51 protein-coding genes and 1 riboswitch (1 of these 52 only partly in view) are annotated in these 56,662 nt (G+C 64.1%); of the genes, 19 read left to right on the top strand and 32 right to left on the bottom strand.

Going from position 1 to position 56,662, the window contains the following annotated elements; genetic code table 11:
- Positions 1-59: 59 nt before the first annotated feature.
- The 3 genes from FJ428_RS24065 (at position 60) to FJ428_RS24055 (ending at position 2,486) form a co-directional block, all read left to right on the top strand.
- Positions 60-857, top strand: a complete 798-nt coding sequence (locus FJ428_RS24065) for an N-formylglutamate amidohydrolase (protein ID WP_140880379.1) — start codon at positions 60-62, stop codon at positions 855-857.
- A 10-nt stretch (positions 858-867) separates the two neighbouring features.
- Positions 868-1,176, top strand: coding sequence for a DUF1244 domain-containing protein (locus FJ428_RS24060; RefSeq protein WP_140517585.1), 309 nt, complete (start codon positions 868-870; stop codon positions 1,174-1,176).
- Positions 1,177-1,304: 128 nt separating this feature from the next.
- Positions 1,305-2,486, top strand: coding sequence for an MFS transporter (locus tag FJ428_RS24055; RefSeq protein ID WP_140880378.1), 1,182 nt, complete (start codon positions 1,305-1,307; stop codon positions 2,484-2,486).
- On the opposite strand, the gene FJ428_RS24050 is transcribed toward FJ428_RS24055, so the two are convergent.
- A complete protein-coding gene (locus FJ428_RS24050) occupies positions 2,444-3,358 on the bottom strand; it encodes a LysR family transcriptional regulator (RefSeq protein WP_140880377.1) in 915 nt (304 codons plus the stop codon). The two genes, FJ428_RS24055 and FJ428_RS24050, sit on opposite strands and share 43 nt — an antisense overlap.
- Positions 3,359-3,469: 111 nt before the next feature.
- Here FJ428_RS24050 and FJ428_RS24045 point away from each other — a divergent pair, with 111 nt between their 5' ends.
- Together FJ428_RS24045 and FJ428_RS24040 are read left to right on the top strand one after the other, a co-directional pair.
- Complete coding sequence (locus FJ428_RS24045; RefSeq protein WP_140880376.1) at positions 3,470-3,679, top strand: DUF680 domain-containing protein; 210 nt, start codon at positions 3,470-3,472, stop codon at positions 3,677-3,679.
- Positions 3,680-3,747: 68 nt separating this feature from the next.
- The gene (locus FJ428_RS24040; protein WP_140880375.1) at positions 3,748-4,707 is read left to right on the top strand and encodes an SDR family oxidoreductase; all 960 of its coding nucleotides are present in this window, start codon (positions 3,748-3,750) and stop codon (positions 4,705-4,707) included.
- 56 nt (positions 4,708-4,763) lie between these two features.
- Here the strand turns inward: FJ428_RS24040 and FJ428_RS24035 are convergent, their stop codons facing one another.
- From FJ428_RS24035 to FJ428_RS24015, 5 genes are all read right to left on the bottom strand, one after another.
- Positions 4,764-4,922 (bottom strand): DUF3309 family protein, encoded by a 159-nt coding sequence (locus FJ428_RS24035; protein ID WP_140493366.1) that lies wholly within the window; start codon positions 4,920-4,922, stop codon positions 4,764-4,766.
- 97 nt (positions 4,923-5,019) lie between these two features.
- The gene (locus FJ428_RS24030) at positions 5,020-8,196 is read right to left on the bottom strand and encodes an efflux RND transporter permease subunit (protein WP_140493363.1); all 3,177 of its coding nucleotides are present in this window, start codon (positions 8,194-8,196) and stop codon (positions 5,020-5,022) included.
- 75 nt (positions 8,197-8,271) lie between these two features.
- The gene (locus FJ428_RS24025) at positions 8,272-9,447 is read right to left on the bottom strand and encodes an efflux RND transporter periplasmic adaptor subunit (protein WP_140493360.1); all 1,176 of its coding nucleotides are present in this window, start codon (positions 9,445-9,447) and stop codon (positions 8,272-8,274) included.
- A 773-nt stretch (positions 9,448-10,220) separates the two neighbouring features.
- Complete coding sequence (locus FJ428_RS24020) at positions 10,221-11,351, bottom strand: patatin-like phospholipase family protein (protein ID WP_140676708.1); 1,131 nt, start codon at positions 11,349-11,351, stop codon at positions 10,221-10,223.
- Positions 11,352-11,565: 214 nt separating this feature from the next.
- On the bottom strand, positions 11,566-12,654 hold the full coding sequence (locus FJ428_RS24015; RefSeq protein WP_140880374.1) for a citrate synthase/methylcitrate synthase: 1,089 nt from the start codon (positions 12,652-12,654) through the stop codon (positions 11,566-11,568).
- 91 nt (positions 12,655-12,745) lie between these two features.
- On the opposite strand from FJ428_RS24015, the gene FJ428_RS24010 reads away from it, so the two are divergent.
- Positions 12,746-13,888 (top strand): citrate/2-methylcitrate synthase, encoded by a 1,143-nt coding sequence (locus FJ428_RS24010; protein WP_140880373.1) that lies wholly within the window; start codon positions 12,746-12,748, stop codon positions 13,886-13,888.
- Between the two features lie 24 nt (positions 13,889-13,912).
- On the opposite strand, the gene phaR is transcribed toward FJ428_RS24010, so the two are convergent.
- Together phaR and FJ428_RS24000 are read right to left on the bottom strand one after the other, a co-directional pair.
- Positions 13,913-14,521, bottom strand: a complete 609-nt coding sequence (gene phaR / locus FJ428_RS24005) for a polyhydroxyalkanoate synthesis repressor PhaR (RefSeq protein ID WP_140880372.1) — start codon at positions 14,519-14,521, stop codon at positions 13,913-13,915.
- A 117-nt stretch (positions 14,522-14,638) separates the two neighbouring features.
- A complete protein-coding gene (locus FJ428_RS24000) occupies positions 14,639-14,836 on the bottom strand; it encodes a hypothetical protein (RefSeq protein WP_140493345.1) in 198 nt (65 codons plus the stop codon).
- On the opposite strand from FJ428_RS24000, the gene FJ428_RS23995 reads away from it, so the two are divergent.
- From FJ428_RS23995 to FJ428_RS23970, 6 genes are all read left to right on the top strand, one after another.
- Complete coding sequence (locus FJ428_RS23995) at positions 14,817-16,001, top strand: acetyl-CoA C-acetyltransferase (protein WP_140493342.1); 1,185 nt, start codon at positions 14,817-14,819, stop codon at positions 15,999-16,001. The two genes, FJ428_RS24000 and FJ428_RS23995, sit on opposite strands and share 20 nt — an antisense overlap.
- Before the next feature lie 119 nt (positions 16,002-16,120).
- A complete protein-coding gene (gene phbB, locus FJ428_RS23990) occupies positions 16,121-16,846 on the top strand; it encodes an acetoacetyl-CoA reductase (RefSeq protein WP_140627981.1) in 726 nt (241 codons plus the stop codon).
- A gap of 718 nt (positions 16,847-17,564) precedes the next feature.
- Complete coding sequence (locus tag FJ428_RS23985) at positions 17,565-20,897, top strand: helicase-related protein (protein WP_140880371.1); 3,333 nt, start codon at positions 17,565-17,567, stop codon at positions 20,895-20,897.
- Between the two features lie 14 nt (positions 20,898-20,911).
- Positions 20,912-21,307 (top strand): RNA-binding S4 domain-containing protein, encoded by a 396-nt coding sequence (locus FJ428_RS23980; protein WP_224518929.1) that lies wholly within the window; start codon positions 20,912-20,914, stop codon positions 21,305-21,307.
- Between the two features lie 204 nt (positions 21,308-21,511).
- Positions 21,512-21,850, top strand: coding sequence for a ferredoxin FdxA (fdxA, locus tag FJ428_RS23975; RefSeq protein ID WP_140493333.1), 339 nt, complete (start codon positions 21,512-21,514; stop codon positions 21,848-21,850).
- A gap of 367 nt (positions 21,851-22,217) precedes the next feature.
- Entirely contained in the window at positions 22,218-22,799 is a 582-nt protein-coding gene (locus tag FJ428_RS23970; protein WP_006327799.1) for a CarD family transcriptional regulator, read from the top strand.
- A 102-nt stretch (positions 22,800-22,901) separates the two neighbouring features.
- Here the strand turns inward: FJ428_RS23970 and FJ428_RS23965 are convergent, their stop codons facing one another.
- The 4 genes from FJ428_RS23965 to FJ428_RS23950 all read right to left on the bottom strand — a co-directional run bounded on the left by FJ428_RS23965 (position 22,902) and on the right by FJ428_RS23950 (position 26,271).
- The gene (locus tag FJ428_RS23965) at positions 22,902-23,810 is read right to left on the bottom strand and encodes a patatin-like phospholipase family protein (protein WP_140624991.1); all 909 of its coding nucleotides are present in this window, start codon (positions 23,808-23,810) and stop codon (positions 22,902-22,904) included.
- Positions 23,811-23,922: 112 nt separating this feature from the next.
- The gene (locus tag FJ428_RS23960) at positions 23,923-24,714 is read right to left on the bottom strand and encodes an amino acid ABC transporter ATP-binding protein (protein WP_140566896.1); all 792 of its coding nucleotides are present in this window, start codon (positions 24,712-24,714) and stop codon (positions 23,923-23,925) included.
- Positions 24,711-25,391, bottom strand: a complete 681-nt coding sequence (locus FJ428_RS23955; protein WP_140550874.1) for an ABC transporter permease subunit — start codon at positions 25,389-25,391, stop codon at positions 24,711-24,713. Before FJ428_RS23955 ends, FJ428_RS23960 begins: the two co-directional genes overlap by 4 nt.
- A gap of 106 nt (positions 25,392-25,497) precedes the next feature.
- Positions 25,498-26,271 carry an amino acid ABC transporter substrate-binding protein gene (locus FJ428_RS23950; protein WP_140624989.1) on the bottom strand — a complete coding sequence of 258 codons (774 nt, stop codon included), beginning with the start codon at positions 26,269-26,271 and terminating at the stop codon, positions 25,498-25,500.
- Between the two features lie 321 nt (positions 26,272-26,592).
- On the opposite strand from FJ428_RS23950, the gene FJ428_RS23945 reads away from it, so the two are divergent.
- Positions 26,593-27,459 carry an RNA polymerase factor sigma-32 gene (locus tag FJ428_RS23945; protein WP_140493315.1) on the top strand — a complete coding sequence of 289 codons (867 nt, stop codon included), beginning with the start codon at positions 26,593-26,595 and terminating at the stop codon, positions 27,457-27,459.
- A 72-nt stretch (positions 27,460-27,531) separates the two neighbouring features.
- Here the strand turns inward: FJ428_RS23945 and FJ428_RS23940 are convergent, their stop codons facing one another.
- The 4 genes from FJ428_RS23940 to thiB all read right to left on the bottom strand — a co-directional run bounded on the left by FJ428_RS23940 (position 27,532) and on the right by thiB (position 32,883).
- The gene (locus FJ428_RS23940; protein WP_140493312.1) at positions 27,532-28,995 is read right to left on the bottom strand and encodes a M48 family metalloprotease; all 1,464 of its coding nucleotides are present in this window, start codon (positions 28,993-28,995) and stop codon (positions 27,532-27,534) included.
- A 256-nt stretch (positions 28,996-29,251) separates the two neighbouring features.
- Positions 29,252-30,034 (bottom strand): thiamine ABC transporter ATP-binding protein, encoded by a 783-nt coding sequence (thiQ, locus tag FJ428_RS23935; protein ID WP_140880370.1) that lies wholly within the window; start codon positions 30,032-30,034, stop codon positions 29,252-29,254.
- Positions 30,034-31,647: a thiamine/thiamine pyrophosphate ABC transporter permease gene (gene thiP, locus FJ428_RS23930; protein WP_140880369.1), complete on the bottom strand. Its 1,614-nt coding sequence runs from the start codon at positions 31,645-31,647 to the stop codon at positions 30,034-30,036. The genes thiQ and thiP overlap by 1 nt, the downstream gene beginning before the upstream one ends.
- A 237-nt stretch (positions 31,648-31,884) precedes the next feature.
- Entirely contained in the window at positions 31,885-32,883 is a 999-nt protein-coding gene (gene thiB / locus FJ428_RS23920) for a thiamine ABC transporter substrate binding subunit (RefSeq protein ID WP_140554930.1), read from the bottom strand.
- 42 nt (positions 32,884-32,925) lie between these two features.
- Positions 32,926-33,041, bottom strand: a riboswitch (TPP riboswitch).
- 88 nt (positions 33,042-33,129) lie between these two features.
- On the opposite strand from thiB, the gene FJ428_RS23915 reads away from it, so the two are divergent.
- Genes FJ428_RS23915 through FJ428_RS23900 form a run of 4 tightly spaced genes read left to right on the top strand, consistent with a single transcriptional unit; the run spans position 33,130 to position 36,041 of the window.
- A complete protein-coding gene (locus FJ428_RS23915; RefSeq protein WP_140759257.1) occupies positions 33,130-33,774 on the top strand; it encodes a thiamine diphosphokinase in 645 nt (214 codons plus the stop codon).
- A gap of 1 nt (position 33,775) precedes the next feature.
- On the top strand, positions 33,776-35,593 hold the full coding sequence (locus FJ428_RS23910; RefSeq protein WP_140880368.1) for an ABC-F family ATP-binding cassette domain-containing protein: 1,818 nt from the start codon (positions 33,776-33,778) through the stop codon (positions 35,591-35,593).
- 44 nt (positions 35,594-35,637) lie between these two features.
- On the top strand, positions 35,638-35,880 hold the full coding sequence (locus FJ428_RS23905; protein ID WP_140880367.1) for a type II toxin-antitoxin system CcdA family antitoxin: 243 nt from the start codon (positions 35,638-35,640) through the stop codon (positions 35,878-35,880).
- Positions 35,880-36,041 (top strand): CcdB family protein, encoded by a 162-nt coding sequence (locus tag FJ428_RS23900; RefSeq protein ID WP_318012467.1) that lies wholly within the window; start codon positions 35,880-35,882, stop codon positions 36,039-36,041. The genes FJ428_RS23905 and FJ428_RS23900 overlap by 1 nt, the downstream gene beginning before the upstream one ends.
- A gap of 106 nt (positions 36,042-36,147) precedes the next feature.
- Here FJ428_RS23900 and FJ428_RS23895 read toward each other — a convergent pair whose 3' ends face one another.
- Positions 36,148-37,833, bottom strand: coding sequence for a hypothetical protein (locus tag FJ428_RS23895; RefSeq protein WP_140880366.1), 1,686 nt, complete (start codon positions 37,831-37,833; stop codon positions 36,148-36,150).
- A gap of 74 nt (positions 37,834-37,907) precedes the next feature.
- Positions 37,908-39,206: an adenylosuccinate synthase gene (locus tag FJ428_RS23890; protein WP_140493285.1), complete on the bottom strand. Its 1,299-nt coding sequence runs from the start codon at positions 39,204-39,206 to the stop codon at positions 37,908-37,910.
- Between the two features lie 214 nt (positions 39,207-39,420).
- Between FJ428_RS23890 and FJ428_RS23885 the strand changes: the two genes are divergently transcribed.
- Positions 39,421-40,323: a DMT family transporter gene (locus tag FJ428_RS23885; protein WP_140880365.1), complete on the top strand. Its 903-nt coding sequence runs from the start codon at positions 39,421-39,423 to the stop codon at positions 40,321-40,323.
- A 64-nt stretch (positions 40,324-40,387) separates the two neighbouring features.
- On the opposite strand, the gene FJ428_RS30805 is transcribed toward FJ428_RS23885, so the two are convergent.
- From FJ428_RS30805 to glmM, 7 genes are all read right to left on the bottom strand, one after another.
- Positions 40,388-40,615, bottom strand: coding sequence for a hypothetical protein (locus FJ428_RS30805; RefSeq protein ID WP_348642862.1), 228 nt, complete (start codon positions 40,613-40,615; stop codon positions 40,388-40,390).
- Entirely contained in the window at positions 40,609-40,719 is a 111-nt protein-coding gene (locus FJ428_RS30800) for a c-type cytochrome (protein ID WP_246675793.1), read from the bottom strand. Before FJ428_RS30800 ends, FJ428_RS30805 begins: the two co-directional genes overlap by 7 nt.
- Before the next feature lie 265 nt (positions 40,720-40,984).
- Positions 40,985-42,583, bottom strand: a complete 1,599-nt coding sequence (gene serA, locus FJ428_RS23875) for a phosphoglycerate dehydrogenase (protein ID WP_140517561.1) — start codon at positions 42,581-42,583, stop codon at positions 40,985-40,987.
- Positions 42,584-42,739: 156 nt separating this feature from the next.
- Entirely contained in the window at positions 42,740-43,915 is a 1,176-nt protein-coding gene (locus FJ428_RS23870) for a phosphoserine transaminase (protein ID WP_140525054.1), read from the bottom strand.
- A gap of 202 nt (positions 43,916-44,117) precedes the next feature.
- A complete protein-coding gene (locus FJ428_RS23865; RefSeq protein WP_140880364.1) occupies positions 44,118-44,882 on the bottom strand; it encodes an outer membrane protein in 765 nt (254 codons plus the stop codon).
- 183 nt (positions 44,883-45,065) lie between these two features.
- The gene (locus FJ428_RS23860) at positions 45,066-45,899 is read right to left on the bottom strand and encodes an outer membrane protein (protein ID WP_140493269.1); all 834 of its coding nucleotides are present in this window, start codon (positions 45,897-45,899) and stop codon (positions 45,066-45,068) included.
- 247 nt (positions 45,900-46,146) lie between these two features.
- Positions 46,147-47,499, bottom strand: coding sequence for a phosphoglucosamine mutase (gene glmM, locus FJ428_RS23855; RefSeq protein ID WP_140493266.1), 1,353 nt, complete (start codon positions 47,497-47,499; stop codon positions 46,147-46,149).
- Between the two features lie 368 nt (positions 47,500-47,867).
- Here glmM and FJ428_RS23850 point away from each other — a divergent pair, with 368 nt between their 5' ends.
- Entirely contained in the window at positions 47,868-48,734 is an 867-nt protein-coding gene (locus FJ428_RS23850; RefSeq protein ID WP_140493263.1) for a hypothetical protein, read from the top strand.
- 483 nt (positions 48,735-49,217) lie between these two features.
- On the opposite strand, the gene ftsH is transcribed toward FJ428_RS23850, so the two are convergent.
- The 7 genes from ftsH to FJ428_RS23815 all read right to left on the bottom strand — a co-directional run.
- Entirely contained in the window at positions 49,218-51,143 is a 1,926-nt protein-coding gene (gene ftsH / locus FJ428_RS23845) for an ATP-dependent zinc metalloprotease FtsH (protein ID WP_140493260.1), read from the bottom strand.
- A gap of 133 nt (positions 51,144-51,276) precedes the next feature.
- The gene (tilS, locus tag FJ428_RS23840; protein ID WP_140493257.1) at positions 51,277-52,623 is read right to left on the bottom strand and encodes a tRNA lysidine(34) synthetase TilS; all 1,347 of its coding nucleotides are present in this window, start codon (positions 52,621-52,623) and stop codon (positions 51,277-51,279) included.
- A gap of 58 nt (positions 52,624-52,681) precedes the next feature.
- Positions 52,682-53,803 carry a tol-pal system protein YbgF gene (gene ybgF / locus FJ428_RS23835; RefSeq protein WP_140493254.1) on the bottom strand — a complete coding sequence of 374 codons (1,122 nt, stop codon included), beginning with the start codon at positions 53,801-53,803 and terminating at the stop codon, positions 52,682-52,684.
- A 212-nt stretch (positions 53,804-54,015) separates the two neighbouring features.
- Entirely contained in the window at positions 54,016-54,522 is a 507-nt protein-coding gene (gene pal, locus FJ428_RS23830) for a peptidoglycan-associated lipoprotein Pal (protein WP_140493251.1), read from the bottom strand.
- 221 nt (positions 54,523-54,743) lie between these two features.
- Positions 54,744-55,121: a four helix bundle protein gene (locus tag FJ428_RS23825; protein ID WP_140554922.1), complete on the bottom strand. Its 378-nt coding sequence runs from the start codon at positions 55,119-55,121 to the stop codon at positions 54,744-54,746.
- Positions 55,122-55,156: 35 nt separating this feature from the next.
- The gene (gene tolB, locus FJ428_RS23820) at positions 55,157-56,467 is read right to left on the bottom strand and encodes a Tol-Pal system beta propeller repeat protein TolB (RefSeq protein WP_140880363.1); all 1,311 of its coding nucleotides are present in this window, start codon (positions 56,465-56,467) and stop codon (positions 55,157-55,159) included.
- Between the two features lie 39 nt (positions 56,468-56,506).
- Positions 56,507-56,662, bottom strand: partial view of an energy transducer TonB gene (locus tag FJ428_RS23815; RefSeq protein ID WP_140493242.1) — the 3' portion only. The gene runs 999 nt beyond the window's last position; 156 of the gene's 1,155 nt are visible here — the last part of the coding sequence; its start codon lies off the right edge, out of view — the gene reads right to left on this strand; it ends in the stop codon at positions 56,507-56,509.

Here is a 56,662-nt window from a genome sequence, read left to right as displayed (position 1 = left end):
CTTCGTGGAAAGACGATAGCATCCTCCCCGGAAGCCAGCGAACAGACCATTTCCCGCCAATGACCCGATCCACAGTTTTCGCGCCTTTCGATGTCGTCGAGGGCGACCGCAAGCGGGGCGTGGTGCTGTTGGCCGACCATGCCCGCCGCGACCTGCCTGAAGACTATGGCAGCCTTGGCCTGCCGGCGGCCGCATTCGACCGTCACATCGCCTATGACATCGGCGTCGAGGCGGTGACGCGCGAACTCGCTGCCTTGCTCGATGTGCCAGCGGTGCTCGCCAATTTTTCGCGGCTGCTGATCGATCCCAATCGTGGTGAGGATGATCCAACGCTGATCCGTCAGCTCTATGACGGCACCGTCGTGACGGGAAACTATCCACTCGCCCCGGAGGAGCGCGAAAGGCGGCTTGACCGCTTCTACCGGCCCTATCACGACGCCGTCGGCGCCATGATCGCCTCGGTCGCGCAGGCTTCCGGCAAGGCACCCTTCATCTTCTCCGTGCATTCCTTCACGCCGGTCATGCAGGGCAGGCAGCGGCCGTGGCATGTCGGCGTACTGTGGGACCGCGACGACCGCGTGGCGCGGCCGCTGATCGACATGTTGGCCGCTGACAAAAACCTCGTTGTCGGCGACAACGAGCCCTATGACGGCGCGCTGCGGGGCGACACCATGTTCAGGCACGCCATCGTCAACGGCTATGCCCACGCGCTGATCGAAATCCGCCAGGACCTGATCGCGACCGACGGGGATGCGCTTTCGTGGGCTGAGCGTCTGGCGCCGATCGTTGACGCGATCGATCGCCGTCCCGATATACACCAAGTGAAGATGTTCGGCTCACGCACCGGGCCGTTATGAGGAGGTTTCGATGACCGAACTCAGCGACGAACAGAAACGTGACTTCGAGGCCGCCGCCTTTCGCAGGCTGGTGGCGCATTTGCGTGAGCGCGGCGACGTGCAGAACATCGATTTGATGAATCTCGCCGGCTTCTGCCGCAACTGCCTGTCGAACTGGTATCGCGAGGCCGCGGAAGCCGAAGGCGTCGATCTCAGCAAGGACCAGTCGCGCGAGATCGTCTACGGCATGCCTTACGCGCAATGGCAGGCGCTGCACCAGACCGAAGCCTCCGACGCCAAGAAGGCCGAATTCGAGGCCAGGCGACCCAGAGACCACTAGGTGGTCTCTCACGTCCTCGATTACCCTAGGCGTTCGTTTGGCCCAAATGCTTCCCGAGCGCAGCGCTTGACTGAAAATTGAATCGATCTAATTTGCCGCGCAAAGCCACTTTCTGACCGGATTCGCCTATGAACGCGTCGAATGCAATGCAGACCGCCATTCGCGGCCGCTGGGCCGTGGCGGCCATCTTCCTCGTCAACGGCTTCCTGACCGGCAGCTGGGCGCCGCAGATCCCGGTGTTCCTGACCCGCCTGGACATTTCCAAGTTCACTCTGGGGCTTTTGATCCTGCTGTTCGGCGCCGGCGCCGTCACCGCCATGACCTGGTGCGGTCACCTGATTTCGAAACACGGCTCGCGCACCGTGCTGCGCTGGTTTGGCCTCTGCGGCAGCCTCGGTCTGCTGGTCGTGGCGCTGGCGCCCAACGTGCCGCTGGCTGCCGTCGCCATGTTCATCTTTGGCGGCTCCATCGGCGGCATGGATGTCGCCATGAACGCCAATGCGGTGGTGGTCGAGCGGCGGCTGTCGCGCGCGATCATGTCCTCCTCGCATGGCTTCTGGAGCCTCGGCGGTTTCGCCGGCGGTGCCCTTGGCGGCTTTGCCATCCAGAATTACGGCCACCTCGCCCACGCCGCGGTGGTGACGGCGCTTGCCTTAGCGGCGATCGCGGCGGCGGTGCCCTATATCGTCGCCGAGGGCAGGCCGCAGGCTGCGGAGCATCATAAATTCACCTTGCCGGGAAACCCGCTGGTCTACTTCGTCGGCCTGATGGCGCTGCTGACGATGGTCTCCGAAGGCGCCGTACTCGACTGGGCAGCGCTTTATCTCAGGCAGGAACTCGGCGCCGATCTCGCCATTGCCGGTCTCGCCTACGCCGCCTTTTCCGGTGTCATGGCGATCATGCGTTTCTTCGGCGACGGCGTGCGCAATCGTTTCGGGGCCGTGACGACGTTGCGCGGTTCGGCGATCATCGCTGCCGCCGGCATGCTGATCGCAGGCCTGTCGCCCTCACCCTGGCTTGCCATCTCCGCCTTCGCTCTGTGCGGCTTCGGCATCGCCAATATGGTGCCGATCATCTTTTCGGCCGGCGGCAACCAGGAAGGCATGTCATCGGGCACCGGCATGAGCGTCGTCACCACCATGGGCTATTCCGGCATCCTCGTGGCGCCCTCGGCGATCGGCTTCGTCGCCGAGCATTCCAGCTTCGGCCCGATCTTCATCGCCATGTCGGGTCTGCTGATCGTCGTCCTGCTGATGGCCGGATTGGCTCATCGCGCCGAATTCGCTCCCGACGCGGCGCCGGCCGAATAGCGTTTCAGTTCCTCGTGAAGGAAATCCGCCACGCGTCGGATGCGCACGCTGGTGCGCACGTCGCGATGCATGGCCAGCCACACCGGCAGCTTGGGCAGCGGCAGGCCCGGCAGCACATCCTCCACCAGGGGGTCCCGCTTGGCCAGCGGCTCCTGGCCGAGGCCGATGCCGATTCCCGCCCGCACCGCCTCCCAAAGCACGATCTGGTTGTCGGCCCGGAAGCGAAAACTGTTCCGCGTGACCGATATGCCGAAATGCGTAAAGCCTCGGATCATCTCGTCGCTCCGGTCGAAGCCGATCAGCGCGTGGTCGAGCAGGTCGGCCGGCTCGCGCGGGCGGCCGCACCGGTCGAGATAGGCTAGGGAAGCACAGGCGCAGAGCGCGATATCGCAGACCTTGCGCGCCACCAACTCGTTCTGTGTCGGCTTGACCATGCGGATGGCGATGTCGGCATCCCGGCGCAGCAGGTTCTCGACCTGGTTGGAAGCGACGATCTCGACCTCGATGCCGGGCTCCTCGATGCCGAGCCGCGCCATCATGTCGGGCAGCACATAGGCCGCCACCACCTCGCTGGCGGCGATGCGCACCGTCCCTTCGATCGCTTCGACCGAACCCAGCGCCAGCCGTGAAAAAGCGCTCGCCTGCTCGCTCACCGCCTTGCCGCGCTCTAACAGAGTGGCCCCGGCTTCCGTCAGCGCGTAGCCGCTTCGCCCGCGCCGGAAAAGGATGACGCCGAGCGCCTGTTCTAGTTCCGAGATGTGGCGGCCAAGCGTCGGCTGACTTGCCGACAGCTTTCTCGCCGCGGCCGACAGGCTGCCGGTCTCAGCGACCGTGACGAAGCTTTTGATCAGGCTCCAGTCGATATCCGTCATTCAAAACTGACTATCAGAACTGCACGCATGGTCAATTTCAATTCATTGGTGAGGCAATCATATTCGGCCTGCAAACATCGATACGCACCAAACCAATCAGGAGTAACTCAAATGACCAGGATCGCACTCACCGCCGCTGCCCTCCTCATCGCCGCCGGCGCCGCTTTCGCAAGCAGCGACAAGTTCGGCTCGAACAATGCCAGCCAGACGCCTGTCGCCAGCAAAGACAAGACGATCACCACATCGATCGAGAAGTCGAATGCGACCATCCGGAAGCCGGTCGTCCAGGGCAGCAACCGCGACCTCTTCGGCAACCGCTGAACAGACGCCGAGATATCCCCAAGCCGGTGGGCTTGTCCCGTCGCTTCACAGCAAACAGGAGACGAAGAATGACCAAGATTGCAATCCTCGGCGCCAATGGCCGGCTCGGCCGCGTGGTCGCCAAGGCCTTCATCGACGTGGGCTATGATGTCCGCGCCATCACCCGCACCGGCAAGGTGCCGGCTGAGCTTGCAGGCGCGACGGCCGTCGCCGGCGATGCGCTGGACCGCGAGTCTCTGATCCGCGCGACGCAGGGCGTCGACATCATTTTCAACGGCCTGAACCCGATCTACACCGACTGGGGCAAGTGCCTGCCGATGGCCGAGAATGTCATGACCGCCTGCCGAGCCAACGGCACGCTGCATCTCTTCCCCGGCACCGTCTACAATTATGGCTCGCCGATGCCGGCGGTGATCACGGAAGACACGCCGTTCCATCCGACGACCGAGAAAGGGCGGATCCGCTGCGCCATGGAGGAGCTGTTCCGCCGTGAAGCTGAGGCGGGTCGGGTGCGCACGATCATTCTGCGCGCCGGCGATTTCTTCGGCGGCACCGGCAACGGCTCCTGGTTCGACCTCGTCGTCGCCGCCAAGATGAGCAAGGGCATCTACACTGCGCCCGGCCCGGCCGATCTGGTGCATGAATGGGCCTATCTGCCGGATTTCGCTGTCGGTTTCGTCGCACTGGCGCGCAATCTCGACAAGCTCGGCTCTTACGAGGCGCTGAATTTTCCGGGCCATGCCGTCACCGACATCGAGATCAAGACGGCCGCCGAAAAGGCGCTCGGACGCAAGCTTAAACTAAGCTTCATGCCCTGGTGGGTGCTGCGCGCCGGCAGCCCGTTCGTGGCGATGTGGCGCGAGATCGTCTCGATGTCCTATCTGCGTTTCGAGGCGCACCGGCTGGCCTCGGCGCGACTGAACGAGATCATCGGTGAAATCCCGCACACCCCTCTGGACCAGGCGGTGCACGAAGCCTTGCAGGATATCGGCGTCGCCGTCGCGCCGGCCTGGCACCAAGCAGCGTGATTGCCGAGCGTGCCGAAAAGACGGGAACGGCGGGCTCGGCCGCAAATCGTTGCCAGTCAGATCCGGCCCATCAGAAGCAGGATAAGCACCACGACGAGGACGACGCCGACGATGCCCGACGGCCCGTAGCCCCAGGAGCGCGAATGCGGCCATGCCGGCACCGCGCCGATCAGGATCAGGATCAGGATGATGATGAGAATCGTGCTGATCGTCATTTTAGAGCCCTCGCCGTCTGGTTGAATCCGAGGGAACAATGCAAAAGGCCGCCCGGTAGTTCCCGGGCGGCCTTTTGACCTGCCTTGCGAAACCGCTCTATTCGGCGGCCTTCGGGAAGGCGACTGCCGGCTCGGCGTCGCCATCGGCCGCTGGCTCCTGCGGCGAGATCTCTCGCTTGCCGCGTCGCAACAGCCGGCTGAACCACCCTCGCCGCGCGCCGGGCTTGACCTTGGCGCGGGTGAACACCATCAGCATCGACGGCGTCACCACCAGCGTCAGCACGGTGGCGAAGGACAGGCCGAACACGATCGCCGACGACAGCGAAATCCACCACTGCGTCGAAGGCGCGTTGATCGTCGTCTCATGATGGAAGATCTCGAGACCGAGGCCGAAGGCGATCGGCAGCACGCCGAGGATAGCCGAAACCGCCGTCAGCACCACAGGGCGAGCACGCTCGCGGCAGGTCTGCAGCACAGCTTCCATCTTGTCCCAACCCTCCTCGCGCAGCCGGTCATAGGTGTCGATCAGCACGATGTTGTTGTTGACCACCACGCCGGCCAGCGCGATGACGCCGATGCCCGACATGACGATGCCGAACGCCTCGCCTGTCAGAAGCAGGCCCAGGAACACGCCGATCGTTGCCATGACCACGCAGGACAGCACCAGCCAGACGCTGGTGAACTTGTTGAACTGCGCCAGCAGCACCAGGAAGATCAGGAAGATCGCCGCGCCGAAGGCCTTGCTGAGGAAGGCGCTCGCTTCCGCGCTGTCCTCGTTGGAGCCGGCGAGCTTCCAGCGTATGCCGCTGCCGAGGTCCATGTCCGAGACCGCCTTGGTCACCTGCTCCTGTACGGCGGCGACCTGCGCGCCGGCGGCGACATTGGCCTGCACCACCACGGTGCGCGCGCCGTCGATGCGGTTGAGGATGCCGACCGTCGGCTCGGGCTTGCGCACGACGAAATTCGAGATCGGCACCGATCCTTGCGACGTCTGCACCCTGAGTTCGTCGAGCGTCGACAGCGTGCGCCGGTCTTCCGGAAGGCGCAGGCGGATGTCGACGGCATCGTCGGCGCCCGCCGGCCGGTATTCCGACAGCTTCAAGCCGTTGGTCACCAGCTGCACCACGGTGCCGACCGAGGTCGGGCTGATGCCGTATTGGGCGGCCTTGGCGCGGTCGACCTCGAGCGCCCAGTCGACGCCGGGCGGCGGCAGGCCGTCCGAAATGTCGATGACGTTGGGCACCTTGGCGATCCGCGCCGCCACCGCGCGCGCCTTGTCGTCGAGCCCCTTGGGATCGGCGGCCGAAAGCCTGATCTGGATCGGCTTGCCGGTCGGCGGGCCGGCCTCCGGCACGCGCACCTCGACATCGACGCCGGGAATGCCGGCCATGACGCCGCGCAGGTCGCTGAGGATCTGGTTGGCGGACTTGCGCTCGCGCCAGTCGACGAATTCGTACTGGATCACGCCGACGACGTCCTCGGGAATGTCCTGGCCGCCGCCCTGAGTCTTGCCGGCGCGTGTATAGACCGATTTCACGCCCGGCCAGCCGAGCAGCCTGTTCTCCGCCGTCCTGGTGGCGGCATCCATCTCGGCCAGCGAAAGATTGCCGCGCGCATGCACGTAGAGCAGGCCGTAGTCCGGCTCGACGCTGGGGAAGAACTCGACGCCGGCGCCGTATTTCGAATAGGCGTAGCCGACGCCGAACAGCAGCGCCACGGTGAGCACCAGGACGGTGATCGGGAAGCGCACCGCCTGCTTGACGATGGCCATGTACCAGCCGTCGCGGTTGTCGTCCTCGTGATGCTTCGGCGCCTTGGCGAAGATCGCGCCCAGCGTCGGCGCGAACACCAGCGCATAGAGCATCGAGGCCGACAGCGTGACGATCAGCGTGATCGGCATGTATTTCATGAAGTCGCCGATGATGCCGGGCCAGAACAGCAGCGGCGAGAACGCGGCGATGCGCGTCATCGTCGCCGCGATGACCGGGCCGGCCATGCGCTTGGCGGCGAGCGCGAAGGCATCCGCCTTCGGCATGCCTTCGCTCATGCGCCGCTCGGCGAACTCGGTGACGATGATGGCGTCGTCGACCAGCATGCCGACAGCCAGGATGAGGCTGAACAGCACGATCATGTTGATCGTGTAGCCCATCATGGCAAGCAGCAATATGCCGATCAGGAAGGACGATGGTATGGCCAGCCCGATGAGCAGCGAGGCGCGGCCCGACAGCGCGTAGAGAATGACGATGAACACCAGGATCACGGCGATCATGACGTGGTTCTGTAGGTCACCCAAGAGCTGGTTGACGAAGACCGACTTGTCCTGCGTGTAGGTGACATGCATGCCTTCGGGCATCGTCTTGATGAAGGTGTCGGACACCTCCCTGACATGGTTCAGCGTGTCGATCAGGTTGGCGCCGATGCGCTTCTTCACCTCGATGGCGATGGCCGGCTTGCCGTCGAGGCGAGTGACCGTCTCGGCGTCCTTGAAGGTCGAGCGTATGGTGGCGATGTCCTTGGCCTGCACCACGGCGTTGGGTGTGGCGACGACCGGCAGGTTGGCCACGTCCTCGGGCGTCTCGATCAGCGACGGCACCTTGACCGCGTATTTGCCTTCCGAGCCTTCGAGATTGCCGGCGGCGACCAGGCTGTTGGAGGCGCCGACGCCTTGCATCAGCTGGTCGAGCTGCAGCCCGTAGGAGGACAGCTTCACCGGATCGATGACCACTTCGACCAGATCGTCGCGCGCGCCCTGCAGCGAGCCTTCCAGCACGCCCGGTACCTCTTCGATACGGTCGCGCAGTTCGCGCGCAGCCGCCGTCAGCACGCGCTCCGGCACGTCGCCCGACAGAGTGACGACGAGGACCGGAAACTCGGAAACGTTGACCTCGTTGACCGTCGGCTCCTCGGCCGCCTGCGGCAGGTCGGCCTTGGCATCCTGCACCTTGCTGCGCGTGTCCTGGAGCGCCGTGGCCAGATTGGTCTGCGGCTGGAACTCGACAAGCACGTAGCCGCCGCCCTGGAAGGCGGCCGAGCGCATCTCCTTGAGGCCCTTCAGGCTCTTCAGCTTGCTTTCCATCGGCCGCAGGAGAAGGCGTTCCGAATCCTCCGGCGAAATGCCCTGGTAGATCAGGCTGATATACATCATCGGGATCGGAACGTCGGGTTCCGCTTCCTTGGGCGTCGACTGATAGGCGACCCAGCCCGCCGCCAGCAGGAACAGCAGGGCGGATATTGTGAGGCGGGCGTTGTGGATTGCGAGTCTGACGATATCCATGACTTGATGCCTGCTGTTTCTTCGGAAGCGGCGAACTGGCGGGAGGCGCCGGAGATCCCGACGCCGGGCTTTGCGCTACTGCGTACCGGCGGTGGCTTCGCCGATCAGCTTGTTGATGGTCGCCTGGTCGGCCTCGACGGGCTTGACGATATCGCCTTCCTTCACCAGTTCCTGGCCGGCGACAATGATGCGCGCATCTTTCGGAATTCCGCCGAGCACGAGACCGTTCGGCGTGTCGTCCACCAGGTCGATCGGGTAGAAGGCCACCTTGTCGTCGCTGCCGACGGCGCGGATGCCGAGATCACCCTTGTCACCCAGCGTCACCACCGAACGCGGCAGCAGAACCGCGTCGGTCGGCTCGGCGCTGAGCGTGATCTCGGCCGTCATGCCGGCGGGGATGCTGCCATCCGCATTTGGGATCGCCACTTCGACACGGAAGGTGCGGGTCTGGGAGGAGGCGTCGCGGCTGATATACCGCACGGTGCCGGTGACCTTCTGGTCGTTGACCAGGCGCACATTGGCCTCTTCGCCGATCTTGATATAGCGCAGGTCGCGTTCGCTGATTTCGCCGCGGGCGATCACCGGATCGAGCTTGAGGATGGTCGCCACCTCGCCGCCTTGCATGACCGAGCTGCCGAGTTCCACCGGCACCCTGTCGATGACGCCGTCGAACGGCGCCTTGACCTCGTTGCGGTCGAGCTCAGCCTGCGCGGTCTCCAGCATCGATTGCGCCGAGGTCAAATTCGAGCGCGCCGTGTCGAGCTGCAGCTTCGGCAGATTGCCGGTCTTGGCCAGCCGTTCGGCGGCGTCGAGCTCGGCCTTGCGTTGCGCCAGCAACTGCTTGGCGTTGTCGACATTCGAGATTTTCTCTTCGGCCGCCAGCATCAGAACCAGATCGCCCGTCTTGACGTGCTGGCCTTGGCTGACCGGCAGTTTGTCGATGACACCGGCGACGCGCGTTGCTAGCACCGCCCGCTTGTCGGCCTCGGTCAACCCCGAAATGCGGATAGCGCGCGCATAGGTCTTGCGCGGCGGCGTCACCACCGCGACGGTGCGCGGCGCGGCTTTCGGCTCGGCTTGCGCCGTGTTCGGCTTGCCGGCCTCCGGCGTCTTGGCCTTTTCGGCCTCTGCCGCCCTCTGGGCGTCGGCGGCGGCACTGCCAACGGATGAAAACTCGCCCGTCGCCATCCAGGCGGCGAAACCGATGAGCACAACAATGGCAGCAAGCTTGTGAAACCTGATTTTCGGCATCGTCGTTTTTTCCACTGCGGGGTTTGGCCGGGACTGCGTCCTCCTCGAGGAGCGCGTCGCCGATATGGGTGCGCGCCAGGCCGTGTTCAAATTGCCGTGATCGGCGAAGCGCGCTTCTACATCAAGTTTGCAACGCAATATAGTCGGAAAGTTGCAGCAGCATTGCGAAGCTGGACAGAGTATAGCCGTCGCGAAGCATTTTTTTGCCCAACTAGGGTGCGGCTTTAGCGGGGCTCGTTGGCGACCGATGATCGGCCGTTGAAGGCCCGGTGCCGCCGGGCCTGCGTCTGCTCTCGGAGGCACGACGCCGGCGCGAGGCGATTTTCAACCCCACGCGGGTTTCGAGCACGATGATAACCTCGGCCTGACGGACCATCCCGGCGTGCGACATTTCACGCAACACACTGGAATTGCTTGAAGAACGGACCGTTCAACTCTGATCCAGATCGTCGTTCCCTGGTCAAGCCGGATGCTCCAGGAGCGAGGACGGGTCGCCTCGATGCGTCTGCTCCATCGCGTTCCGCCGTCTAGGCTTGAGACATGATATAGCCTCGAACAAAACGCCTGCTGGTGCTGTTCGTGGCAGTATTCCTCGCCCGCCAGTCACCGTTCCGGATACGGTCGAGGGATGGCGCCCAACAGCGGCGCCCGCACGACACTGGCAGCAGGCGTCAGCATGATGATGCGCGCCTCACACGCGATGGTTGTTGCTGGCGCCGGAAGGAACTTGCTGGCACCGCGCGGCAGATCACGCCCGTGTGACGGATGCGGGTTCAGGCCCGGCGACGCTCCGCTTCGGGGTTCTTGCGCGCGGCCAGGAATTCCTTCACCCGTCGGCCAGGTGCCGGACCCCGCACCGGCTTGAAGCCGTCGTCGAGCTCGCCGGAGAGGTCGAGCGTCGGCCGCTTGCCGACGGCATCGTAGTTCTCCTCCAGCCAGTCGCTGGCGGCGGTGCGGCCAAGATCGCGCAGATAGGCCAGGAATGCCCATTCGGCATTGACCTTCGATGATGCCGACAGGTCCTTGAAGGCCTCATCGGCGTCGATGCGGTGCATGCGGATGTCCCGGTACTCGCCCCGCGGCAGGCGGCCGGCGGCGATCAGTTCCTTGACGAAGGCGATCGAACGGAATTCGCGCAGCAGCCCGGCGTTGAAGGTGATCTCGTCGATGCGGTTCTGGATCTCATTGGCGCTTTTGGGCGTTCCCTCGCGCACGACCGGATTGATCTGCACCAAAAGCACGTCCTCGGTGGCAGCCGTCTTGAAGAACGGATAGAGCGCCGGATTGCCGCCATAACCGCCATCCCAATAGGGCACGCCCTTGATCTCGACGGCGCGGAACAGTTGCGGCAGGCAGGCCGAGGCCATCACTGTGTCGAGGTCGATCTCGCCATCGGAAAACACCCGCAACTGCCCTGTCTCGACATTGGTGGCCGAGATGAACAGTTCCATCGACTTGCAGGCGCGTACATTGTCGAAATCGATCCCCTGCGCGACCACGTCGCGCAGCGGATTGAGGCCGAGCGGGTTGGCGACATAGGGCGAGAACACGCGCGACATGGTGTCGAAGAAGACATAACCCGGCGTGTTCTCGATCGACCAATTGCCCCAGGCGACGTCCCACGGCATGCGCTGCACCGGGCTGAACCGGCCCTTCGCCGCCACCGCATGCCAGAAGTCGTCGAGCTTCTTGCGCGCGCCTTCGACGCCGCCGCGAACGAAGCCGTCGGCCAGCGCCACCGCGTTCATCGCGCCCGCGCTTGTGCCGGACACCGCTGCGATCTCCAGCCGGCCATCCTCCAGAAGCCGGTCGAGCACGCCCCAGGAAAAAGCCCCGTGGGAACCGCCGCCCTGAAGCGCGATGTTGATCTTCTTCTTTTCCTCCGCCTCGCCGTTCTTCGTCATGGCGTTCCTGTCGATCCGGTGCCTGACTTATTGCGCGCGCCCGGGAATCGGGGCGTCACCGTCACGGCAGACCTATGTTGCAGTGCAGCATATAAGGACACACCAAGGCAAGAACACGAGCACGGTCGCGTGATCGCATGAAATTTCGATCATGCGGAAACACCCTCCGCCTTGTGGCGGAGGGCGCGGTGTATCTTCCAAACAGGTTTGATGCTCAGGCGACGAGGTCCGGCATCGGTCCGACATAGCGCGACAGCGGCCGGATCAGCCGTCCCGTCGTCTGCTGCTCGCGCGCATGCGCGACCCAACCGGCGACGCGCCCGGCCGCGAAGACATTGCTGAAGGCTTGGCTGGGAAAACCCGCCGCTTCCAGCACCAGCGCGGTGTAGAACTCGACATTGGTCTGCAGCGAGCGCTGCGGCTTGGCAATCCGAAGCACATCGAGCGCCGTCTGTTCGACTGTCTCGGCGAAGGCCAGCCGGCGACCGGTCTCGCCCTCGCCGCCGAGCTGCCGCACCACCGCCTTCAGCACATCGGCGCGCGGATCGCGCACGCGGTAGATGCGGTGGCCGAAGCCCATGATGCGTTCACCACGCGCGATCTCGCCGCGCAGCCAGCCGGCGGCGTCGCCATGCGCCTGGATGGCGTCGAGCATCTCGATGACAGGGCCGGGCGCGCCGCCATGCAGTGGGCCCTTGAGCGCCCCGAGGCCAGCCAGCACCGACGATGTCAGCCCGGCCTGCGTCGAAGCGACGATGCGCGTGGCGAAGGTCGAGGCATTGAGGCCGTGGTCGCAGACGGTCACGAGGTAAGTGTCGAGTGCCTTTGCCAGAACCGGCGTCGGCACGGAACCGTCGAGCATCCTCAGCATATCGGCGGCATGATCGGCCTTCCCATCCGGCGCGACCGGCTGCTCGCCGCGCCGCAGGCGCAAGAGCGCCGGCGTCAGCACGGCGGGCGCCGCGATCAGCCGAAGCGCGTCCGTCAGCGTCTCGCCGTCCGGCAGCAGCGCCATGCCGGCGCGCATGGCGCTATAGACGTCGAGCGGCGCCAGCAGGGGCAGGCAAGACAAGAGCCGGTCGAACACCTCGACGCGCGCCTGGCCCAGTCTCGCGGCCAGTTCCGCGTCTCCGGGAAGGTCGTAGAAGAAGCCGTCGAGAAGCAGGCGAACGACCTGCGGATAGTTCCATCGCCCGGCCAGTTCCGGCAGGGAGTACCCCCGGATCGTCAAGCGGCCGCCCAGCCCATCCACGTCGGACAGCACCGTTTCCGCCGCCACCACATCATCGAGCCCGTTCGCCATGGCTTTGTCTCCTTGAGCTTTTCCGACACTAAGGATAAGGATGGGCAACACGCGCATCAATCTTGATCAACATAATCAATATGGGACCGACATGTCCGAATGGCTGTCGCGGGACGAGGCACTGGAACGGCTCAAGGTGCGGCCGCAGACGCTCTACGCCTATGTCAGTCGCGGGCGCATCGGCATGCGCCGGGACATTGCCGATCCACGCCGCAGCCAATATCGCGCCGACGATATCGCGGCCCTGATGATGCGAAGAGAGCGCGGACGCAGCCCATCGGCCATCGCCGAAAGCGCCATCGCCTGGGGCGAACCCTCGCTCGTCACCTCGATCTCGACCGTTTCGCACGGCCACCTTGTCTATCGGGGCCGCGACGCCGTTGCGCTGTCCGAACATGCCACGCTCGAAGAGACCGCCGCCGTGCTGTGGACCCTGCCTGAGCCGGTGAGTTTCGAGGCTCCGGCCTCGGATCAATCCCAACAACTCGGCCGAGCCCCAGCCTTCATGCAACTTGCCATGCTCGCCGGCCAGGCGCGGCCTTCACTAGGGCGCGGCGCCGCCTCGCTGTGCGCCGACGCCGCGCGCGCGATCGGCGTGCTGGCCGGCGCTCTTGGCGCCTCGGCGGGATCAGATCCGGTGCACATGCGGTTGGCGCGAGGCTGGTCGGTGGATGAAGGCGGGGCGCAGGCTATCCGGCGCGCCCTTGTGCTGCTTGCCGATCACGAACTCAACGCATCGACCTTCGCGGCGCGCGTCGCGGCCTCGACCGGAGCCTCGCCCGCCGCCTGCCTGCTCGCGGGTCTGGCGACACTTTCCGGTCCGCGGCACGGTGGCGCCGGCGAGGCGGTGATGCAACTCGCGGACGATGCGGCGCGGCACGGCGCCGATGCGGCGATCCGGCGCTGGCTCGGCCATGACAGGCCTTTGCCAGCGTTCGGCCATCCGCTCTATCCCGAAGGCGATCCCCGCGCCACGGCGCTTTTGACGGCCATCGACAACACCGACAGAACATTGCGATCGCTGAAAATCGCCGCCATTGCCGCGACCGGCGCCCGCCCGAACGTCGACTTTGCCCTGGCCGTTCTGACGCGCAGCCTCGACCTGCCGCGCGATGCGCCGTTCCAGCTGTTCGCGCTTGGGCGCAGCGTTGGCTGGGCCGCCCACATGGTCGAACAGGCAATGAGCGGCGGCAGCATCAGGCCGCGCGGTCGCTATGAGGGATTATTGCCGTAGGATCGGAAGAAAAGCGCTGCGCGCTCACGACATGGTGTCGAGCTTGCGCTGCATGGCCGCGATCTGGTCCTTCAACTGCTGCAGATCGTCGGGTTTTTCCGGCGTTTCCTTCCTGGCCGGTTCGGCGGGGGTCGCCGCAGGTGCCGAGCCTGCCGGCGGGAAAGGCGTGAACAGCCGCATGGCATTCTGGAACATTTCCATGTTGCGGCGCGTCTGCTCCTCCAGCGCCTTGATCGGCGTGGCCATCTTCATCATGTCGAGTGGTGACTTGCCGATGGCGCCCTTCATCTGCTCGCGGAAGCGCTCCTGTTCCTTGGAGAAGGCGATCATCGACTGTTCGAGGAAGCTCGGCACGATCATCTGCATCTGGTCGCCGTAGAAGGCGATCAACTGGCGCAGGAACGGGATCGGCAGCATGTTCTGCCCGTCCTTGTTCTCCAATTCGAAGATGATCTGGGTCAGAACCGGATGCGTGATGTCGTCGCCGGTCTTGGCGTCCTGCACCGTGAACTCTTCGCCCTTCTTGACCATTTCGGCCAGGTCCTCGAGCGTCACATAGGTGCTGGTGCCGGTGTTGTAGAGCCGGCGATTGGCATATTTCTTGATGACGATCGGATCGTCTTTCGCAGCCATCTGCATCCTCCCCGGACACCGGCGCGCCTGAGTAAGCCGCCGGTAACGATTGCGCCCGTTCAAAGGATATGCGCAAAAGCGTCACAATTCCAAGCAGTTTGTGCAGTGCGGGATTAATTATCGCTGCATGGCCGGTGAAATATGCTGCGCAGCAGCGGACAGCTTGATGTCGCGGCCATGCGCAGCTTGCTTGCGACGCATGGGTGCCCTGCCGATTTCCGGTTTGACTCGGGGTTGGGAAAGGGCAAGAAAAGTCTTCAATGACAGAACATCAGCTTGAAGTTTGGAGAACAGAATGCCCGCTTCCAATGCCATCGTCGTCGCCAGCGCGGCGCGCACACCGGTCGGTTCCTTCAACGGCGCTTTCGCCGCCACCCCGGCTCACGAGCTTGGCGCCGTCGTCGTAAGGGAATTGTTGTCGCGCGCCGGCGTCGAGGCGGCCGAAGTCGACGAGGTCATTCTTGGCCAGGTGCTGACCGCGGCCCAAGGGCAGAACCCCGCCCGCCAGGCTTCGATCCTCGCCGGGCTGCCCAGGGAGACCACCGCCTGGGGCCTCAACCAGGTGTGCGGCTCGGGCCTGCGCGCCATCGCGCTCGGCATGCAGCAGATCGCCACCGGCGATGCCAAGGTGGTTGTCGCCGGCGGCCAGGAATCGATGTCGATGTCGCCGCACGCCCAGCATCTGCGCGCTGGCGTCAAGATGGGCGACTACAAGATGATCGACACCATGATCAAGGATGGACTGTGGGATGCCTTTAATGGCTATCACATGGGCAACACGGCCGAGAACGTCGCCCGCCAGTTCCAGATCACCCGCGAGGACCAGGACCAGTTCGCGCTGGCCTCGCAGAACAAGGCCGAGGCCGCGCAGAAGGCCGGCCGGTTCAAGGACGAGATCGTCGCCTTCACCATCAAGGGCAAGAAGGGCGATACAATTGTCGACCAGGACGAATACATCCGCCATGGCGCGACGCTGGATGCCATGACCAAACTGAAGCCGGCCTTCGACAAGGACGGCACTGTGACCGCCGCCAATGCCTCCGGCATCAACGACGGCGCCGCCGGCGCGCTTTTGATGAGCGAAGCGGAAGCTGCCAGGCGGGGCATCACCCCGCTGGCGCGCATCGTCTCCTGGGCGACCGCGGGCGTTGACCCGGCGATCATGGGCACCGGTCCGATTCCCGCCTCGCGAAAAGCGCTGGAAAAGGCCGGCTGGTCGGTCGGCGATCTCGACCTGATCGAGGCCAACGAGGCTTTCGCCGCGCAGGCCTGCGCGGTCAACAAGGACATGGGCTGGGATCCCTCGATCGTCAACGTCAATGGCGGCGCCATCGCCATCGGTCATCCGATCGGCGCCTCTGGCGCGCGCATTTTCAACACGCTGGTCCACGAGATGCGCCGAAGAGGTGCCAAGAAGGGTCTCTCCACCCTGTGCATCGGCGGCGGCATGGGCGTCGCCATGTGTGTCGAAGCGCTCTAAAAGAGAAGTGAATGGGGAGTAGCGAATAGGGAAGAACGGCGTCGGCGCAATGGGATATCTGATCCCTACTCGTCATTCGCTACTCCCTGTTCACTCTCCCAACCAAAGGGAGGGAGCGCATGACCAAGGTTGCAATCGTCACGGGCGGATCGCGCGGCATCGGCGCGGCAATATCGATGGCGCTGAAGGAAGCCGGCTATTCGGTTGCCGCCAACTACGCCGGCAATGATGAGGCGGCGAGCAAGTTCACGGCCACAACCGGCATCAAGACCTACAAATGGTCGGTCGCCGACTACGACGCCTGCGCCGCCGGCATCAAGCAGGTCGAGGCCGATCTGGGCCCGGTCGCGGTGCTGGTCAACAATGCCGGCATCACGCGCGACGCAATGTTCCACAAGCTGACGCGTGAGCAGTGGAAGGAGGTCATCGACACCAATCTCTCCGGCGTTTTCAACATGACGCATCCGCTGTGGAGCGGCATGCGCGACCGCAAGTTCGGCCGCGTCATCACCATCTCCTCCATCAATGGCCAGAAGGGCCAGGCCGGCCAGGTCAACTACTCCGCGGCCAAGGCCGGCGACATCGGTTTCTCGAAGGCTCTGGCCCAGGAAGGAGCCCGCGCGGGCATCACCGTCAACATCATCTGCCCAGGCTATATCGCCACCGAAATGGTCCGGGCGATCGACGAGAAGGTGCTCAACGAACGCATCATCCCGCAAATCCCGGTCGGGCGCCTCGGCGAGCCGGAGGAGATCGCGCGCTGCGTCGTCTTCCTCGCCTCCGAGGACGCCGGCTTCATCACGGGATCGACCATCACCGCCAATGGCGGCCAGTACTTCGCCTGAGGTCTCGCCGGGCTGCCGGCTTCCCGGTGCCGATTGAAAGGGGGCTCGTTCGCCATCCGCTTCGGATGTCCGTGACGCCGTCCGATGACGGCTGTCGGTCTGCTGTTCCAATCCGGCACGCAAAGGTTAATGGCGGCAGCGGGTATTGTGCAAAACTACCTGGACAAGCTGTGCATTGTCGGTGGAAAACCTGTGCGCAACACTACATCTTGTCGTGAACAAACAGGGAAAATCCCGACATCGCCGATTCGTCGCCCTTTCGTTCCATGTTTGGCCGCAATGTTAACGAGAGCAGTCGCAATCGCCTGTCAAACTGTTAATTTCTATTAAGAAAGTTCAACAATTTCATAAGCTTGGATGAAGCAAGGCGGGCTGCCACACGGCTTTGCCAGCGAAAGTTAACGGCGGCTCTCGCCTAGCATGAAACGGGCCAATTCCGTGATTCAGCATGTGGTGAGAATCATCAGCCACAACTCCACATCTAGCCGTGAACAAAACATGAATCCGGGCGAGTCAGCGATTCGTCGCCGATTCGTTCCAGACTCGTTCCAACCCTTAATCAGCAGCCGAACCGAAGCTTGACGAAGGCGGCTTCGAGCCGCCAGCGGAACATTCCGCTTTCGCTTCGCGCCTGAAATCCCTATGTGTCGCCTGTCATACGCGCCACCCGAGGCGTGCTCCCGACAATGAGAGGCCAGAAAGCCTTATTTCCGAGCCGATGAACATCCATCCGAAACCCACCGAGCCGCTGATCCTATCGGGTCGCGACGTGACTGCCGTGCTTGGGCCGACCAACACAGGCAAGACCCATCTCGCCATCGAGCGCATGGTGGCGCATGAAAGCGGCATCATCGGCCTGCCGCTCAGGCTCTTGGCGCGAGAGGTCTATACCCGCGTCTGCGAAAAGGTCGGTGCCCACAAGGTGGCGCTCATCACCGGCGAGGAGAAGATCCAGCCGCCAGGCGCCAGATATTCGGTCTGTACCGTCGAAGCCATGCCGCGCGAGACCGATGCCGCCTTCGTCGCCATCGACGAGGTGCAGCTTGCCGGGGACCTCGAGCGCGGCCATATCTTCACCGACCGCATCCTGCATCTGCGCGGCCGCCAGGAGACGCTGCTGCTCGGCGCCGCCACCATGCACGGCATCTTGCAGCGCCTGTTGAAAGGCGTCTCGGTGGTGACGCGGCCGCGGCTGTCACATCTGGCCTATGCCGGTTCGAAGAAGCTGACCCGCTTGCCCCGGCGCACAGCGATCGTCGCCTTCTCCGCCGACGAGGTTTATGCCATCGCCGAACTGATCCGCCGCCAGCAGGGCGGTGCGGCCGTCGTGCTTGGCGCGCTCTCGCCCCGCACCCGCAACGCCCAGGTGGCGCTGTTTCAGTCGGGCGACGTCGACTATCTCGTCGCCACCGATGCCATCGGCATGGGCCTTAACCTCGATCTCGACCATGTCGCCTTCGCCCAGAACCGCAAGTTCGACGGCTATCAGTATCGCAACCTGACGGCGGCCGAACTTGGCCAGATCGCCGGGCGCGCCGGCCGGCACCTGCGCGACGGCACCTTTGGCGTCACCGGCCAGGTCGACCCGCTGGACGAGGAATTGGTCAAGAAGATCGAAAGCCACGACTTCGACCCCGTGAAGGTTCTGCAGTGGCGCACAGCGCGTTTCAATTTCGCCAGCCTCGACGCGCTGAAGCGCTCGATCGAGACCAATGCCCCGGTGGAGGGCCTGACCCGTGCGCTGCCGGCAGTCGATGCGCAGGCGCTTGAGCACCTGTCGCGTGACGAGGACATCAGGGCGCTCGCCACCGACGCAAGGCGCGTCGTGCTGCTGTGGGAGGCCTGCGCGCTCCCCGACTACCGCAAGATAGCGCCGGCCCAGCACGCCGACCTCATTGCGTCGATCTACATGGACCTCGCCAGGCATGGCCATGTCGACGAGAATTACATGGCCGAGCAGGTGCGCCGCGCCGACACCACCGAGGGCGACATCGATACGCTGTCGCATCGCATCGCCCAGATCCGCACCTGGACATTCGTGTCGAACCGGCCCGGCTGGCTGGCCGATCAGGCACACTGGCAGGAAAAGACGCGCGAAATCGAAGACAGATTGTCGGATGCGCTGCATGAGCGGTTGACGAAACGCTTCGTAGACCGCAGGACTTCCGTCCTCATGCGGCGCCTTAGAGAAAATACCATGCCTGAAGCCGAAATAAGCCCAACCGGAACCGTCCTCGTCGAAGGCCACCATGTCGGCGAGTTGCAGGGGTTCCGTTTCACCGCCGATCAGAGCGCTGGCGGCGAAGACGCCAAGGCCGTGCGCGCGGCCGCCCAGAAGGCGCTGGCGGCGGAGTTCGAGGCACGCGCCGAACGCTTCGGCGCCTGCGCCAATGGCGACATCGCGCTGGGTTCCGACGGCACGCTGCGCTGGATCGGCGCGCCGATCGGCACGCTTGTTGCCGGCGAGGACGCGCTGAAGCCGCGCCTGGTGCTTTTGGCCGATGAACAGCTGACCGGCCCAGCGCGTGACAAGGTCGCGGCGCGTGCCGAGCGCTTCGTCAATTTCCAGATCGAATCCCTGCTGAAGCCGCTGGTCGATTTGAAGAGTGCCGAGCAGATATCGGGTATCGGCCGCGGCATCGCCTTCCAGCTGGTCGAGAATTTCGGCCTTATCAATCGCCGCGACATCGCCGAGGAGATGAAGTCGCTCGACCAGGAAGGCCGCGCGGCATTGCGCCGGCTGGGCGTGCGCTTCGGCGCCTATCATGTCTTCGTGCCGGCGCTGATCAAGCCGGCGCCCGCGGGATTGGTGACGTTGCTGTGGGCGCTGAAAAACGACGGCAAGGACAAGCCCGGCTTCGGCGACGTCGTCCATGCGCTGGCATCGGGCCGCACCTCGGTGGTCATCGATCCGGCTTTCGACAAGGCCTTCTACAAGCTTGCCGGCTACCGCAATCTCGGCCGCCGCGCCGTGCGCATCGACATTCTGGAACGGCTGGCCGACCTGATCCGCCCGGCGACCAACTGGAAGCCCGGCCTCGGCCAGCGTCCGGATGGCGCCTATGACGGCCAGTCTTTCATGGTGACGCCGCCGATGATGTCGATTCTCGGCGCCACGGCCGATGACATGGAAGAAATCCTGAAAGGTCTTGGCTACCGTGCCGAGCCGAAGCCGGCGGCCGAAGTCAAGGCACGGCTGGAAGCGCAGGACAATGCCGCCCGGGAAGCCGTGGCGGCCAAGCTGGCAGCGGAAGAGGCCGCGCGCGCCGAGCAGGCCAAGGCGGCGGAGGCGGCTGCGACGGACACGCCTGAGGAGACATCGGCGGAAGATCCGCAAACTGCGACTGCCCAGACCGCCGTCGAAATTCCTGCTGAACCCATTGCGGAAGCGGCCGAAACTGTTGCGGAAGAACAACCCGAAGTTCCAGCCGAAGCGACGCAAGAGGTTGCGCCTGTAGCAGAAGCCGTGCCTGAGACTTCTGCCGCCGAAAGCGCCGACGCTCTCACCTCCCCCTCGACGGGGGAGGTCGCGGAGCGAAGCGAGGGGGGTGACAGCGCCGACGCTCCCCAACAGGGACAGGATGAAGCCGGCGTGCCCGCCGCGGAAGCCGAAGAGCCTAAGCCGATCCTGTTGTGGCGGCAGGGTCGCTTCGACCAGCGGCCTCGTCACCGTCACCACGAGAACCGCGCCCGGCCGCGCAACGGCCAGGCGGCGCGCTCCGATGCCCCGGCGGATGCCGCTGTCGGCCAGCCCGGCACCCGGCCCGCCCATGAAGGGCGCCGCGATGGCGCCGGCAAGCCGCGTTTCGATCGCTCGAAGTTCAAGCCCAGGCCGCAAGGCGAAGGCGGGGAACGGCGGGAGGGAAAGCCGCAGGGCGAGCGTTCTGACCGCCGTGAGGGCCGGCCGGGCGGCAGGCCGGAAGGCAAGGGCGGCCCGCAAGGCGGCAAACCCTCGTTTCAGGCAAAACCGCGCGAGGAGCGCCCGGTGCGCTTCGATCCCGACTCTCCCTTCGCCAAGCTCGCCGCTTTGCGCGACCAGCTGAAGAAATAGCCGCACAGGATCCGATGGTCGCCCCGATGGCCACCGACCGCCAGCGTATCGACAAATGGCTGTTCTTCTCGCGCGCGGTGAAATCGCGCTCGCTGGCCGCCAAACTGGTCGTGGCCGGCCGGGTGCGCATCAATCGCGACAAAGCAGCGCAGGCCTCCGACCTGGTCAAGCCTGGCGACGTCCTGACCATCACGCTGGAGCGGCGCATCTTCATCTGGAAGGTGCTCGATGCGGGAAGCCGGCGCGGCCCCGCCGTGGAGGCACGCACGCTCTACGAAGACATGTCGCCGCCTGCCGCACCGACGGGCGAGGCGCCTCCCGACGCGATCCCAGGGCTGCGCGAGGCCGGAAGCGGCCGCCCGACGAAGAAGGAGCGCCGCGAGACCGACCGCTTGCTTGGCGACGACTGACCGCCGGTGCACGGAGGCATGTATGTTCTTCCACGCCGCCGACACAACGGTCCGAGCACATGACCGATGGCCGCCATTGCCGACCCGTTGGAATTCCATTCCGGCAATGCGGACATGGCCGGAATGGCCGCCCTTGCAAGCGGGCGCCAAAGGCGTTACCTGACGGAAAAAGCCAACAAAAACGGGACGTCCCGGAGCAGATCGATGACCTATGTCGTGACCGACAATTGCATCAAATGCAAATATATGGACTGCATCGAGGTCTGTCCGGTCGACTGTTTCTACGAGGGCGAGAACATGCTCGTCATCCATCCCGACGAGTGCATTGACTGCGGTGTCTGCGAACCGGAATGCCCCGCCGACGCGATCAAGCCCGATACTGAGTCGGGCCTCGACAAATGGCTGCAGATAAACACCGAATACGCTGAGAAATGGCCTAATATCACCGCCAAGAAGGAGCCGCCGGCCGACGCCAAGGCCTTCGATGGCGAGGCCGGCAAGTTCGAGAAATATTTCTCGGCTGAACCCGGAGAAGGCGACTGACAGCGCTGCCGTTTCAACCGGCATGACGCGGCGTAAGAGGTACGGCCTATTAACCGCCTTGACAGGCGGCGTGAACCTGTGGCCTTCGCTTATGCAGCAAAACCTTGATTCTTCCGACTTTTTGTGTTACATGAGCGAAACATGCCGGTGACACAACGTCGATTTATGGCGCTAACGCCCCAAATCACTGAAAGGTGAAAATCCCATATCGGACCAGAGCGATCTGGGCCAGGCGATCGCAATCGTGCGGTTTGCCGGTCCCGGCTTTTCCGGTGGGTTCATCTGTTGTGCGGCTAATGATCGGTAACCCGATCGCGCGAGTTCAGCCGGCACCGCCGCCGGCCCACAACAAGGAGTTCAGGGCGTAATGGCAACGATCACCCCGCAGAAGAAGTCCACCGCTGCACGTCACGGTTTCAAGACCGGCGAGTACATCGTCTATCCGGCGCATGGTGTCGGCCAGATCGTCTCGATCGACGAGCAGGAAGTGGCCGGGCACAAGCTGGAACTGTTCGTCATCGATTTCCAGAAGGACAAGATGCGCCTCAAGGTGCCGGTCGCCAAGGCAACCTCGATCGGCATGCGCAAGCTGTCGGAAGAGGATTATGTCGAACGCGCACTGAAGGTCGTGCAAGGCCGCGCCCGCGTCAAGCGCACCATGTGGTCGCGTCGCGCGCAGGAATATGATGCCAAGATCAATTCCGGCGACCTGATCTCGATCTCGGAAGTTGTTCGCGACCTCTACCGCGCCGACAACCAGCCGGAGCAGTCCTATTCCGAACGCCAACTCTACGAGGCCGCGCTCGACCGCATGGCCCGTGAGATCGCCGCGGTCAACCGCATGTCGGAAACCGAAGCCGTGCGTTTGATCGAGGTCAATCTCAACAAGGGCCCTAAGCGCGGCGCCAAGGCCGACAATGAGGAAGCCGAGCAGGAAGAAGCTGCCTGAGGCCTTGCGCCTTTTGAGTTTTTGAAAAACCCGGCCTTGCGCCGGGTTTTTTGTTGCAGGCAATATTTGGAAAGTTGGTGCACGCCCCTGGGCGTGGAATCGTCACAGGAACGTTACGCGGGTCGCTTCCTTCTTGCCTTGGGCGAAACCAGCACGGGCCGCGGGGATGCGGGTCGCCAGATCCATCTGGTTGGTGCCCATTGCGGCGCGGGAATCGACGTCAGGCGTGATCACCACCACCTCGCTGCCCTGCTGGCGCAGGGCTTCGACCTCGCTTGCAAGGTCCGCGCCCGGCGGTCTGCGCAGGCCCTCGAACTGGCCTTCCGGTAGCGGCCCGCTCCGTCCGCTGAACGGCGAGAGCACGATCACGTTCGCATAGCCCGAGGCAAGGTCGGCATTATCGGCGGAGCGCACGCCACCGGAGATGTAGCGGACGCCATTGATGCTGTGCGTTGGCCCCGCACCGGGCAGCGCGGTGCTCGCGGTGGCCGCGTCAACCAGATCGACGCCGGAATCGCGGTCGAACGCAGCCAGTTCACCGGTAAGCGCGTCGACGGCCACCAAGATCATCGGCCTTTCCGGCCATTCATGGCGAGGCAATCTGGCGGCGACCAGCGCGCGCCGCTGTTTGGCCACTTCCGGTCCGAATTTGGCATCGCTCTCCAATCCGAATGCGCCCATCGCCCGTTGCAGATCGGCTGCCGAGGTAGCGGCGGCGGAAATGGAACGCATCCGCTCGAATACACTATCCATCGGCGGCAACGGCGGTTGACGGCTCGGTCCGGCCGGTTGAACCGGCAGCGGGGACAGCACCGCGGCCAGCAGCTCGCCCGGCGGTATGCCGCTGCGCACCTGCACTGCCGCATTGGCGCCTGCCGAGGTTCCGATCACCAGATCGGCGGCCTCGGTCAGATCGACACCAGTGTCGGCGAGGCCCGCGATGATGCCGATCAGCCAGGCATTTCCGGCGGCCCCGCCACCACCGAGAACAAGAGCAACGTTGCGAACCATCGGCCCCCACTATTGCAGCGCATGGACACGCCCGTCCATCGAAATAGAAACACCGTGCCTGACGGCGGCTCACGAGGATAAATGCCCGGCAGGGAGCAAGCGCAGCGCAGGCCTAGGACGAGAAATTGCCGCCTTCTCCCCCACCCTCCTTCTCCGCCATTTCCTGCTTTAGCGTCGCGATGAACCGTCTTGTCCGTTCGCGCTCCGGATTGCCGAACAGCACCGCCGCGGGGCCCTTTTCGACGACAATGCCAGCCTCGAGGAACACCACCTCGCGAGCGATCTTTGAAGCAAGCCGCAGATCGTGCGTGGCCATCACCATCGTCGTCCCCTCGCTGGCGAGCCGGCCGAGCACGTCGACGACTTCCTGCGCCAGTTCCGGGTCGAGCGCGGAGGTCGGCTCGTCGCACAAAAGCACCTTTGGCGACGGCGCCAGCGCCCGGGCGATCGCTACCCGCTGCTGCTGGCCGCCCGACAGCGTTGCCGGCCAGGCATCGACCTTGTGCGCCATGCCGACCTTTTCCAGCAGCGCGAGCGCCCGTTCGCGCGCCCGTGCGTGGGGCCACTTCAGCACCGTCACCAGCCCTTCCATGACGTTCTCGATCGCGGTGCGATGCGGGAACAGTTGGAAGTTCTGGAACACCATGCCGGTCTGCAGCCGCAGCCGCTGAATGTCCCGGGCCGCCACCTTCGCTCCCGGATGGAACTCCAGCGCCTGATCGCCGATACGCACTGTGCCCGAAGTTGGGATCTCAAGCAGGTTGATGCAGCGCAGCAGCGTACTTTTGCCACCACCCGAAGGACCGACCAGCGCGGTGACGCTGCCTTCGGCAATGGCAACCGTCACGCCCTTCAGCACGAGATTGTCGCCGAAGCGCTTTTCGATGTTGGCAAGGTCGATCACGAGCGCGCCTCCAGGAACCCGCCATAGCGATTGAGCCGTGCCTCCAGCCGCGTCTGCAAGGCCGACAGCACCGAACTCATCGCCAGATAGAGGATCGCCGCCTCGACATAGAGGATCAGCGGCTCATAGGTGGTGGCGACGATACGCTGCGCGGCCTGGAACATTTCCGGCACGGTGATGGCGGCGGCCAGCGACGTGTCCTTGACCAGCGAGATGAAGGTGTTGGAGAGCGGCGGCACCGCCACGCGCCCAGCCTGCGGCAAGATGGTGCGGCGCATCGCCTGGCTCCAGGTCATGCCGATCGAATAGGCCGCCTCCCATTGCCCCTTTGGCACCGCGCCTATCGCCGCGCGAACGATTTCCGACGAGTAGGCCCCGATATTGAGCGTGAAGCCGATCAACGCTGCGGGAAACGCGTCAAGCAGGATGCCGACCGAGGGCAGGCCGTAGAAGATCAGGAACAGCTGCACCAAGAGCGGCGTGCCGCGGAATATCCACACGTAGAAGCGCGCCACCGCGACCAGGGGCATTGGCCCGAAGAGCCGGATCAGCGCGGTTCCAAGACCGACGCTCAAGCCAAGCACAAAGGACAGGAGCGTCAGCGGTACGGTGAAGATCAACGCGGCCCACAGCAGCGAAGGCAGCGATTCCAGCATGAGTTGCAGCCAGTGCGGCACGAAAGGGCTCCTTCTTGCGACTGCCGTATATCACGCGAAAGGCGGCGGGCCGTCAAAACGGTCCGCCGCCGGGCGATGTCGCGCGGGCCAACGGCCCGGCCGTAAATTACTTCGAAACGTCCTGTCCGAAATACTTGTCTGCGATCTTCTGATAGGTGCCGTCCGCCTTGATGTCGGCCAGCGCCTTGTTGATCGCGGCAACCAGTTCCGGATCGCCCTTGCGAACGATGACGCCGGAATAGTCGGCGTTCTCTTCCTGGGCCGCGATCTTCACATTGGCATCCGGCTTGTGCTTCTTGAAATCGAGGAAGGACAGGCTGTCATTGATGGTTGCGTCGGCGCGGCCAGTCAGAAGCAGCTGGATCGACTGGTCGAACCCGTCGGTGCCGACCAGTTCGGCGCCGTTGGCCTCGGCAAGCTTGCCGAAATTCGAAGTCAGCGACTGCGCCGACTTCTTGCCTTTGAGATCGGCGAAGCTCTTGATATCGGTGTTGTCGCCGCGCACGATCAGCACTGCCTTGGAGGCGATGTAGGGGTCGGAAAAATCGTATTTCGCCTTGCGGGCGTCGGTGATGCCGACTTCGTTGATGACCGCGTCATAGCGGTTGGCATCGAGGCCCGCGATCAGCCCGTCCCATTTGCCCTCGAGGAACTCTACCTTCACGCCGAGCTTTTCGCCGATCGCCTTGGCGATTTCGACATCGAAGCCGACCAGCGCTCCGCCGGCATCATGATAGGTAAAGGGTGCGTAGGTGCCCTCCGTGCCGACCTTGATGACGCCGGCCTGCTTGATCTGGTCGAGATTGGCGCCGGCATAGCCTGCGGTAACAGCCAGAACCTGCAAAGTTCCGGCGACGATGAGCGACTTGAGCCATTTCATTTTTCTGTGATCCCGTCCTGGCCTGATATCCGGCATGGTGTGAGTGCTGGAAATTGACAGATGTGAGTTGAAAAAATAAGGAATGGAATTTCAAAAACGTCCATTATTCGGAATGAGATTCTACAACTGACGTTTCTGGCGGTGCATCGAACCCGCCCTGAGTTTTTTCGCGCAGCTTCCACGCCGCGCCGCCGGCGGCGGAACCTTTCCCGCGCATGGCACGTTTTGCCTTCGTTGTAGGGCAGGACGCCGCCATTTCAAGTCGAGGCGGCTGCCGGGCTTCGAAATGAAATCCGTATCGCCTGAGCCAGGGAGCGCCTCATGATGGAAGACACGGCAGGACGGATTATGGTCCGCGCGGCAATGAGAGCTCCCTATCTCGAACGCGACGAGGAGTTGCGGCTGGCGCTGCGCTGGAAAAAGGACAACGACCAGAACGCGCTGCACAGCATCACCGTGGCGCATATGCGCCTGGTCATTTCCATGGCTTCCAAATTCCGCCACTATGGCCTGCCGCTTGGCGATCTGGTCCAGGAGGGCCATGTCGGCCTGCTCGAGGCCGCGGCCCGATTCGAGCCGGAGCGCGAAGTGCGGTTTTCGACCTATGCGACTTGGTGGATCCGGGCCTCGATGCAGGACTACATCCTGCGCAACTGGTCGATCGTGCGCGGCGGCACCAGCTCGGCGCAAAAGGCCCTGTTCTTCAACCTGCGACGCCTGCGCGCCCGGCTGGCGAATGGGGCGGCGGAGCCGCTGTCGAACAGGACGCTGTACCGCGAGGTTTCAGCGGCTCTCGGCGTCTCCGAAGCCGACGTCGCGCTGATGGATTCGCGGCTGTCGGCGCCCGACTCCTCCCTCAATGTCCCGCTTGCCGACGATGGCGGCGCGACCGAGCGGATGGACTTCCTGGTGTCGGACGATCCCTTGCCCGACGAGGTCGTCAGCGACACCATCGATATCGAACGCCGCTCGATATGGCTGAAGGCGGCGCTTGCCGCACTCAACGCGCGTGAGCTGCGCATCATCGAGGAGCGTCGGCTGAGCGACGAGGGCGCCACGCTCGAAGCGCTCGGCGAGACGCTTGGCATTTCCAAGGAACGCGTGCGCCAGATCGAGGCCCGCGCCATGGAAAAGCTGAAAGTGGCGCTGGTGAAGCAGAACCCGGAATTCCTCGCCACCGCCGCCTAAATCCATTCCAGGAAAACTACCTAGAAGTTTCTCGTCCCAAAAACGAGAGAGCGGGTCAGCGCCGATTATCGGCTATTTGTCGGTGACGATCTTGACCTTGTCGCCGGCCGAAACCGCAGCCCCCGGCGACAGCGCGTTGAGCACCCGGAACAGGTCGAGTTTGCGGTCGACGCCGACCATCTGCGCCGAAAGCGAACCCATCGTCTGCCCCGGCTGGACGGTGACCACGCGGATATGCAGCGGCTTCAGCGCCGCCTTTTCGGCGGCACTCAGAATGCGGAACGAGCCGCTGACGGAACGCGCCACGGTGTCGAGCGACGTGCTGGCGGATGGTGCCGCCGTCAGCAGCCGGTAGACCTGGCCGCCGGCGCGGATTACCGCGATATCGAACTGCCAGCCTTCGGCGCCTGCATGCGCCGTCGCCGCCTCGTTGCCGTTGATCGTTTCCTGCCTGACGCTCGCATCATCGAGACCGGCCACCCAGCCGCTCCTGATATAATCGGTCAGCGCACGGTTCTTGTCGATCGACACGCCGTCGAAGCGGATCGCAATGTCGCCCGGCCCGGTCGCCGTCACGGCGGCGGCCGAATTGTCGATGATAAAGCCCTCCGGCACCGAGAAGGACACGCCCAGGCCCGGATGCAGAAAGGTCTCGCCGCGCACATAGCCTTCTTCCGGCGTGTCGCCGTAGAGCAGGCCGTCTATGCCGGCGAGGAAGGCGTCGCGATCGCGGGTGCCGACGCCCGGCGGGCCGAACTGGCGGGCATGGCGTTGCGCAAGGTCGATACGCTGCGGCGTATTGGGATGCGTTGCCAGGAAATCGAGGCTGGCGTCGGTGGCGCCGCTGATCGAGCGGAAATCAGTGTAGGCCGACATGGACTGCAAGAAGCGGCCGGCGGCGTAAGGATCGTAGCCGGCTTCGCCGATCGACTTGATGCCGATCGCGTCGGCCTCCAGTTCCTGGTTGCGCGAAAACTGCGCCAGTCTCAGCTTGCCGCGGATCAGCGCCGCCTTGGCGGTCGGGCTGTCGCCGAGCACGTCGGAAACAACCTTGGTGGCGAGCCCCTCCTCGGCCTCGAGCTGCTGGCGCTGCAGGCCGTGGTTGGCGGTGACGTGGCCCATCTCATGCGCGATGACGGCGGCGAGCTCGGCCGAATCATTGGCCAGCGCCAGCAGGCCGCGCGTGACGTAGAGGTAGCCGCCCGGCAGTGCGAAGGCATTGACGTTGGGCGAATTGAGGATGGTGATACGATAGGTCTGGGTCGGGTTGGCCGACACCACCGTCAGGCTGCCGACGACCTTGGCGACCATGCGCTCGAGTTTGGGATCGGAATATTCGCCGCCATAGGTCGCCAGTATGCGTGGATGCTGCGCCTTGGCGAGTTCGGCCAACTTGTTATTGGCCGCGACATTGTCGACCGTGATCGGTTTGTCGGAAGGCTGGAAGCCGGATTCCTGGACTTCCGGAGGTGTGAACATCTGGCAGCTTGCCAGGGCTACGACAAAGCCAGCCAGCGCCAGAAAGCGCGCCAGCATTTTCCCTCTTGGTCTTTCCGTGCCGGTCGGCAGAACGGCTTCCTTTCGGGTCTGGCGCATGCCCGCGAAAATCGGGGCGATCCTCGCAAGGGCTCATGCGCAAATCAAAGCATTACAGCATCCACGCCATACCAACGCGCGGCGGATGCCGCAGCAAATCACGGCCTGCACCGGACCGGTACGGGGCGGACCTAGCCACACTACCTCTGTCATGGCAAGCAATCGCCCCGTCGCCAGGAGCCGGTTTGAGCGTAAATTATGTCCGCTTCCGGGCAATATCTCGTGATCCAGCCTCCCAGGCGCTTGTGCCAACATAGCGCCGGAAAACTTCAGGACCAGCCCCGGCAAAGAAATCATCCGCCTTGCCCTTGGCGGCAACCATGCCGTTGTCGAGGAACACCACCTCCTCACAAATACGGCGTGCGTCCTGTGGCTGGTGCGTGACGAACAGCAGCGTCATGCCCCGCTCGGCATGCACGTCGGCGACAAGATCGAGCATGTCGTCGCGCAAGGCCGGTCCGAGTGAAGCGAAAGGCTCGTCCAGAAGAAGCACCGGGCGGTTGCGAACCAGCACGCGCGCCAATGCGACACGCTGGCGTTCGCCTCCCGAAAGTTCGCGCGGCAGGCGTCTTTCCTTGCCCGCGAGGCCGGTGCGTGCGATCGCCTCCGCGATATCAGCGCGATCGGCCTCGGTCAGCCGCAGCGAGGGCGAGCGGCCGAGCCCGACATTCTCTTCGACCGAAAGATGGGCAAAAAGATTGTTTTCCTGGAATACCATCGACACCGGCCGCGCCGAAGGCGGCGCCGCGCCGACATCGGCGCCGCCGATCAGCACACGGCCGGACTGCGGCGTCTCGAAGCCCGCCACCAGATTGAGCAGCGTCGACTTACCCGAACCGCTCGGCCCCATGATGGCGGTGATTTTTGACTCGGCGAAATCGACATCGAAAACGAGCGGCGCGTCGCCGTAGCTGAACGAGACCGTGTCCAGCCGCACCTCGGCTCCCCTTGTCGCACCATTGGTGGCGCCCGCAGCCATCAGTCTCGTTCTCCCCTTCCCAGCCCGCTCGCCGCCACCACAAGCACAAGGCAGACCAGACCCAGCAGCAGCGCCAGGCCGGCGGCGTCCTCGGTGCGGTAGCTGCCCATGCGCGCCAGGAGAAGGTATGGCAAGGTCTGCACGGAATCACTGCCGAACAGTGCGATGACGCCGAGATCGCCAAGCGACAGCGCCATGGCAAACGCGAAGGCGGTGGCCAGCGGCCGTCGCAGCGACGGCCAGTCGACCAGCCGCAATCGGGGCCAGCCCGCTATTCCCAGAAGCGCGCAGAGCCGCTCATGGCGCTCGCTCGCCGCATCATAGGCGGGGCGGATGGCACGGATGGCGAAAGGCATCGCCATGACTGCATTGACGGTGACGACCATGACCGGGGCTATGGCAAAGACATCGCCGACATGGCGCAGCAGAAGGAACCAGCCGGCGCCGATGACGATGGGCGGCACGACCAGGACGAAGCCGGCGCCGGTGTCGGTGGCGTGTTCGAGCACGGTCCGCGGACCGGAGCGGCGCTTCAGGGCCAGCACGCGGCGCGCGATGGTGAGCGAAAGCGACAGCGCAACCGACAGCAGCGCCGACAGGAAGGCCAGCACGGCGCTGGTCAGCGTCGCCTGCCGCACCGCCGCCTCGCCGGCGAGACGACCGAGGTCGGCGCCGAGGCCTGACATCACCGTCGCCGTCATCGGCCCGGCGACAAACAAAAGGGCCAGCACGACGAGCGCCGCATTCAGCGCGGTCTCGGTCCTGCCGGCCGAGACGTAGCGGCGCGGCGCCACCGGCAGATTGGCGTCACCGGTGGTGTTGGCGCCGAGCCGCGTCAACGCCAGCACCACGACAAAGGTCAGCGCGATCTGCAGCAGCGTCAGCGCCACCGCCCGCGCGGGATCGAAATCGAAACGCAGCGCCTGGTAGATGCCGACCTCCAGCGTCGTCGCGCCGGGGCCGCCGCCCAGCGTCAACACGATCGTGAAGGATGTGATGCAGAGCATGAACACCAGGCCGGCGACGCCCGGCAGAGCGGCGCGCAGTGTCGGCCACTCGATCAGCCGGAAAGCCGGTGCGGCACCCATGCCGAGCTGGCTCGCCAGCCGCCATTGGTCGGCTTGGATGGTTTGCAGCACTTCGAGGAACAGCCGCGTGGCCAGCGGCAGGTTGAAGAAGACATGAGCAACGAGGATGCCGGAGAGGCCATAGATGCCCGGCCAATGGTAACCGCCGACGGCACCAAGAAAGCCGGCGAAATAGCCGGCGCGGCCGTAGAGCGCCAGGATGCCGAGCGCCGCCACGATCGCCGGCAGCGCCAGTGGCAGGGCGAAGAGCTGGAGGATGAAGCCGCGGCCGGGAAAGTGCGGATGCCGCGACAGCGCGCGAGCCACGAACAGGGCCGGCGCCACCGACAACAGCGTCGAAAGCGCCGCCTGCCACAACGTAAAGCGCACGACGCGCAGGAGATAAGGATCGAAGGCCGCCCAGGCGCCGGAGAAATCGTTCGCGCCTTCGAAGATAAGGCCCGCAAACGCGCCGCCGATCAGCAGCCCGATCGCCGCAAGCGCGAGGATACCGGCGGAGATGCGGGGGTCAGACGCGCGCTGCACGCTGCGCCACCCAAAGGACCTTTAGCGAGCGTCGCGTTCCTTCGCGCCCCCCTCTGTCCTGCCGGACATCTCCCCCACTTGGGGGGAGATTGGCTGCTTCAGCGCTCCACCCTCTCCTGTGACGTCGCCAATTGGCGAAAGCCGTCGTGACGGCCAATCTCCCCCCTCGTGGGGGAGATGTCCGGCAGGACAGTGGGGGGCGCTGTAGAGCACTCATCATCCGATCATACGACCAAACTACTTGCTCATCACCGCCAGCCATTCATCCACCCATGCCTTGCGGTTGGCCGCGACCTCCTCGGGACTGAACAGCAAGGTTTTGGTCGGTTTGACCAGTCTGTCGAAGGCCGGATTGAGCGGCTTGTCGGTCTTGCCGGCCGGGAACATCCAGTTGGTCTCGGGGATGGCATCCTGGAATTTCGGCCCGGTCATGAAGGCGATGAACTTTTCCGCCAGCGGATTTTTGGCTCCCGTCGTGGTGATGCCGGCGACCTCGATCTGCAGATACTCGCCCTCCTCAAAGGAAGCGGCCTGGTAGCGCTCGGTGTTCTCGGCAACCATGTGGTAGGCGGGCGAGGTCGTGTAGGACAGCACCATCGGCGCCTCGCCCTTGGTGAACAGGCCGTAGGCCTCGCTCCAGCCCGGCGTCACGGTCAAGACCTTCGCCTTGAGCTTGGCCCAGGCCTCCGGCGCCTTGTCGCCATAGACCGACTTCACCCACAACAGCAGGCCGAGGCCCGGCGTCGAGGTGCGCGGATCCTGGATAACGATCTTGTCGTCGGCACTGCCCTCGACCAATTCCTTCAGGCTCTTGGGCGGCGTCTTCAGCTTCTGCGTGTCATAGACGACGGCGAAATAGCCATAGTCGTACGGGACAAAGATGTCGTCGTTCCAGCCGCCCGGCACATTGAGCCCGGTCACGGCGCCATGCGGCGCAAACAGGCCAGTGGCCTTGGCATCGGCGGTGAGATTGGTGTCGAGGCCAAGCACGATGTCGGCCTTGGTCGCGGCCCCTTCCAGCTTGACGCGGTTGAGCAGCGCGACGCCGTCGGCAACCGAGACGAAGTCGACATCGCAGCCGCATTCGGCCTCGAATTCCTTCTTCACCACCGGGCCGGGGCCCCAGTCGGCGGTAAAGCTCTCATAAGTGTAGACGGTGAGCTTGTCCTTGGCTAAGGCCGGCCCGGACAGAACCACGACCATTGCAGAGACAAGGGCGTATAAAAGCGTGCGCATCGGCGCCTCCTTCGTTCGGGTTAAAGGAATTGAGGCGTCGGACTGTCCGAAACGTCTAATCCCTCCGCCGGTACAAACCGGATCAGGTTCAGCGGGTTGGCGAGACTGCCTCTCAGCCGGTCCGCGAAATATCGCGTCCGGCACCCCGTTAGAGCGCCTCGACACATAGGCCCGGCTGGTGAACCGCGCAAGTGGCTGTTTGCCGGCCTTCCGTTTCCGCTGCCGGGCTGGTAAGGGCCACACGATATGAGCACATTCACCATCCTGCTTGGCGGCGATCTCATCCGCACGCCACGGCTCGACCGTCAGGTCGAGGGAACCCGCGTCATCGCCGCCGATGCCGGCATCGGCCATGCAAGCACGCTCGGCCTTGTGCCGGAACTGTGGGTCGGCGATTTCGATTCCGTGCCCGCCGGCCTGCCGGATGAGTTGGCCGCCGTGCCGCGCCGAACCTTCCCGGCAGAGAAGGACGCCACCGATGGCGAACTCGCGATATCGGCCGCCCTGGAGCGCGGCGCGACCAGCCTCGTGCTTGCCGGCGCCTTCGGCGGCAAGCGCGCCGACCATGCCTTCCTGCACATGGCGCTCGCCCTGCGGCTGGCCGGGGCCGGGACAAAGGTGCTGTTGACCAGCGGCGCGCAGGAAGGCATGCCCCTGGCGCACGGCACGGTCCGCTTCGACTATACAGACGGCACCCTGTTCTCGATCCTGGGTTTTTCCGAGCTTGCCGGGCTGACCGTCGCCGGCGCGAAATGGCCGCTTGACCGCGTCAAGGTCGCGTTCGGCTCATCGCTGACCATCTCTAATGAGGTCAAGGGCAGGCTCGAGATCGCGCTGGGAGCGGGGCGCGCGCTGCTGCTCGCCCATCCCTATCCCTTGCCAGAAAGCTGACATGGCGCCGCCTCTTCTCAATCTCGACGGAATAAAACTGACGTTCGGCGGCACGCCCCTGCTCGACGGCGCCGACTTGGCTGCGTCGGCAGGCGACAAGATCGCGCTGGTCGGCCGCAACGGGTCCGGCAAGTCGACGCTGCTCAAGATCGCCGCCGGCCTGATCGAGCCGCAGGACGGCGAGGTGTTCCGCCAGCCATCGGCGACCGTCCGCTATCTGCCGCAAATGCCCGACATGGACGGGTTCGCAACCGTGCGCGCCTATGTCGAGGCCGGGCTCGGTCCCGCCGACGATCCTTATCGCGCCAGCTACCTGATGGAGCATCTCGGCCTCTCGGGCGAGGAGCAGCCGGGCGACCTCTCCGGCGGCGAGGCCAGGCGCGCCGCCCTTGCCCGCGTCATGGCGCCGGAGCCCGATATCTTGCTGCTCGATGAGCCGACCAACCATCTCGATCTCTCGGTGATCGAATGGCTGGAAGAGGAGCTCGTCCGCACCTCCTCGGCCCTCATCGTCATCTCGCACGACCGCCGTTTCCTCGAGCGCGTCTCGCGCGCCACCGTGTGGCTCGACCGGGGCCAGACACGCCGGCTGGATAAGGGCTTCGGCCATTTCGAGGAATGGCGCGACCAGGTGCTTGAGGAAGAAGAGCGCGAACAGCACAAGCTCGGCCGCCAGATCGTGCGCGAGGAACACTGGCTGCGCTATGGCGTGACGGCGCGGCGCAAGCGCAACATGCGCCGCCTGGGCGAATTGCAGACCATGCGCCAGCGTTTTCGCGGCCATCGCGGCGCCGAAGGCACCGCGACCATGGTGGCCAGCGACGCCGCCGAATCCGGCAAGCTGGTGATCGAGGCCAGGAACATCGAGAAGAGCTTTGGCGACCTCACCGTGGTCAAGGGGTTCTCGACCCGCATCCAACGCGGCGATCGCGTCGGCCTCGTCGGGCCGAACGGCGCCGGCAAGACGACGCTTCTGAAGATGCTGACCGGAGAATTGCAGCCGGATGCCGGTTCGGTGCGGCTCGGCACCAATCTGGAGATCGCCACGCTCGACCAGAAGCGCGAGGCGGTCGATCCGCAGGAGACGCTGGCTCAGTATCTCACCGACGGGCGCGGCGAGAACCTTGTCATCAATGGCGAGCAGCGCCACGTCGTCTCCTACATGAAGGATTTCCTGTTCAAACCGGAACAGGCGCGCACGCCGGTGCGCGAGCTGTCCGGCGGCGAACGCGCGAGGCTGATCCTGGCGCGTGTGCTGGCGCGGCCGGCCAACCTTCTGGTGCTCGACGAGCCCACCAACGATCTCGACATGGAGACGCTGGAGTTGCTGCAGGAACTGGTCGCCGGCTTTGCCGGTACGGTCATCCTGGTCAGCCACGACCGCGATTTCCTCGACCGCACCGTCACCAGCATCATCGCGCCGGACGACGGCGGCCGCTGGGTCGAATATGCCGGCGGCTATTCCGACATGCTGGCGCAGCGCGGCGGTACCAGGCTCGACGACCGCAAGGCGCGCGCGAAGGCGGATGCAAGCGAGGCCCCGACGGCCAAGGCGGACAGCGCCACCGCCAAAGCCCCGGCAAAAAAACTCTCGTTCAAGCAGAAATTCGCGCTGGAATCGCTGCCCAAGAAGATCGAGGCGGTCACAGCCTCGATCTCGCGGCTGGAGAACAACATCGCCGATCCCGCCTATTACGAGCGCGATCCGGCCTCGTTCCAGAAGACCATCGCCGCCCTCGACAAGGAGCGCGCGACACTGGCGGCACTGGAGGAAGAGTGGCTCGAACTGGAGATGTTGCGCGAGGAGATGGAGGGGTGAGGATGGTATGCGCTACGTTATGCGCTTAAAAGAGGGCTGTCTCCGTGCTTCAATCGACGACAAAACCTCAGCGAAAGTCTGTCAATACATCCGTTGACGCTCAGCTGATCAAAGACGCCAAAGCGTCGGATATCAATCTCTCGCGCGCCGCCGAGGCGGGTATTGCGAAGGCCATCGCGGCGGAAAAAACGCGTCGATGGCAAGAGGAGAACTTTGAGGCGATTGTGAGCTCCAACGCCTATGTCGAGCGGAACGGGTTGCCATTGGCCACACGCCCGCTGTTTTGATGGCCCGTTACGATCTCTATCGGAATGCCGGAGGCAGTGGTTACCTTGTCGATGTTCAGTCCGACCTTCTTGAGAGGCTGAACACGAGAGTCGTCATTCCGTTGATGCCGCCCGACACAGCCCCCGTTCCTGGCCGCCGGCTCTGCCTTGATGGCCACTGAATTGCCGGATGCCGAGGGAAATCTCTCCAAGCACCACGACGACATCGTCGCCGCGCTCGACATGCTGTTCCAAGGCTTCTGACCGGAGCCGACCGTTGCCGTCGGCTCAGCCCGCCGTCTTCGCCTGCCAAGCCTTGATCGCCTCGTCGAACACCTTCTCGCCGGGAATGCCTTTTTCCATCGTCAGCAACGCTCGTCGTCCGGTCTTGTAGACGACCGGCACGTCGATCCAGTCCTGTCCCCGAAGCAAGGTCAGATTGGCGTCCTCGTCGGCCTTGGTATCGTTGAGCGCGACGAGGAAGAAGCCGTCGGCGATCTTGGCCGGAATGCCGATCAGCGGGCTGCCGGCATCCTGCTCGGAACTCTTCATGGCCACGCGCAGGATGTTGTCGACGCCGCCGCCTTCGAAACCGTCGGGTGTCAGGAAGATCATCTCGATGATGTGGCTGGCCGGCAGCGTCTGGTCAGTGTTGCGGCGGATGGTCATGCGCAACTGGATGTCCTTGCCGGGAATGGTCGCCTCGGCGCGGATCGCCGGCTCAGGCGGCAGGTCGCCGCCGGGCGATTCCTGCACCAGCGACCAGACGATGTTGCCCGGCTCGGCCGAACCCTGCGCGGTGCTGGTGCGCTCCTCATAGAAGATCGCCTTCTGGCCGACCGGCAGAGAGGTTTGCGTCGGCGCACCGGCAGGCGAGGGCGGCGTGGCGGCATTGTCAGCCGGCGCCGCGGGTGCGGTCCCATTGGCGGGTGGCGCCGCCGGCGCAGCGCCCGGTGCAGGGGGCGTGGTCCCGGCGGGCGCGCCTGCGGCCGGCGTGCCTCCTGCCGGAGCCGACAAGGCCGGGGTGGTCGTGGCTGAAGGCGGCGTCGTCAGCGCCGCGACGGACTCGCCCTCGCCCACGCCGCTCTGTCCGCCGGCCGGGCCAGGATCGACCTCGCTTCCTTGCGGTGTCAGTCTTTGAGTGAACTTCGGTGTCCCTTCGGGCTCGGCACCGCTAGCCGCAGGTGCCGGGGGCGTTGCCGCCGCATCGCTCGCCGGCTTGGCGGGTGTCGATTTGACCGGCTCGGTCGTCGCGACCTTGCTGCCGCCGCCCAGACCCAGCATCTTGCCGAAGGCATCCTTGTTCAGCCAGATGCCATAGCCGCCGCCGGCAATGACCAGCAACGCAACGGCAGCGGCAATCAGCCCGCCATAGCTGCGCTTGCGTTCAGCCGGACGCAAGCGCTGGAAAGTGTCGGCGGCCGCAGCCTCTTCGTCGCTCGCAAAGACATCGGCATGCTCGTCGTCCTGACCCACATCCATGCCAGGCTGAGCCCTGTCGTCGAACTCCGGGGCCGGCTGCACCGGTACGGGCTTTTGCCAGTTCGGCTCGACCTCGGCGGCGGGCGATGCAGGCCTGGAGATGTCGGGCTCCGGAGCGGGGGGCGGCGGCTTGTAGGGTTCAGCCTTCGAGGCAGGCGCTGCCGGCCAGGCCGGCTCCGCCTTTACCGGCTGTTTGGTATGGTTCGACTGGTTCTTGTTGCGATCGATGGAGGAAAATATGTGCTCCAGTTCGGCAAGCGGATCGGTCTCCGGCACGCTTTTGGCATATTCGCGCTCGAGCCTCGATATGGCGTCTTCCAGGCCGCGCTTCTGCCTTTCGGCTTCCGACGGCGAAAGCGGCGGCTCGCGCTCGGCAATCTTCTTTGCAATCGTCGAGCGCGCTTTGTCGTAGACTTTGGCCCGCAGCTCCGGCGTAGGATCGCCAAAATTGTTTATCGTATCCCTCAGAGCAGAAACGAAATCTTTCGCCATGCGTCAGTCGACCTGTATTGTGCTCCGGGCCGGCCTCCGCAAATCAGCCGCAACGCCCGGAAAGGCTTGAGAAACTAGTCTTGAAACGGATCGGTCACAAGTATCGTGTCGTCCCGTTCCGGGCTGGTGGAGAGGAGCGCGACCGGCGCGCCGATCAACTCCTCGATATGGCGGACATATTTGACGGCCTGGGCCGGAAGGTCGTTCCAGCTGCGCGCGCCGGCGGTGGTGCCTTTCCACCCCTCCAGCGTCTCGTAGATTGGCTCGACGCGGGCCTGCGCGCCCTGGCTGGCGGGTAGATAGTCGATCGTCTCGCCGTCGAGGCGGTAGCCGGTACAGACCTTGATCTCGTCCAGCCCGTCAAGCACATCGAGCTTGGTCAGGGCGATGCCCTTGATGCCGTTGACGGCGACGGCCTGGCGCACCAGCACCGCGTCGAACCAGCCGCAGCGGCGCTTGCGGCCGGTGACGACGCCGAATTCATGGCCGCGCGTGCCGAGGAATTCACCGATCTCGTTCTGCTGCTCGGTCGGGAACGGACCTTCGCCTACGCGCGTCGTATAGGCCTTGGTGATGCCAAGCACATAGCCGATGGCGCCCGGGCCCACGCCGGCACCGGCTGCCGCCTGGCCGGCGACGGTGTTGGACGAGGTGACAAACGGATAGGTGCCATGATCGATGTCGAGCAGCGTGCCTTGCGCGCCCTCGAACAGGATGCGCTCGCCGGCCCGGCGCTTGTCGTCGAGCACCTTCCAGACCCGGTCCATGTAGGGCAGGATTTCGCCGGCGACCGAGGTCAGCTCTTGCATGACCGCGTCATGCGTGGCTTCGGCATGGCCAAGGCCGCGACGCAGTGCATTGTGATGCGTCAACAGCCTGTCGACCTTCAAGGGTAGTGTTTCCAAATCCGCCAGATCCATCACCCGCACCGCGCGCCGGCCCACCTTGTCCTCATAGGCGGGGCCGATACCGCGGCGGGTCGTGCCAATCTTGGTCCCGGAATTTGAGGCGGCGTCCTCGCGGAAGCCGTCCAGTTCCCGGTGCAGGGACAGGATAAGCGCTGTGTTTTCGGCTATTTTCAGGCGCTCCGGCGTTACCTCGACGCCTTGCCCCTTGAGCTTCGCCACTTCGGCAACGAATGCGTGCGGATCGAAGACGACGCCATTGCCGATGATGGACAGCTTGCCCTGCCGCACGACGCCCGACGGCAACAGCGACAGCTTGTAGACCTTGCCGTCGACGACCAGCGTGTGGCCGGCATTGTGGCCGCCCTGGAAACGCACCACGACATCGGCGCGCTCCGATAGCCAGTCGACGATCTTGCCCTTGCCTTCGTCACCCCATTGCGAGCCGACGACCACCACATTGGCCATGTTTCTTTTCCTTCGAGGCGCCGCCGCGCGGCTTGGATACGGTTCGAAACGACAGGCCTCTATAACGTCAAGAGCAGGCCGATGCGACCTTTCTTTGCCGCCGAAAATGGGCTGAGGCACAACAATTTTCAGCTTTGACATCATTTACTTGTCCAGGCGGGGGCAATAGGCCGGCAGGCACGCCCCATTCACCTCCTCCCCGTTGCGACCCGCCATGCACCGAAGCGCCTACATGTTCCTGCTGCTCACCACCTTGCTGTGGGGCGGCAACTCGGTGGCCGGCAAGCTGGCGGTCCATCACGTCTCACCGATGACGCTGGTCTTCCTGCGCTGGGTGCTGGCGGTAGCGATCCTGCTGCCGATCGGCTGGAATGCGCTGAAAAGAGATTGGCCCGTCGTGCGCAGGCACTGGTTCGTGCTCGCCGCACTTGGCGCCAGCGGCTTCACCTTGTTCAACACGATCTTCTATACGGCGCTCAATTACACGACCGCGATCAACGTTTCGATCGAGCAGGCGGCAATGCCTATCCTGATCATCGTAGCCAATTTCATCTTCTTCCGCCTGCGCGTGAACTGGGCGCAGATCGCCGGCGTGGTGCTGACGATCTTCGGCGTCATCCTGACCGCCTGCCACGGCGATCCGCGCCGGCTGCTGACATTGGAGCTCAATTTCGGCGACGCCATCATGCTGGTCGCGGTCATTCTCTATAGCGGCTATTCGGTCGGATTGCGGCTGAAGACGGCCATGCAATGGCAGAGCCTGATGCTGGCCATGTCGCTCGCCGCGCTCGTCACCTCGCTGCCGTTCTTCCTATGGGAAATCGCGGCCGGCAAGGTCATCGTTCCCGACGCACGCGGCTGGGCGGTGATCGTCTATACTGCGATCGGCGCCTCGGTCGTCTCGCAGATATTCTACATCAGGGGCAATGAGCTGATCGGCGCCAACCGGGCCGGCCTGTTCATCAACCTGGTGCCGATCTTCGGCACTCTGCTTTCGGTGCTGATCGTCGGCGAGACATTCCAGCTCTACCAGGCGTTGGCGCTCGTCCTCGTGCTGGGCGGCATCGCGCTTGCCGAATATAGCGGCCGCAAGGCAGCCATGCCGAGGCCCCGGTAAACTCGCTTCGCGCCCCGATCGTCAGCCTTGAGGAGAGCGTCGGCTCGCCCGGCAATTCGCAGGACTACTGCAATTCCTCGCGCACCGCCGCCACGTCGTCGGACGATACTGCCGGGGCGGCATTGCCCCAGCTGCCGCGCACGTAAGTGAGGGCGTCGGCGATCTCCTGATCCTTCAGGCGCCACGCCAGCGAGGGCATCGCCGGCGTCGTCGGCGCGCGGGCCGTATGCACGGCCTGGCTTCCCGCCAGAACGGCCCGGGCAAGCGTTTCGGTGCTGGCCTGTGCTACGATCGAATTGCCGGCGAGCGGCGGGAAAAGAGCCCCGGCGCCCCGGCGCCGTCTCCACCATGGCAGGCCGAGCAATTGTCATGGTAGATCGCCTCGCCAGCGGCCATGCGGGTTTCGTCGGGCTGGGGCGCCTGGGAAACCATGCGCTGCTTTGCACGCTGCGAAAATGATCAGGCATCGGGGCAGCTAAGGTCAGCCGCAGACGCCCCGCTATCGCAAAGGCAAGTATCCTCAGACGGACGATCAAGACCATCCAGGCTTGCCGGAAGGCGGCATCGGCATCAATCGGCGGACCGATTGATGCCGATGCCGGAAAACACTCCATGCGCGGAGCATCGCGATCGTGCAGTTGCAGCCTGTGCGGGACGAGCCCTACACGCTGCCGACGTCGAACTGTAGCCGCTTGGCCGAATCGATCGATTTGTGCGCCCGCACCTGCTCCAGCACTTTTTCCGGGAACGGTGCGTCGAGATAGAGCAGCGCGATGGCATCGCCCCCTGGCCGGTTGCGGCCGAGCTGGAAGTTGGCGATGTTGACGCCGTTCTCGCCGCACACCGTGCCGAGCAGGCCGATAATGCCCGGCGCGTCGGCATTGGTCGTATAGAGCATGTGCTGGCCGACCTCGGCATCGAGATTGATGCCCTTGATCTGTATGAAGCGCGGCTTGCCGTCGGAAAAACAGGTGCCGGCGATCGAGCGCGTCATATGCTCGGTCTTGACCGTCAGCTTGATATAGCCGTCGAACACGCCCGATTTGTCGCGCTTGACCTCGGCGACGATGATGCCGCGCTCCTTCACCATGATTGGCGCCGACACCATGTTGACGTCGGCTACCTGCGGCCTGATCAGCCCGGCAAGGGCCGCGCTGATCAGCGCGCGCGTATTCATCGTCGCGGTCGAGCCGTCGAACAGGATTTCCACCTCCTTGATCGGGTCCTCGGTGACCTGGCCGACAAAGGCGCCAAGCACTTCGGCGAGCTTGACGAAGGGCTTGAGCCGCGGCGCTTCCTCCGCGGTGATCGACGGCATGTTGATGGCGTTGGAGACGGCGCCCTTGATCAGATAGTCGGCCATCTGTTCGGCGACCTGCAGCGCGACGTTCTCCTGTGCTTCCGCCGTCGAGGCACCGAGATGGGGGGTGGCCACCACATTCTCCATGCCGAACAATGCGTTCTGTTCGGCCGGCTCGGCCTCGAACACGTCGATGCCGGCGCCGGCCACCTTGCCGCTCTTCAGCGCCGCCACCAGGTCGGCTTCGACGACCAGCCCGCCACGGGCGCAGTTGATGATGCGCACGCCGTCCTTCATTTTGGCGATCGCGGCGGCATCGATGATGTTGCGCGTCTTGTCGGTCAACGGCGTGTGCAGCGTGATGAAGTCCGCGCGGGCGAAGAGCTCGTCCAGTTCAACCTTGTCGACGCCGAGTTCCTCGGCGCGTTTGTCCGACAGGAACGGATCGAAGGCGACGACATGCATCTTCAGGCCGACGCCGCGCGTGGCGACGATCGAGCCGATATTGCCGCAGCCGATGACGCCGAGCGTCTTGCCGGTGATCTCGACGCCCATGAAGCGGTTCTTTTCCCATTTGCCTGCATGCGTCGAGGCGTTGGCTTCCGGGATCTGGCGGGCGAGCGCGAAGATCATCGCTACCGCATGCTCGGCTGTCGTGATCGAATTGCCGAACGGCGTGTTCATCACGATAATGCCCTTGCGGCTGGCCGCCGGTATGTCGACATTGTCGACGCCGATACCGGCCCGGCCGACGACCTTGAGCCTGGTGGCGGCATTGATCAGCTTCTCGGTAACCTTGGTCGCCGAGCGGATGGCGAGGCCGTCATACTGGTCAATCACTTCAAGCAGCTTCTCCTTGTCCTTGCCGAGATCTGGAAGATAGTCGACCTCGATGCCGCGATCCCTAAAGATCTGAACAGCGGTGGTGGAAAGTTTATCCGAGACGAGAACGCGAGGCATGGGATTGGTCCTTGTTGTTTACCCCACCCGCCTTCGCTTCGCTCAGGCATCTTCTCCACGGGGGAGAAGGTCAGGCGCCGATCTTTCTCCCCTTGTGGGAGAAGGTGGCCGCGAAGCGGCCGGATGAGGGCTGTTCCAGAAAATAACTGTTGAGTTTCAGGCCGCCGCTTTCAGCGACGCCTTCTGGCCGGCGAAGGCCCAGTCGAGCCAGGGCAGCAGAGCTTCGAGATCGGAGGTCTCGACCGTTGCGCCGCACCAGATGCGCAGGCCAGGCGGCGCGTCGCGATAGGAACCGATGTCATAGGCGACACCTTCCTTGTCGAGCGCTGAAACCAGACCCTTGGCGAAGGCCGCCTGTGCGTCGGCGTCGAGTGCAGCGACTTGTCCGTCGGTGAAGGACAGGCAGACGGACGTGTTCGACCGCGTCGCCGGCTCTACGGCGAGATGGCCAAGCCAGGAGGATTTCGCGACGAAACGGTCGAGCACGGCCGCGTTGGCGTCGGCCCTGGCGACCAGCGCATCGAGGCCGCCGATCGATTTCGCCCAGCTGAGCGCGTCGAGATAGTCCTCGACGCACAGCATCGACGGCGTGTTGATGGTTTCGCCCTTGAAGATGCCTTCGATCAATTTGCCGCCCGAGGTCAGGCGGAAGATCTTCGGCAGCGGCCATGCAGGCTTATAGCTCTCCAGCCGCTCGACGGCGCGGGGCGACAGGATCAGCATGCCATGCGCGCCTTCGCCGCCCAGCACCTTCTGCCAGGAGAAGGTCACGACATCGAGTTTCTCGAAGTCGAGCTTCTGCGCGAAGGCGGCCGATGTCGCGTCGCAGATGGTCAGACCCTTGCGATCGGCCGGGATGAAATCGCCGTTCGGCACGCGCACGCCCGAGGTCGTGCCGTTCCAGGTGAAGACCACGTCGCGGTCGAAATCGATCTTGCCGAGATCCGGCAGTTCGCCGTAACCGGCCTCGAGCTTGCGCACATCGGCAAGCTTCAACTGCTTGACCACGTCGGTGATCCAGCCGGAGCCGAAACTCTCCCAGGCGACCATGTCGACGCCGCGCTCACCCAGCAGCGACCAGAGTGCCATCTCGACGGCGCCTGTATCAGACGCCGGCACGATGCCGATGCGGTAGTCGGCAGGAACCTGGAGAATTTCGCGCGTCAGCGCGATCGCCTGTTCGAGCTTGGTCTTGCCGATCTTGGCGCGATGGGAACGGCCGAGCGCGGCAGCTTTCAGCGCCTCGACCGACCAGCCGGGACGTTTCGCGCAGGGACCTGAGGAAAAATTGGGGTTTGCCGGACGGAATCCGGGCTTCGTATGCGTCGTCATCGTGGTCTATCCTTCCAGATAGTGGCCCCTCGTTGGGGAGGGGTGGCCCACGGACGGCGATATGCGCTCGGGCTTCGGGCGTCAAGGGGAAAGTTTTTGTCGCGGGCAGGATACTGGCGATCCGCGATCAGTATCTCGTGAGCTTCAAACGCAAACGGCGGACCGAAGAGATCCGCCGCCAGGGTTCATGTATGCCAGCCTACTACCAGAGATCGTAGCGTAGCCCGAGCTTAACCTGATGATTGCTGATTCCCTTGTGGACCGGAAACGAGGTCAGGCTCTCGGCCGTCACATATTCAGCGTCGGGCGCCGAGAAATACTGATAGCCGAGATCGACGGAAACATTCTTCGACACCTGATAGACAAGGCCGGCATTCAGCGTGTAAGCGAAGGAATACTTGGTCTTGTCGTCACTCAGGCCGAAGTCGTCGGTTGGATCGCCATTGTCGGTGAAATAGCTCGCCGAGAGCTTGTGCGTGCTCCTGACGATGCCGATGCCGGCGCCGAGATAGGGTGTTATGCCGACATAGGTACCAAGGTCGACATAGCCGTTGAGCATGCCTGAAAAGGCATAGTTCTTCAGGGACGCCGACGCTAGGGTCGCCTCTGCCGCGGTCGCTGAATCGTCATAGCCAATGCCGATCTTGTTGCCGGGCAGGTAACCCAGATTGAGATCGGCACGCAGATAATCGTTGAAGTGGTAGCCGAAGCCGATGCTGGCGAAGACCGGGTCTTCCTCGTTGTCGAAGCTCGCCGGCGTGAAGGCGAAATCCTCATTCTTGAAGCTCTTCTCTACCAGGTAGGAGACATCGCCGCGCAGATACCAGCCCGAGCCGACCTCGACCGGCACGTAGTCGGGCGCCTGGTCGACATAGACCGGGGGATCATAGTCGGCGGCCAGCGCAGGCGTCAGCGGCATGATGGCGAATGTGGCAAGCACCGGCGCCATACGCGATGTGAGTTTCATGATCCCCTGCTCCCGATTTCGGCGCCACCAGACGGCAGCCATCGTTTCAGGAAGCATTGTTAACCATAGTGGTTAAGTCGGGGTTAAGGCTAACAGAGCGTTAGCGAATGATTTTCGGCAGCCAGACAAGCGAAAACCGCCCGGCTGATGCCGGGCGGTTTCGGACCGTTGGATGGTCGGATGTTACTTGGTGTAGATCGGCTCGGGTTCGGGCTGATAGGCCACCGTCGGCGCGGCGCAACCGTTGTTGCCGCCGAACTGGTACCGCAGGCCGCCGCGCACCTCATGCGTGTCGATGCCGCGGTCGAAGCCCGGCCCGGCGCTGCTGATATCCCACTCGAACATGCGGCCGCCCTGGATGTGGCTGTAGCGATAGCCCGCGTCCAGGATCAGCTTGTCGGTCAGGCAGTAGGAAGCGCCGGCCATGAGCGCGTAGGCAAAGCGCCAGCTTTTCGCACCGGGGTTGAACTCGGTGGTGTTCGGGTCCCTGACATCGTCCCATCTGACATGCGCGCCGCCGATGCCGGCGCCGACATAGGGCGTGATGCCGTGATAGGTGCCGAGATCGACATAGGCGTTGGCCAGCAGCAGCAAGGCGCTCATTTTCGACACTTCGGTCGACGTCGAGAAAGCGTCCGAGGTTCCGCCGTCGAAGTTCGACTTGAACCAGTAATCGGCGGTCAAATCCGTACGAAAATGATCGTTGATCTTGTAGCCGACGCCGGCGCCGAGCGAGAAGCCGCCCTTGAGCTTGCCGAAATCGAAGCTCCTGTCGCCGGGAATGACGTTACAATTACAGGGATCGATGGTGTAGGTCGTGTAATCGATGCCGCGCACTTTCGACTTGTGGTAGTCGAGATCGCCGCGAATGTACCAGCCGCCGACATCGACTGGCTGCTCGTATACCGGCGGCGGCGCCTCTTCGACCACCGGCTCCGGAAGGTCGGCCGCGAACACCGGCCATGCCAGGCCCGCGAACAGCGCGGCGAACAGGGCCTTTCTTGCTGTATTGAACATGCTTGTCACCCCTAGAAACCCTCGGAACAGCGGTCGCGTCCGAATGAGATTGGCTTTCAGGCGTGGATAATGAATTGCAAAGGTTAAAAGGCATTTAACCCTGTCTATTAACCACGAATCTCGAGCATTTGAGGAATTCGGATGGTTCCACGTGTCTCGAGCCAGTTTCGCAGGCAAACAAAAGCCCGCCGGACGGGCGGGCTTCTAAGCAATCAGAGCGGCGTCGGCCCTCCGAATGCACCTGAGATCAGGCGGCGCTGCGTGTTTCCGAGATGACCTCGACGATGTCGTTGACGACGGCCTCGACCAGCTGCGGGTCGTCGCCCTCGGCCATGACACGGATCAGCGGCTCGGTGCCGGACGGCCGGATGACGAGCCGCCCCGCCTTGCCGAGGCGTTGACGGGCGTCCTCGATCGCAGCCTTGACCGGAGCTTCCTCGAGCGGCTTGCCGCCGGCGATGCGGACGTTCTTGAGGAGTTGCGGCACCGGCTCGAACTTCTTCGACAATTCGCTGACCGGCCGGCCCTGCCGCTTGATGCAGGCCAGCACCTGCAGCGCCGAAACCAGGCCGTCGCCCGTGGTCGAGAAGTCCGACAGCACGATGTGGCCCGACTGCTCGCCGCCGACATTGAGCCCGTGCGCGCGCATATGCTCGACGACATAGCGGTCGCCGACCTTGGTGCGGTGCAATTGCAGCTTCATGTCGCCGAGGAAGCGTTCGAGGCCGAGATTGGACATGACCGTCGAAACGACGCCACCGCCGGCAAGCCGCCCGCTCTGGTGCCAGGACTCGGCGATCATTGCCATGATCTGGTCGCCGTCGACGATCGCGCCGTTCTCGTCAACGATGACGACACGGTCGGCATCGCCGTCGAGCGCGATGCCGATGTCGGCGCGCACCTCGTGCACTTTCTTCTGCAGGCCTGCCGGATGGGTCGAGCCGCATTCCTTGTTGATGTTGAAGCCGTTGGGCTCGACATTGATGGCCACCACTTCGGCGCCCAGCTCCCAAAGCGCCTCGGGGGCAACCTTGTAGGCGGCGCCATTGGCGCAATCGACGACGATCCTCAAACCTGAAAGCGACATCGAACGCGGCAAGGTGCGCTTTGCAAACTCGATGTAGCGGTCATGCACGCCATCGACGCGCTTGGCGCGACCAAGTCCGTCGGAATCGGCGAGTGCCAGTTCGATATCCTTGTCCAGCATGCTCTCGATGCGCTCTTCGATCTCGTCGGAGAGCTTGTAGCCGTCGGGACCGAATAGCTTGATGCCATTGTCGTAATAAGGATTGTGCGAGGCCGAGATCATGACGCCGATATCGGCGCGCAGCGAACGCACCAACATGGCGACCGCCGGCGTCGGGATGGGGCCGAGCAGGAACACGTCCATGCCGGCGGCGCAGAGGCCCGCCACCATGGCGTTCTCGATCATGTAGCCGGAAAGTCTGGTGTCCTTGCCGAGCACCACACGGTGACGATGGCTGCCGCGCTGGAAGGACAGGCCGGCCGCCATGCCGACCCTCATCGCGATTTCCGCCGTCATTGGAAACTTGTTGGCGCGCCCGCGAATACCGTCCGTGCCGAAATAATTTCCTGCCATGCTAGTCAGTGTCCCCGGTGGTTCTTGCCCGGTACGTCATGCCATAATTGGCCGGCGCACTACGATCACATTTCGTGATTATCTGTTACCAATCCTTTAGAAAACCCTTGTTGTGCATTGCACACAGACTGGCGCAACCTAGCGTGATGGCGCTGCCTCGCCACAATATACCATGCCTGTGGACCATTCGACATGGATTTACCCACAAATTCTTGTCTTCCAGCCGGCAACAGGCAACGATTTCATCACCTTGCCGGCAGAAGCCGGGTTTCGGCGATGTATTCGCCACTTAGCATCTGGCGCAACCGACCGTTGAGCGTTATTGATTTGCTGGGACGTATAATGGGCTGCTGCAACGGAGAAACGCTATGCTCATCCACCGACTTGCCACTTTGACCGGCCTTGCGGTCGCGACGTTATTCCTGGCCGCGCCAGCCAACGCGCTGACGATGGCCGAGTGCAGCACGAAGTATAACGCGGCCAAGGACGCGGGGACACTTGCCGGCCAGACCTGGAACCAGTTCCGCAAGGCGCAGTGCGGCACTGATGCCGCCGCGACAGCCAAGCCCGACGCCAAGGCAGCGGACACCAAGGCGGCCGATACGAAGCCGGCCAAGGCGACCAAGGCTGCGGCCGCCGCCGACGACGGAGCCAAAGGCCTGACCGCAAAGGAATGCAGCACCAAGTACCAGGCGGCCAAGGCCGCCGGCACGCTCAACGGCATGAAGTGGAACGACTTCCGCAAGAGCGAATGCGCCACCGGCGCGTCCGCTGCCGCCGGCGCATCCGCTGCCGCCGCCACCAAACCGGCGACCACCAAGGCGGCGACCACGGCTGCGGCGACCGACAGCTCGGGCAAGGGCCTGAGCATGGCCGACTGCAGCAGCAAGTACCAGGCTGCCAAGACCGCCAATACGCTCAACGGCATGAAGTGGAACGACTTCCGGAAGGCCGAATGCGGCGCCAGCGCCTCGGACGATGATACCGTCCCGGCTCCAACAGAGGCGACCTACACCAAGGAGCCGGCAAAGCCGACTGTCGCTGCGCCGAAGGGCGTGAGTTTCCCGACCGCAATCTCGCCGAAATTCGCCACCGAAACCCCGGCCAAGGCCCGCATGCATACCTGCCTCCAGCAGTACTATGCCAACAAGGACGCCAACACGCTTGGCGGCTTGAAGTGGATCCAGAAGGGCGGCGGCTTCTACAGCCTGTGCAATGCCAAGCTGAAGAGCTGAGCGACAGCACTATTTGAGGAAAGTAAGGCCCGCGAGCCGCAGGGTTCGCGGGCTTTTTTGCCCGCAGCTTCAGCAGGAATCCCCGCTGACGAGAGGCGCGTTGCCGGCGACGCTGCAAACTCCCCTCGTGGGGGAGATGGCCGGCAGGCCAGAGGGGGGGGCACGAAGGATCGTTGCCTGCTCCGGCCAGGTTGCCTCGCATTCACGAAAAGCTGGGCGAGGGTGGCTCGAGGAATCGTCGAACGGCAAGGGAGATCCTCCCCCGCAGCCCGGAAGGCCTAACTCGATTTGTCGGCGGACGCTGCCCCCGCTGAGCTGCCCGGCATCTTCCACAAAGTGGGAAGATTGGCTGCTGCCACGCCGGCTTCCGCCAATCGCCTAACCAACCTTGCAGGCGCAGGCCACGGAGAAACTCAGCAGCCTGCCCCAAACAAAAACGCCGCGGTCAAACCGCGACGTTTCTCAATTTGTTCTTGGCCGAGTTCAGCTCGACGGCTGCGGTTCCATGCCGCCCTCGGGCTCGGGACCCTTTTTGCGGCGGCCCGACTTCGGCACGGCCGAACCACGGCTCGGCGGCGTGTCGTCGCCGAGATCGCGCGCGGGCTTCTCGCCGGCGATCAGCTGCTTGATCTCGTCGCCCGACAGCGTCTCGTATTCGAGCAGGCCCTGCGCCAGCGCGATCCATTCCTTCTTCTTCTTAGTCAGCACCGACCTCGCGGTCGAATAGGCCTCGTCGATCAGGCGCCGCACCTCGGCGTCGATGATCTGCGCGGTTTCTTCCGAGATGTTCTGCGTGCGCGCCACCGAATGGCCGAGGAACACTTCCTCCTGGTTGTCGCCATAAGCGACATGGCCGAGCTTGTCGGAAAAGCCCCAGCGCGTGACCATGGCGCGCGCCAGCTTGGTCGCCTGCTCGATATCGGAGGAAGCGCCCGACGTGATGTTCTCCTTGCCGAACTTGAACTCCTCGGCGACGCGGCCGCCCATCATGATGGCAAGCCGTGAGATCATGTACTTGTAGCTCATCGAATAGCGGTCGCCTTCCGGCAACTGCATGACCATGCCGAGCGCGCGGCCGCGCGGAATGATTGTCGCCTTGTGCAGCGGATCGGCCGACGGCACGTTGAGCGCCAGTATGGCGTGACCGGCCTCGTGATAGGCGGTCAACTCCTTCTCGGCCTGGGTCATGGCCGAGGAGCGGCGCTCGGCGCCCATCATGATCTTGTCCTTGGCGTCCTCGAACTCGGCCATGGTCACGAGGCGCTTGTTACGCCGCGCCGCCATCAGGGCGGCCTCGTTGACGAGGTTCATCAGATCGGCGCCGGAGAAGCCCGGCGTGCCGCGGGAGACGACCTTGAGGTCGACATTGGGCGCCAGCGGCACGTTGCGCACATGCACTTTCAGGATCTTCTCGCGTCCGACGATGTCGGGGTTCGGCACCACCACCTGGCGGTCGAAACGGCCGGGCCTCAGCAGCGCCGGGTCGAGCACGTCGGGCCGGTTGGTGGCGGCGATCAGGATGATGCTTTCGTTGGACTCGAAGCCGTCCATCTCGACCAGCAGCTGATTCAGCGTCTGCTCGCGCTCATCATTACCGCCGCCGAGACCCGCGCCGCGGTGACGGCCGACCGCGTCGATTTCGTCGATGAAGATGATGCAGGGCGCGTTCTTCTTGGCCTGGTCGAACATGTCGCGCACGCGGCTGGCGCCGACGCCGACGAACATCTCGACGAAGTCCGAACCCGAAATGGTGAAGAACGGCACGTTGGCCTCGCCGGCGACCGAGCGGGCGAGCAGCGTCTTGCCGGTTCCCGGAGGGCCGACCAAGAGCACGCCGCGCGGGATCTTGCCGCCGAGCCGCTGGAATTTCTGCGGATCGCGCAGGAACTCGACGATCTCCTCCAGGTCTTCCTTGGCCTCGTCGACGCCGGCGACGTCCTGGAAGGTGACGCGGCCATGCGCCTCGGTCAGAAGCTTGGCCTTCGACTTGCCAAAGCCCATGGCACGACCGGAGCCGGACTGCATCTGGCGCATGAAGAATATCCATACGCCGAGGATCAGGATCATCGGCAGCCACGAGATCAGGTACCCGAACAGCGAGTTTGAACCGTCGGTCTCCGGCCGCGCATTGATGGTGACGTTCTTGTCCTGCAGCCGCGAGACCAGCGACGGATCGCCGGGCGAATAGGTCTGGAAGCCGCTCGAATTGTCGGTGTAGGTGCCGGAGATGCGGGCGCCGGCGATGGTCACCGTCTTGACCCGGCCCGCCGCGACATCCTGCAGGAACTGCGAATAAGGTACATCGCTCGAAGCCCCACGCGTCTGCGGCGTCTGGAACAGATTGAAGAGGGCGATGAGCAGGACCGCTATGATCGCCCAGAGCGCGAGGTTGCGATAGTTCGGATTCATCAATTGTCCCGTTGGTGTCCGCGGGCAGACACGCGTCGTGAGAGGAAACTTGAGCCTAACATAGGGAGAGCGCCCCCCCTTGCCAAGCAGAACAGCACGTGTGGGTTAAGCTTTCGCCCATGACCGACCGGCGCTATGGCCGCTTGAAAGGCAGGGCGGGAGGCAACGGTGCGCCGATCAATTCGGCGACGGCCCGCGCCGGCGCCAGGTCGAAGGACGGCAGGAAGCGGGCAAAGGGGGCGACGACGGCCTGTGCCGTGAACCCCGGCGACGCCTGCCCACCCTGAGGCAGGCCAGGATTTTCAACGGCTTGCCGCGATGCCGGCTCGCAGGCCAGCGCGGCGCGCACGAGGCTGCGCGGCGTCTCGCCTTCCGCGATTGCCAGACGCTTCGCCGCCGCTGCCCCGAACGGCGCGATCAACAATGCACTGCCGCCGTCGTCCAACGTGATGTTCCGGCGGCCGTCCCAGAGCAGCCCGCCGGTGGCCGCGACCACAGGCGGCAAGCCTCGCGTCTCGCGGCGCAGAAAGATGCCGGCGCGACTGGAATCGACCACCGTCCGCGACAATGTGGCGCAAAGAAATCCAGCCTTCAGCCTACCGAACAGCGCCTCGCATCGCGCCTGGTCCGGCAGAAACGCAACGCCCCCGCTTGTGGCGAGGAGGATGCGCAGCGCATAGACGGCCGCCGGATCGTCGCCGGCCGAAAGCAGGGTCGGATCGAGGCGGACAAGACCCGGCGCCGGCTGGCTGGCGAAGCGCGCGATTAAATCCGCGGCGCGGATGCCAAGCCGGCTGCGCGCCTCGCTCTCGCGCGCCGCCAGCGTCAATGCGTCATCGATGCGCTGCGCACCGTCAGCGCCGGCCAGTGCCGCGCGCATGCGCGGTCGCTCGAAGGCCGCGTCGGCATTGGTCGGATCCTCGGCCCAGCCGACATGCTCGCGCCGCAGGAAGTTGCGCAAAGCCGCGCGCCGAATGCCAAGGAGCGGCCGCACGATCCATTCGTGCCAGTCGTGCAAGGTGATCGGCGCCATGCCGGCAAGGCCGCGGGCGCCCTTGCCTCGGACTAGCCGCATCAGCACCGTCTCGGCCTGGTCGTCCGCCGTATGACCGGTCACGATCAGACCGAGGCCTTCCTCCCGCGCCGCCTCGGCCAGCAGCCGGTAGCGAGCCTCCCGCGCGGCGGCCGGCAGCCCGGTCGACGGCTTGCGTCCGGACCAGGCGACGATGCGGTGCGCGATGGCGTGCGCGGCGCAAAGCCTGGCCACCGCTTCCGCTTCGGCCGCCGCGCCCTGCCGCAAACCGTGGTCGATCGTCACCGCCAGCAGCTTCGCGGACGGCGCGGTTCGGTCGAGATGTCGTTTGAGAAGGAGAAGTAGGGCGGTCGAGTCGCTGCCGCCGGATACGGCCGCAACGGCGCCGCTGGTAAAGTCGATGTGCGAAAAAAGGTCTTTCGAAAGATCAGGCTCGGTGTCGAGCATCAATGCATGTCGCCCGAACACGGCTCCGAGGGCAAGGCAACGGCAGGCAGGAGAAGGGCTAGCACGCCGCCAGGGCCTTTTCCTGCTTCACGCGCTCCTTGAGCGTGTTGGAAATGTCGGGGTAGCGCTTGCCGACCTCGCTGAAGGTGGCGCAGGCCACGTCGTGCTGCTTCAGGCCGACCAGCGACACGCCGAGCTTCAGCAGCATGTCGGGGGCCTTCTTGGCCTTGGGATAGTCCTTGCTGGCGGCGAGGAAGACCTCCGCGGCATCGCGGTATTTCTGCTGGCCAAGCAGCGATTCGCCCAGCCAATAGTGCGCATCCGCCGTTTTCGCGTCACGCGGAAAACGCGCGATGTGGTCGCGAAAACCCTGTTCGGCGGTGCCGTAGTCGCCCGAAAGAATGAACTGGTAGGAGTTGCGGTAGAGCTCCTCGGGATCGTTCGTGGAAGGCAGCGCCGCAACCACCGTGCCGTCTGACTTGCCGCTCTTGGCCGGAGCGCCGGTGGCTGGAGCGACATCCTGCGCCGGTGCGGTCGCCTGCGTGTTGCCGCCGGCATCGACCACATTGCCGTTCTTGTCGACGGTGATGCTGCCGAAGGTCTTTTCGGGCGCTCCCGTTCCGGGGATAACCTTGCCCGGATCACCGTCAGAGGATTCGACGATGACGTCCTCGACGCTCTGGCCGCCGCCAGCCGACTGGCCGGCCGCTGCCCGATTGTCGGCCTTCGCGGGCGGTTGCGTGGCCGGCGCCTCGGCCACGCTGTCATCGCTGTCGGCGGGCGCGGCCTGTGACTTCTTCTGCCCGGCCGGCTGCTGCGCACCCTGCGTACCGCCTTCGAGCTGCTGGAAGCGGAACTCGTTGTCTTCCTGCTGTTTGCGGATCTGCTCCTGCATTTGCAGGATCTGGAAGTTCAGTTCCTCGATCTTGCCGTTCATCTGGCGCAGTTGGTCCTCGAGCCCGGTGGCGCCTGTGCCAGTCGACTGCTGCGCGAACTGAACCTGGTCCGACTTCTTCTTTTCGCCGAAAACGCCAGGCAACTCGATGCTGGGCAGATGGAACGAGAAGCCGCTGTCGGCTGGCTGTCCCGTGCCATCAGTCCCTAAGCCACCCGCCATCGCGGTGACGCCTGAAAGGAGCAGCAGCGCAAGCGTGCCGCTCAGAACTGATCTCAAATGCATATGCCTCTCGCCGTGTCGTTAGCTTGTTCGCGCCTTCCAATCGGTATGGGACCAGCCAAGCGCCCTCGGCTCATAGCAGGACGCGAGACTTCGGCCAAATTTTGTTTGAAGGGACCAAACATGAAAAAGGCGGCCTTTCAGCCGCCTTTCGCAAACCTGTGTTGCATTTTTGCCGTCGTGTTTTTCGCGCGTCGCTCGACGCGCGAAAAATGTCAGGAACCGGCGCCGCTGAGCGTGGTGACCGCGCGGCGGTTCTGCGACCAGCAGGAGATGTCGTCGCAAACCGCGACCGGCCGTTCCTTGCCGTAGGAAATGGTCTTCAGGCGGTTGGCGGAGACGCCCTTGGAGACCAGGAAGTCGCGCGTGGCGGCGGCGCGGCGGGCACCGAGCGCCAAATTGTATTCGCGCGTGCCGCGTTCGTCGGCATGGCCTTCAACGACGATCGCATACTGCTTGTACTGGTTCAGCCACTGCGCCTGGCGCGACAGCGTCGTCTGGGCGTCGGCGCGGATCGAGGAGGAGTCCGTGTCGAAGAAGATGCGGTCGCCGATATTGACGGTGAAGTCCTGCGCCGATCCGGGCGTTGCGGCACCGGCGCCGTTGAGGCCGAGATCGGCGGCGCTGTTGGGCGTCTTCTTCGAAGCGCAACCGGCAATGGCGAGCATCGCCACCAGCGCGATCATGACGGGATTTCTGGTAAGTGCTGCGATACGGCTCATGCCGCCTCTCCTTCGCATTCGAGTGATTTCGTTGATCACCCAGTAACCACGTTTGGGTTAACCGGCATTCAAGAAACACGGTTAAAATTTGGTTTAGGCCGCCCGTCCGCAGCCCTTTGATCCGGGCCACAGTTGGCGCGGACCCTAGGCGGAAATGCGGCCAAAACGCGACAAAGAGGTGGAAATGGAGAATTGAGGAATTGAAGAAATGAGGAAAAGGGTCATTTCAACTTCTTCCTGAGATTCACCAGCATTCCATAGATATGGACATAGGATTGCAGCCATTCATCGCGCTGCGCGTGGGTGATGTAGCCAAGGTCGAACGCATACGAAATCCACGTCTCTACTTCGCTGCATGATCCCATGGCCATCGAAATGAAACGCGCAAATTCGGGCCTGGAATGGGTCTGTTTGGCAAATCCTTCAGCCAGATTGGCACAGATCGCCTTGCTGGATCGCCGCATTTGGTCAGCCAACGCGTATTGTTCCATTTTCGGAAAAACAAGCGTGGCCTTGTGGACGTCGAGGGAAACCCCATAAGCGTGCCTATAGACATCCAAATCCTTCGCGCGCTTGATGTAACCCGCTTCTCTCTCCATCCCTCAATTCTTCATTTCTTCATTTCTCCAATTCCTCACTCCAGCAGCGGCGACCAGGCCGGATCGGAGGCAAAGTTCGCGGTCGGGATCGACTGCTCGTTGCGGCCGGTGAGATCGACAGAAACCAGTTTCGGGCCGCCGGCGGAATCGCGGAAGAACATCAGCACGCGGCCGTTCGGCGCCCAGGTTGGTCCTTCCTGCTGGAAGCCGGATGACAGGATGCGCTCGCCCGAACCGTCGGTCTTCATAACGCCGATCTGGAATTCGCCGCCGGTCTGCTTGGTGAAGGCGATGAGATCGCCGCGCGGCGACCACACCGGCGTCGAATAGACCCCGTCGCCGAAGGAGATGCGGGTCTGGCCCGAACCGTCGGCGCCCATCACATAGATCTGCGCGCGTCCGCCGCGGTCGGAGGTGAACACCACCTTGCTGCCGTCGGGCGAATAGGAAGGCGAAGTGTCGATGGCGGTCGAGTTGGTGAGCCGGGTCGTCGAGCGGCTCCTGAGGTCCATGGCGAAGATGTTGGAATTGCCGTCGTCGCGCAGCAGGCTCATGATCACCTTCTGGCCATCCGGCGAAAAGCGCGGCGCAAACGTCATGCCCGGAAAATTGCCGACCAGTTCGCGCTGGCCGGTCTCGATCTGCAGGAGATACACCCGCGGCTGGCCGCTCTCATAGGACATGTAGGTGATTTCCTGCCGGTTCGGCGAGAAGCGCGGCGTCAAGACGATCGCCCTGCCGTCCGAGAGATAGCGCACATTGGCGCCGTCCTGGTCAATGATGGCGAGGCGCTTCTTGCGCGCATTCTTGGCGCCGGACTCGTCGATGAAAACGACGCGCGTGTCGAAATAGCCCTTCTCGCCGGTCAGCCGCTCGTAGATGGCGTCGGCGATGATGTGAGCGACGCGTCGTTGATTGGCGTCGTTGGCGAAGAATTGTTCGCCCGACATCTGCTGTCCAGCGAACGTGTCCCACAGCCGATACTGCGCGCGGATGCGCCCGTCGGCCTCCTTGCTGACGCTGCCGGTGACCAGAGCCTGGGCATTGATCACCTTCCAGTCGTCGAAGCGAGGCGCTGCGTCAGGATTGGCGATCTTCTCGATGAAGGCGCTTTTGTCGATCGGTGCGAACAGGCCCGAGCGCTTCAGGTCGGCGGTGACGATGCCGGAAATCTGCGCGCCAAGCCCATCGCCCGACTGGAAATCGGTGATGGCGATCGGCAGCGGCTCGACATTGCCCTTGTTGACGTTGATCTCGACGAGCGCCCACGCAGGCATGACGGCGCCGGCCATCGAGCCCAGCGCCATTGTCGCGACCATCAGGAGCGGCTTGAGGATGAATTTCATGTCTTCTCGCTTCTCTTCACTGATTCTGCAGGGCAGGCCTCAAAGGCCAAGCATTTCCCTCGGATCGAAAGTGACACGGACCTGGGCCCAGATGTCCTGTTTGCCCGCCGGAACCTGAAGGCCGGCCATGTTGCATTTCTGAACCGCACGCACGGCGCTTTCATCGAATTGGCGATTCCCGCTCGATTTCTCGAC

Source organism: Mesorhizobium sp. B2-8-1 (assembly GCF_006440955.1).
In the GTDB taxonomy this organism is placed as follows: domain Bacteria; phylum Pseudomonadota; class Alphaproteobacteria; order Rhizobiales; family Rhizobiaceae; genus Mesorhizobium.
Note: the sequence above shows the minus strand (reverse complement) of the source record. Positions and strands in the feature narration are given on the sequence as shown.

Bases quoted from the DNA above. Each gene is read 5' to 3' on its own strand.
- FJ428_RS24065 (WP_140880379.1), top strand. From the start codon at position 60: ATGACCCGATCCACAGTTTTCGCGCCTTTCGATGTCGTCGAGGGCGAC.
- FJ428_RS24060 (WP_140517585.1), top strand. From the start codon at position 868: ATGACCGAACTCAGCGACGAACAGAAACGTGACTTCGAGGCCGCCGCC.
- FJ428_RS24055 (WP_140880378.1), top strand. From the start codon at position 1,305: ATGAACGCGTCGAATGCAATGCAGACCGCCATTCGCGGCCGCTGGGCC.
- FJ428_RS24050 (WP_140880377.1), bottom strand. From the start codon at position 3,358: ATGACGGATATCGACTGGAGCCTGATCAAAAGCTTCGTCACGGTCGCT.
- FJ428_RS24045 (WP_140880376.1), top strand. From the start codon at position 3,470: ATGACCAGGATCGCACTCACCGCCGCTGCCCTCCTCATCGCCGCCGGC.
- FJ428_RS24040 (WP_140880375.1), top strand. From the start codon at position 3,748: ATGACCAAGATTGCAATCCTCGGCGCCAATGGCCGGCTCGGCCGCGTG.
- FJ428_RS24035 (WP_140493366.1), bottom strand. From the start codon at position 4,922: ATGACGATCAGCACGATTCTCATCATCATCCTGATCCTGATCCTGATC.
- FJ428_RS24030 (WP_140493363.1), bottom strand. From the start codon at position 8,196: ATGGATATCGTCAGACTCGCAATCCACAACGCCCGCCTCACAATATCC.
- FJ428_RS24025 (WP_140493360.1), bottom strand. From the start codon at position 9,447: ATGCCGAAAATCAGGTTTCACAAGCTTGCTGCCATTGTTGTGCTCATC.
- FJ428_RS24020 (WP_140676708.1), bottom strand. From the start codon at position 11,351: ATGACGAAGAACGGCGAGGCGGAGGAAAAGAAGAAGATCAACATCGCG.
- FJ428_RS24015 (WP_140880374.1), bottom strand. From the start codon at position 12,654: ATGGCGAACGGGCTCGATGATGTGGTGGCGGCGGAAACGGTGCTGTCC.
- FJ428_RS24010 (WP_140880373.1), top strand. From the start codon at position 12,746: ATGTCCGAATGGCTGTCGCGGGACGAGGCACTGGAACGGCTCAAGGTG.
- phaR (WP_140880372.1), bottom strand. From the start codon at position 14,521: ATGGCTGCGAAAGACGATCCGATCGTCATCAAGAAATATGCCAATCGC.
- FJ428_RS23995 (WP_140493342.1), top strand. From the start codon at position 14,817: ATGCCCGCTTCCAATGCCATCGTCGTCGCCAGCGCGGCGCGCACACCG.
- FJ428_RS24000 (WP_140493345.1), bottom strand. From the start codon at position 14,836: ATGGCATTGGAAGCGGGCATTCTGTTCTCCAAACTTCAAGCTGATGTT.
- phbB (WP_140627981.1), top strand. From the start codon at position 16,121: ATGACCAAGGTTGCAATCGTCACGGGCGGATCGCGCGGCATCGGCGCG.
- FJ428_RS23985 (WP_140880371.1), top strand. From the start codon at position 17,565: ATGAACATCCATCCGAAACCCACCGAGCCGCTGATCCTATCGGGTCGC.
- FJ428_RS23980 (WP_224518929.1), top strand. From the start codon at position 20,912: ATGGTCGCCCCGATGGCCACCGACCGCCAGCGTATCGACAAATGGCTG.
- fdxA (WP_140493333.1), top strand. From the start codon at position 21,512: ATGACCTATGTCGTGACCGACAATTGCATCAAATGCAAATATATGGAC.
- FJ428_RS23970 (WP_006327799.1), top strand. From the start codon at position 22,218: ATGGCAACGATCACCCCGCAGAAGAAGTCCACCGCTGCACGTCACGGT.
- FJ428_RS23965 (WP_140624991.1), bottom strand. From the start codon at position 23,810: ATGGTTCGCAACGTTGCTCTTGTTCTCGGTGGTGGCGGGGCCGCCGGA.
- FJ428_RS23950 (WP_140624989.1), bottom strand. From the start codon at position 26,271: ATGAAATGGCTCAAGTCGCTCATCGTCGCCGGAACTTTGCAGGTTCTG.
- FJ428_RS23945 (WP_140493315.1), top strand. From the start codon at position 26,593: ATGATGGAAGACACGGCAGGACGGATTATGGTCCGCGCGGCAATGAGA.
- FJ428_RS23940 (WP_140493312.1), bottom strand. From the start codon at position 28,995: ATGCTGGCGCGCTTTCTGGCGCTGGCTGGCTTTGTCGTAGCCCTGGCA.
- thiQ (WP_140880370.1), bottom strand. From the start codon at position 30,034: ATGGCTGCGGGCGCCACCAATGGTGCGACAAGGGGAGCCGAGGTGCGG.
- thiB (WP_140554930.1), bottom strand. From the start codon at position 32,883: ATGCGCACGCTTTTATACGCCCTTGTCTCTGCAATGGTCGTGGTTCTG.
- FJ428_RS23915 (WP_140759257.1), top strand. From the start codon at position 33,130: ATGAGCACATTCACCATCCTGCTTGGCGGCGATCTCATCCGCACGCCA.
- FJ428_RS23910 (WP_140880368.1), top strand. From the start codon at position 33,776: ATGGCGCCGCCTCTTCTCAATCTCGACGGAATAAAACTGACGTTCGGC.
- FJ428_RS23900 (WP_318012467.1), top strand. From the start codon at position 35,880: ATGGCCCGTTACGATCTCTATCGGAATGCCGGAGGCAGTGGTTACCTT.
- FJ428_RS23895 (WP_140880366.1), bottom strand. From the start codon at position 37,833: ATGGCGAAAGATTTCGTTTCTGCTCTGAGGGATACGATAAACAATTTT.
- FJ428_RS23890 (WP_140493285.1), bottom strand. From the start codon at position 39,206: ATGGCCAATGTGGTGGTCGTCGGCTCGCAATGGGGTGACGAAGGCAAG.
- FJ428_RS23885 (WP_140880365.1), top strand. From the start codon at position 39,421: ATGCACCGAAGCGCCTACATGTTCCTGCTGCTCACCACCTTGCTGTGG.
- FJ428_RS30800 (WP_246675793.1), bottom strand. From the start codon at position 40,719: ATGGCCGCTGGCGAGGCGATCTACCATGACAATTGCTCGGCCTGCCAT.
- serA (WP_140517561.1), bottom strand. From the start codon at position 42,583: ATGCCTCGCGTTCTCGTCTCGGATAAACTTTCCACCACCGCTGTTCAG.
- FJ428_RS23870 (WP_140525054.1), bottom strand. From the start codon at position 43,915: ATGACGACGCATACGAAGCCCGGATTCCGTCCGGCAAACCCCAATTTT.
- FJ428_RS23865 (WP_140880364.1), bottom strand. From the start codon at position 44,882: ATGAAACTCACATCGCGTATGGCGCCGGTGCTTGCCACATTCGCCATC.
- FJ428_RS23860 (WP_140493269.1), bottom strand. From the start codon at position 45,899: ATGTTCAATACAGCAAGAAAGGCCCTGTTCGCCGCGCTGTTCGCGGGC.
- glmM (WP_140493266.1), bottom strand. From the start codon at position 47,499: ATGGCAGGAAATTATTTCGGCACGGACGGTATTCGCGGGCGCGCCAAC.
- FJ428_RS23850 (WP_140493263.1), top strand. From the start codon at position 47,868: ATGCTCATCCACCGACTTGCCACTTTGACCGGCCTTGCGGTCGCGACG.
- ftsH (WP_140493260.1), bottom strand. From the start codon at position 51,143: ATGAATCCGAACTATCGCAACCTCGCGCTCTGGGCGATCATAGCGGTC.
- tilS (WP_140493257.1), bottom strand. From the start codon at position 52,623: ATGCTCGACACCGAGCCTGATCTTTCGAAAGACCTTTTTTCGCACATC.
- ybgF (WP_140493254.1), bottom strand. From the start codon at position 53,803: ATGCATTTGAGATCAGTTCTGAGCGGCACGCTTGCGCTGCTGCTCCTT.
- pal (WP_140493251.1), bottom strand. From the start codon at position 54,522: ATGAGCCGTATCGCAGCACTTACCAGAAATCCCGTCATGATCGCGCTG.
- FJ428_RS23825 (WP_140554922.1), bottom strand. From the start codon at position 55,121: ATGGAGAGAGAAGCGGGTTACATCAAGCGCGCGAAGGATTTGGATGTC.
- tolB (WP_140880363.1), bottom strand. From the start codon at position 56,467: ATGAAATTCATCCTCAAGCCGCTCCTGATGGTCGCGACAATGGCGCTG.